The 57,671-nt window shown below is 38.8% G+C and carries 53 protein-coding genes (2 of these 53 running past the window's edge); 26 read left to right on the forward strand and 27 right to left on the reverse strand.

Features of this window, described 5'->3' with window-relative positions:
- Both HYB91_RS07510 and HYB91_RS07515 read right to left on the reverse strand, forming a co-directional pair.
- Positions 1 to 754, reverse strand: partial view of a hypothetical protein gene (locus HYB91_RS07510; protein WP_253719455.1) — the 5' portion only. It extends 74 nt beyond the left edge of the window; 754 of the gene's 828 nt are visible here — the first part of the coding sequence; it begins with the start codon at positions 752 to 754; the stop codon falls past the left edge of the window.
- Positions 735 to 1,355, reverse strand: a complete 621-nt coding sequence (locus HYB91_RS07515) for a hypothetical protein (RefSeq protein ID WP_253719456.1) — start codon at positions 1,353 to 1,355, stop codon at positions 735 to 737. Before HYB91_RS07515 ends, HYB91_RS07510 begins: the two co-directional genes overlap by 20 nt.
- A 116-nt stretch (positions 1,356 to 1,471) precedes the next feature.
- Between HYB91_RS07515 and HYB91_RS07520 the strand changes: the two genes are divergently transcribed.
- From HYB91_RS07520 to HYB91_RS07540, 5 genes are all read left to right on the forward strand, one after another.
- A complete protein-coding gene (locus HYB91_RS07520; RefSeq protein WP_253719457.1) occupies positions 1,472 to 2,851 on the forward strand; it encodes a tyrosine phenol-lyase in 1,380 nt (459 codons plus the stop codon).
- 218 nt (positions 2,852 to 3,069) lie between these two features.
- The gene (locus tag HYB91_RS07525) at positions 3,070 to 3,378 is read left to right on the forward strand and encodes a type II toxin-antitoxin system RelE/ParE family toxin (RefSeq protein WP_002677634.1); all 309 of its coding nucleotides are present in this window, start codon (positions 3,070 to 3,072) and stop codon (positions 3,376 to 3,378) included.
- 9 nt (positions 3,379 to 3,387) lie between these two features.
- Positions 3,388 to 3,696 carry a NadS family protein gene (gene nadS / locus HYB91_RS07530; protein WP_253682324.1) on the forward strand — a complete coding sequence of 103 codons (309 nt, stop codon included), beginning with the start codon at positions 3,388 to 3,390 and terminating at the stop codon, positions 3,694 to 3,696.
- Positions 3,697 to 3,829: 133 nt separating this feature from the next.
- Positions 3,830 to 4,501 carry a TetR/AcrR family transcriptional regulator gene (locus tag HYB91_RS07535; RefSeq protein ID WP_253719458.1) on the forward strand — a complete coding sequence of 224 codons (672 nt, stop codon included), beginning with the start codon at positions 3,830 to 3,832 and terminating at the stop codon, positions 4,499 to 4,501.
- A complete protein-coding gene (locus tag HYB91_RS07540; protein ID WP_371922060.1) occupies positions 4,485 to 5,006 on the forward strand; it encodes an SRPBCC family protein in 522 nt (173 codons plus the stop codon). The genes HYB91_RS07535 and HYB91_RS07540 overlap by 17 nt, the downstream gene beginning before the upstream one ends.
- A gap of 142 nt (positions 5,007 to 5,148) precedes the next feature.
- Here HYB91_RS07540 and HYB91_RS07545 read toward each other — a convergent pair whose 3' ends face one another.
- Genes HYB91_RS07545 through HYB91_RS07560 form a run of 4 tightly spaced genes read right to left on the reverse strand, consistent with a single transcriptional unit; the run spans position 5,149 to position 9,610 of the window.
- On the reverse strand, positions 5,149 to 5,778 hold the full coding sequence (locus tag HYB91_RS07545) for an adenylate kinase (protein WP_253719460.1): 630 nt from the start codon (positions 5,776 to 5,778) through the stop codon (positions 5,149 to 5,151).
- A 55-nt stretch (positions 5,779 to 5,833) separates the two neighbouring features.
- Positions 5,834 to 7,063, reverse strand: a complete 1,230-nt coding sequence (locus HYB91_RS07550; protein WP_010696711.1) for a dicarboxylate/amino acid:cation symporter — start codon at positions 7,061 to 7,063, stop codon at positions 5,834 to 5,836.
- Between the two features lie 38 nt (positions 7,064 to 7,101).
- Positions 7,102 to 8,421 carry a leucine-rich repeat domain-containing protein gene (locus HYB91_RS07555; protein WP_002670665.1) on the reverse strand — a complete coding sequence of 440 codons (1,320 nt, stop codon included), beginning with the start codon at positions 8,419 to 8,421 and terminating at the stop codon, positions 7,102 to 7,104.
- A 22-nt stretch (positions 8,422 to 8,443) separates the two neighbouring features.
- The gene (locus HYB91_RS07560) at positions 8,444 to 9,610 is read right to left on the reverse strand and encodes a type III PLP-dependent enzyme (protein ID WP_253719461.1); all 1,167 of its coding nucleotides are present in this window, start codon (positions 9,608 to 9,610) and stop codon (positions 8,444 to 8,446) included.
- 270 nt (positions 9,611 to 9,880) lie between these two features.
- On the opposite strand from HYB91_RS07560, the gene rimP reads away from it, so the two are divergent.
- The 5 genes from rimP to truB are packed head-to-tail and all read left to right on the forward strand — an operon-like array spanning position 9,881 to position 16,027.
- On the forward strand, positions 9,881 to 10,327 hold the full coding sequence (rimP, locus tag HYB91_RS07565) for a ribosome maturation factor RimP (RefSeq protein WP_002670663.1): 447 nt from the start codon (positions 9,881 to 9,883) through the stop codon (positions 10,325 to 10,327).
- Positions 10,328 to 10,362: 35 nt separating this feature from the next.
- Positions 10,363 to 11,850, forward strand: coding sequence for a transcription termination factor NusA (gene nusA / locus HYB91_RS07570; RefSeq protein ID WP_002677633.1), 1,488 nt, complete (start codon positions 10,363 to 10,365; stop codon positions 11,848 to 11,850).
- Between the two features lie 7 nt (positions 11,851 to 11,857).
- Positions 11,858 to 14,548, forward strand: coding sequence for a translation initiation factor IF-2 (gene infB, locus HYB91_RS07575; RefSeq protein WP_002677632.1), 2,691 nt, complete (start codon positions 11,858 to 11,860; stop codon positions 14,546 to 14,548).
- A complete protein-coding gene (rbfA, locus tag HYB91_RS07580) occupies positions 14,541 to 14,939 on the forward strand; it encodes a 30S ribosome-binding factor RbfA (RefSeq protein ID WP_002670660.1) in 399 nt (132 codons plus the stop codon). Before infB ends, rbfA begins: the two co-directional genes overlap by 8 nt.
- 14 nt (positions 14,940 to 14,953) lie before the next feature.
- Entirely contained in the window at positions 14,954 to 16,027 is a 1,074-nt protein-coding gene (gene truB / locus HYB91_RS07585) for a tRNA pseudouridine(55) synthase TruB (RefSeq protein ID WP_002677629.1), read from the forward strand.
- A gap of 72 nt (positions 16,028 to 16,099) precedes the next feature.
- Here truB and HYB91_RS07590 read toward each other — a convergent pair whose 3' ends face one another.
- Positions 16,100 to 16,330 (reverse strand): hypothetical protein, encoded by a 231-nt coding sequence (locus HYB91_RS07590; RefSeq protein ID WP_002670653.1) that lies wholly within the window; start codon positions 16,328 to 16,330, stop codon positions 16,100 to 16,102.
- 234 nt (positions 16,331 to 16,564) lie between these two features.
- Between HYB91_RS07590 and HYB91_RS07595 the strand changes: the two genes are divergently transcribed.
- The 6 genes from HYB91_RS07595 to HYB91_RS07620 all read left to right on the forward strand — a co-directional run bounded on the left by HYB91_RS07595 (position 16,565) and on the right by HYB91_RS07620 (position 20,830).
- Entirely contained in the window at positions 16,565 to 17,476 is a 912-nt protein-coding gene (locus HYB91_RS07595) for a tetratricopeptide repeat protein (RefSeq protein ID WP_002670643.1), read from the forward strand.
- 123 nt (positions 17,477 to 17,599) lie between these two features.
- Positions 17,600 to 18,079 carry a GNAT family N-acetyltransferase gene (locus tag HYB91_RS07600; protein WP_002677626.1) on the forward strand — a complete coding sequence of 160 codons (480 nt, stop codon included), beginning with the start codon at positions 17,600 to 17,602 and terminating at the stop codon, positions 18,077 to 18,079.
- Positions 18,070 to 18,474: a GNAT family N-acetyltransferase gene (locus tag HYB91_RS07605; protein ID WP_010956877.1), complete on the forward strand. Its 405-nt coding sequence runs from the start codon at positions 18,070 to 18,072 to the stop codon at positions 18,472 to 18,474. The genes HYB91_RS07600 and HYB91_RS07605 overlap by 10 nt, the downstream gene beginning before the upstream one ends.
- Positions 18,475 to 18,490: 16 nt before the next feature.
- The gene (locus HYB91_RS07610; RefSeq protein WP_002677621.1) at positions 18,491 to 19,006 is read left to right on the forward strand and encodes a GNAT family N-acetyltransferase; all 516 of its coding nucleotides are present in this window, start codon (positions 18,491 to 18,493) and stop codon (positions 19,004 to 19,006) included.
- Positions 19,007 to 19,063: 57 nt separating this feature from the next.
- On the forward strand, positions 19,064 to 19,972 hold the full coding sequence (locus HYB91_RS07615) for a hypothetical protein (protein ID WP_002677619.1): 909 nt from the start codon (positions 19,064 to 19,066) through the stop codon (positions 19,970 to 19,972).
- 3 nt (positions 19,973 to 19,975) lie between these two features.
- Positions 19,976 to 20,830 carry a GNAT family N-acetyltransferase gene (locus tag HYB91_RS07620; protein ID WP_002677616.1) on the forward strand — a complete coding sequence of 285 codons (855 nt, stop codon included), beginning with the start codon at positions 19,976 to 19,978 and terminating at the stop codon, positions 20,828 to 20,830.
- Positions 20,831 to 20,833: 3 nt separating this feature from the next.
- Here HYB91_RS07620 and ispH read toward each other — a convergent pair whose 3' ends face one another.
- The 4 genes from ispH to HYB91_RS07640 form a co-directional block, all read right to left on the reverse strand.
- Entirely contained in the window at positions 20,834 to 21,703 is an 870-nt protein-coding gene (ispH, locus tag HYB91_RS07625) for a 4-hydroxy-3-methylbut-2-enyl diphosphate reductase (RefSeq protein WP_002677615.1), read from the reverse strand.
- Positions 21,704 to 21,726: 23 nt separating this feature from the next.
- Positions 21,727 to 22,866, reverse strand: a complete 1,140-nt coding sequence (gene alr, locus HYB91_RS07630; RefSeq protein WP_002670634.1) for an alanine racemase — start codon at positions 22,864 to 22,866, stop codon at positions 21,727 to 21,729.
- Between the two features lie 153 nt (positions 22,867 to 23,019).
- The gene (locus HYB91_RS07635; RefSeq protein WP_002694215.1) at positions 23,020 to 24,597 is read right to left on the reverse strand and encodes a glycoside hydrolase family 57 protein; all 1,578 of its coding nucleotides are present in this window, start codon (positions 24,595 to 24,597) and stop codon (positions 23,020 to 23,022) included.
- On the reverse strand, positions 24,584 to 25,288 hold the full coding sequence (locus HYB91_RS07640) for a DUF4912 domain-containing protein (RefSeq protein WP_002670630.1): 705 nt from the start codon (positions 25,286 to 25,288) through the stop codon (positions 24,584 to 24,586). Before HYB91_RS07640 ends, HYB91_RS07635 begins: the two co-directional genes overlap by 14 nt.
- A gap of 258 nt (positions 25,289 to 25,546) precedes the next feature.
- Between HYB91_RS07640 and flcA the strand changes: the two genes are divergently transcribed.
- Both flcA and HYB91_RS07650 read left to right on the forward strand, forming a co-directional pair.
- Positions 25,547 to 28,906, forward strand: a complete 3,360-nt coding sequence (gene flcA / locus HYB91_RS07645) for a periplasmic flagellar collar protein FlcA (RefSeq protein ID WP_002677603.1) — start codon at positions 25,547 to 25,549, stop codon at positions 28,904 to 28,906.
- Positions 28,907 to 28,936: 30 nt separating this feature from the next.
- Positions 28,937 to 29,695, forward strand: coding sequence for a hypothetical protein (locus tag HYB91_RS07650; RefSeq protein WP_002677601.1), 759 nt, complete (start codon positions 28,937 to 28,939; stop codon positions 29,693 to 29,695).
- Positions 29,696 to 29,729: 34 nt separating this feature from the next.
- Here the strand turns inward: HYB91_RS07650 and thrS are convergent, their stop codons facing one another.
- A complete protein-coding gene (thrS, locus tag HYB91_RS07655) occupies positions 29,730 to 31,487 on the reverse strand; it encodes a threonine--tRNA ligase (RefSeq protein WP_002677599.1) in 1,758 nt (585 codons plus the stop codon).
- Between the two features lie 211 nt (positions 31,488 to 31,698).
- Here thrS and HYB91_RS07660 point away from each other — a divergent pair, with 211 nt between their 5' ends.
- Both HYB91_RS07660 and HYB91_RS07665 read left to right on the forward strand, forming a co-directional pair.
- Positions 31,699 to 32,673 carry a hypothetical protein gene (locus tag HYB91_RS07660; RefSeq protein WP_002670623.1) on the forward strand — a complete coding sequence of 325 codons (975 nt, stop codon included), beginning with the start codon at positions 31,699 to 31,701 and terminating at the stop codon, positions 32,671 to 32,673.
- A 14-nt stretch (positions 32,674 to 32,687) separates the two neighbouring features.
- Positions 32,688 to 33,368 carry a response regulator gene (locus HYB91_RS07665; protein ID WP_002677597.1) on the forward strand — a complete coding sequence of 227 codons (681 nt, stop codon included), beginning with the start codon at positions 32,688 to 32,690 and terminating at the stop codon, positions 33,366 to 33,368.
- Here the strand turns inward: HYB91_RS07665 and cmk are convergent.
- Genes cmk through murC form a run of 3 tightly spaced genes read right to left on the reverse strand, consistent with a single transcriptional unit; the run spans position 33,360 to position 36,265 of the window.
- Positions 33,360 to 33,923 carry a (d)CMP kinase gene (gene cmk, locus HYB91_RS07670; RefSeq protein WP_002677596.1) on the reverse strand — a complete coding sequence of 188 codons (564 nt, stop codon included), beginning with the start codon at positions 33,921 to 33,923 and terminating at the stop codon, positions 33,360 to 33,362. The two genes, HYB91_RS07665 and cmk, sit on opposite strands and share 9 nt — an antisense overlap.
- Before the next feature lie 17 nt (positions 33,924 to 33,940).
- Positions 33,941 to 34,807: a YicC/YloC family endoribonuclease gene (locus HYB91_RS07675; protein WP_002677594.1), complete on the reverse strand. Its 867-nt coding sequence runs from the start codon at positions 34,805 to 34,807 to the stop codon at positions 33,941 to 33,943.
- A 15-nt stretch (positions 34,808 to 34,822) separates the two neighbouring features.
- Positions 34,823 to 36,265 (reverse strand): UDP-N-acetylmuramate--L-alanine ligase, encoded by a 1,443-nt coding sequence (gene murC / locus HYB91_RS07680; RefSeq protein WP_044910021.1) that lies wholly within the window; start codon positions 36,263 to 36,265, stop codon positions 34,823 to 34,825.
- A 91-nt stretch (positions 36,266 to 36,356) separates the two neighbouring features.
- Between murC and HYB91_RS07685 the strand changes: the two genes are divergently transcribed.
- Positions 36,357 to 37,709, forward strand: coding sequence for a bifunctional folylpolyglutamate synthase/dihydrofolate synthase (locus HYB91_RS07685; RefSeq protein ID WP_002677584.1), 1,353 nt, complete (start codon positions 36,357 to 36,359; stop codon positions 37,707 to 37,709).
- Here HYB91_RS07685 and HYB91_RS07690 read toward each other — a convergent pair.
- From HYB91_RS07690 to HYB91_RS07745, 12 genes are all read right to left on the reverse strand, one after another.
- Positions 37,642 to 38,427, reverse strand: a complete 786-nt coding sequence (locus tag HYB91_RS07690; RefSeq protein ID WP_002677583.1) for a pseudouridine synthase family protein — start codon at positions 38,425 to 38,427, stop codon at positions 37,642 to 37,644. The genes HYB91_RS07685 and HYB91_RS07690 overlap by 68 nt on opposite strands.
- Entirely contained in the window at positions 38,421 to 39,491 is a 1,071-nt protein-coding gene (locus HYB91_RS07695) for an RluA family pseudouridine synthase (RefSeq protein WP_002677582.1), read from the reverse strand. Before HYB91_RS07695 ends, HYB91_RS07690 begins: the two co-directional genes overlap by 7 nt.
- Complete coding sequence (locus HYB91_RS07700) at positions 39,478 to 39,987, reverse strand: hypothetical protein (protein ID WP_002671787.1); 510 nt, start codon at positions 39,985 to 39,987, stop codon at positions 39,478 to 39,480. The genes HYB91_RS07695 and HYB91_RS07700 overlap by 14 nt, the downstream gene beginning before the upstream one ends.
- Positions 39,988 to 40,007: 20 nt before the next feature.
- Positions 40,008 to 40,889: a 16S rRNA (adenine(1518)-N(6)/adenine(1519)-N(6))-dimethyltransferase RsmA gene (gene rsmA, locus HYB91_RS07705; RefSeq protein WP_002677581.1), complete on the reverse strand. Its 882-nt coding sequence runs from the start codon at positions 40,887 to 40,889 to the stop codon at positions 40,008 to 40,010.
- Positions 40,890 to 40,901: 12 nt separating this feature from the next.
- Entirely contained in the window at positions 40,902 to 41,549 is a 648-nt protein-coding gene (locus HYB91_RS07710; protein WP_002677566.1) for a PTS sugar transporter subunit IIA, read from the reverse strand.
- A gap of 124 nt (positions 41,550 to 41,673) precedes the next feature.
- On the reverse strand, positions 41,674 to 42,900 hold the full coding sequence (locus HYB91_RS07715) for an FprA family A-type flavoprotein (protein ID WP_002677563.1): 1,227 nt from the start codon (positions 42,898 to 42,900) through the stop codon (positions 41,674 to 41,676).
- A gap of 137 nt (positions 42,901 to 43,037) precedes the next feature.
- Positions 43,038 to 44,243: an MFS transporter gene (locus tag HYB91_RS07720; protein ID WP_002677561.1), complete on the reverse strand. Its 1,206-nt coding sequence runs from the start codon at positions 44,241 to 44,243 to the stop codon at positions 43,038 to 43,040.
- A 418-nt stretch (positions 44,244 to 44,661) separates the two neighbouring features.
- Positions 44,662 to 45,702, reverse strand: coding sequence for an ABC transporter ATP-binding protein (locus tag HYB91_RS07725; RefSeq protein WP_002677558.1), 1,041 nt, complete (start codon positions 45,700 to 45,702; stop codon positions 44,662 to 44,664).
- A complete protein-coding gene (locus HYB91_RS07730; protein WP_002670599.1) occupies positions 45,699 to 46,676 on the reverse strand; it encodes an ABC transporter ATP-binding protein in 978 nt (325 codons plus the stop codon). Before HYB91_RS07730 ends, HYB91_RS07725 begins: the two co-directional genes overlap by 4 nt.
- Before the next feature lie 12 nt (positions 46,677 to 46,688).
- Positions 46,689 to 48,083 carry an ABC transporter permease gene (locus HYB91_RS07735; protein WP_002677556.1) on the reverse strand — a complete coding sequence of 465 codons (1,395 nt, stop codon included), beginning with the start codon at positions 48,081 to 48,083 and terminating at the stop codon, positions 46,689 to 46,691.
- Positions 48,083 to 49,123 (reverse strand): ABC transporter permease, encoded by a 1,041-nt coding sequence (locus HYB91_RS07740; protein ID WP_002677554.1) that lies wholly within the window; start codon positions 49,121 to 49,123, stop codon positions 48,083 to 48,085. Before HYB91_RS07740 ends, HYB91_RS07735 begins: the two co-directional genes overlap by 1 nt.
- A gap of 158 nt (positions 49,124 to 49,281) precedes the next feature.
- Entirely contained in the window at positions 49,282 to 51,897 is a 2,616-nt protein-coding gene (locus HYB91_RS07745) for an ABC transporter substrate-binding protein (RefSeq protein WP_253719462.1), read from the reverse strand.
- Between the two features lie 204 nt (positions 51,898 to 52,101).
- Here HYB91_RS07745 and HYB91_RS07750 point away from each other — a divergent pair, with 204 nt between their 5' ends.
- The 5 genes from HYB91_RS07750 to HYB91_RS07770 form a co-directional block, all read left to right on the forward strand.
- The gene (locus HYB91_RS07750; RefSeq protein ID WP_253719463.1) at positions 52,102 to 53,670 is read left to right on the forward strand and encodes an ABC transporter substrate-binding protein; all 1,569 of its coding nucleotides are present in this window, start codon (positions 52,102 to 52,104) and stop codon (positions 53,668 to 53,670) included.
- 298 nt (positions 53,671 to 53,968) lie between these two features.
- On the forward strand, positions 53,969 to 54,994 hold the full coding sequence (locus HYB91_RS07755; protein ID WP_253719464.1) for an ABC transporter permease: 1,026 nt from the start codon (positions 53,969 to 53,971) through the stop codon (positions 54,992 to 54,994).
- Positions 54,995 to 56,011, forward strand: coding sequence for an ABC transporter permease (locus HYB91_RS07760; protein WP_002677544.1), 1,017 nt, complete (start codon positions 54,995 to 54,997; stop codon positions 56,009 to 56,011). It abuts the gene before it with no gap.
- Positions 56,008 to 57,000, forward strand: a complete 993-nt coding sequence (locus HYB91_RS07765; RefSeq protein WP_002677543.1) for an ABC transporter ATP-binding protein — start codon at positions 56,008 to 56,010, stop codon at positions 56,998 to 57,000. The genes HYB91_RS07760 and HYB91_RS07765 overlap by 4 nt, the downstream gene beginning before the upstream one ends.
- Positions 56,993 to 57,671, forward strand: partial view of an ABC transporter ATP-binding protein gene (locus HYB91_RS07770; RefSeq protein ID WP_002677542.1) — the 5' portion only. The gene runs 479 nt beyond the window's last position; only the first 679 of its 1,158 coding nucleotides appear in the window; its start codon is at positions 56,993 to 56,995; its stop codon lies beyond the right edge, outside the window. Before HYB91_RS07765 ends, HYB91_RS07770 begins: the two co-directional genes overlap by 8 nt.

Here is a 57,671-nt window from a genome sequence, read left to right on the forward strand (position 1 = left end):
GGATGTTTTTTATTGTAAGGCAAAGAGCTCCGCAGCTTTCCCCTGTAGAATTTACATTAAGATTGGGAAGGAAAAAAGAAAATATTGACGAGCATTTAACTTTTCGGCGGCCTAATCCCATTTCCATTTGAGCCGAAATTTGAGCCGCAATTTCTTTAGCCTTTTCCTCAATACAAAAAATAAGTATAAATTCCGCATCAAGATATAAAAGACAGGGACTAAAATCAGGAGCACTATGTTTTATTGCTATATCGTAAAGACGATAGAAAAAAGCATCGGGGATTTTATCCGCATCTAGCTTCATTAAGCCGGAAATCTTGGAGCAAAGGCCAAAAAAGACTTCACTATCTTCATCGTCTACAACCGGAGGATAGGGAAAGCTAAGAGGAAAATCGCTTGAAATACCGGCTTTTAGTTTAAAACCTCCGGAATTCCACAATGAAATTTGACAGGTTTTAAGCTCATCATCATGTTTATAAAATTTATCTGAAAGCTTAAAAACAGTAATCCCCTCTTTTTGTTCGACTCGGCTAAAAAAATAAAGAGGGCGTTTTTTATGATTAAAAAAAACCTTTATATCATCGTTTACTTCAACCTCATCCGCTTTAAAGAAAATATAACCGTCTATAAGTTTATAAGAGGAAGAGTCTATTTTTACAAAGGTATTTTTGCATAAGATACTTAAAAGAGGCTTTTCTCTGACAAAGGTGTCGACAATATATTCATATTCGATTCTATTGAGAGCTTTGTTCATTTTTGTCTCCGATAATATCAAAAGAGTCCAAGTACCATTTCCCATCAATAAAAATAATGTAGACCTCAATAATAATATAAAATATTTTATCTTCTCTCCTGATATTGCATTTAAAAAGAGTCTTTATTTTTTTATCTGCCTTATTTTCAGGTCTGCCGTAAAAAACGGAAACTATGGGTTTAAAAGAATCCAGCCTGTAATTTATAAGATAAGGTAAAAAAGGCTTTTCTTTTGAACAAAGGCCTATATCCGCCTTGTTTTCTTTAAATTGTAAACTTACTTTATCCAAAAAATTCAACACGGATTTTTCAATACCGGTATAGTCCAAAACTCCAAGCCCGTCCAAAGAAGGAAATAAGCCTTCTTCTAAATTTATATCTCCATAGGAGCTCAAATTCTCCGTTTTTATCTCGTCTAAGGTAAAGGGCTCGGCCATAGGAGAAGCTGAGATTATTTCGGATACTGTCCAGTCGATATCCGAAAAATATTTTTTAGCCTCTTCCAGTACTGTGGAAAAGGAGGTTTCTTCCGCACCGCTTTCATTATAAAGACTAAAAAGAAATACAAAACTAAAGATAATCCGGTATTTTTTTAAATTCATATAATATTTATATCACATCTTATACTAACTAGACAATACCTTATCTTTGTGTTATAGTACATAGGGAAATTTTCCCTAATATCATTTTCTGTAGAACTAACAGATGGAGGACTTTTATGGATATTAAAAATTATCCTGCGGAACCTTTTAGAATAAAGGTTGTAGAGACTGTTAAGATGATCGATAAAGATCAAAGAGCAAAGGTTGCCAAGGAAGCCGGTTATAACACCTTCCTTATTAATTCGGAAGATGTTTATATCGACCTTCTTACCGACTCCGGAACAAACGCAATGAGCGATAAACAATGGGCCGGAATGATGATAGGAGATGAAGCCTATGCCGGAAGCCGCAACTTTCATCACTTGGAAGAAACGGTTCAAGAGATTTTCGGCTTTAAGCATCTTGTACCGACCCATCAAGGCCGCGGTGCCGAAAACCTTCTTTCAAGAATAGCAATTAAGCCCGGGCAGTATGTACCCGGAAACATGTACTTTACCACTACCAGATACCATCAAGAAGCAAACGGCGGTATCTTCGTGGATATCATAAACGATGATGCCCATGATGCAGGCAAAAATGTTCCTTTTAAGGGCGACATCGACTTGAACAAGCTTGAAAAACTTATAAAAGAAAAGGGCGCCGAAAATATTGCATACGTTTGTTTGGCTGTTACGGTAAACCTTGCAGGCGGTCAGCCCGTTTCTATGAAGAACATGAAAGCTGTCCGTGAGCTCACAAAAAAACACGGCATCAAGGTATTCTACGATGCAACCCGCTGTGTAGAAAACGCCTACTTTATCAAAGAACAAGAAGCCGGTTATGCCGACAAATCTATCAAAGAAATCGTAAGAGAAATGTTCAGCTATGCAGACGGATGTACCATGAGCGGTAAAAAAGACTGTATCGTAAACATCGGAGGCTTCCTCTGTATGAACGATGAAGAGCTTTTCCAAGCTGCAAAAGAATTCGTTGTTGTATTTGAAGGTATGCCTTCATACGGCGGTATGGCAGGACGCGATATGGAAGCTATGGCTATCGGTCTAAAAGAAGCCCTCCAGTTTGAATATATCGAACACCGAATCAAGCAGGTCCGCTATTTAGGCGACAAGCTCTTGGAAGCAGGAGTTCCTATTATCGAACCCGTAGGAGGACACGCAGTATTCCTCGATGCAAGACGCTTCTGCCCTCATCTTAAGCAAACCGAATTCCCTGCACAGGCCCTAGCTGCAGAGCTTTATATCGAATCGGGAGTTAGAAGTATGGAACGGGGTATCGTTTCTGCAGGACGCGATCCTAAGACTAGAGAAAACCATGTACCTAAGCTTGAAACAGTCCGCTTAACCATTCCGCGCCGTGTTTATACCTATAAACACATGGACATTGTAGCAGATGCAGTTATTAAGCTGTACAACCACAAGGAAGTTATAAAAGGATTAAAGTTCGTTTATGAACCTAAACAGCTCCGCTTCTTTACGGCACGCTTTGAGCATATCTAAACTCTCAAGGTAAACGAATCACGGTTTTACTTTGACAAAAACTAGGCTGTCCATCCTGCCTTTCCGCAAGAAAGGTATTAACAGCCTAGTTTTTTTATATTTACTGCGGCAGGTCTGACTAAATTATAATAATTAACATTTTGAAAATTAATACAACGTTTTTGAGAAAACTTATTAATTATAATTGACATATTTACGCCAATGGCGTATAATAAGATATGAGAATTATAGAAACGCCTGTTTTCACAAAACAAATAAATAGGCTACTGGACGAAGATACATATAAACAATTTAAAGAATATCTAGTATGTAATCCATTGAAAGGTAAATTGATTAAGGGTGGCGGCGGAATACGAAAAATAAGATGGAGCAAAAAGAATACTGGAAAAAGCGGCGGTATTAGGATTATTTATTTTATAAAAACTGAAACAAAGATATATTTGTTGTTTGCTTATTCAAAAAGTGATGCAGAGAGCATTACAAAAAAACAAATAAATATGTTGGCAAGTTTTATTAAAGGTTTATAAGGAGTTTTTATGTTTAAAAGGAAAAAAATGAGTGATGAGATGTTTGCCGAATTACTCCAAAGCGTAAAGGAAGCTGTTTTAATTGAAAAAGGAGAAATTCCCCCCTCCAGAGTTTTTGAAATAGAGCCTTTGGATATTGCCAAAATACGCAGTAAGACAAATAAAACACAAGAAGAATTTGCATCTATGCTTAATATCAGTATCGGCACCTTGCGAAACTGGGAGCAAGGCAGGCGTAAACCTGACGGGGCAGCCTTGTCTCTACTTAAAATTGTTTCGGCTAATCCTCAATATGTGGAAAGTGTGCTGCAGGGATAAAGGCTTATTCCGGTAAGTCCAAACAATTTTTTTAGGTTAGATTTAACGTGAGGCAATACGGCCCCCTTGCATTTTGTAGAACAATGTTCTATAATGTCTATAGAATATTATTCTATAAAAGAAGGAAGTGCCTATGCCTGAAAAAAACGAAAACAGAGAAAGTCGGCAAGAAGACAGAGAAAGCCGGCAAAATCAATTGATCGATGCGGCGACAACGCTGTTTTTTTCAAAAGGCTATACGAATACGTCTGTTCGGGATATTTTGGATGAGGCAAACGATAGGACGTCTTCACCGAGCGTTTTTTATTATTATTTTGAATCGAAGGAAGCAATTTACCGCGCCGTTTTGCGCCGGTACTCCGAGCGCTATGTAAAATCCGTACAGGATGCAATCGACACTCACAAAGACGACGCGCAATCGCTTATGGCTCAAGTAACAAGCCTGTTTTTAAAAACGGTACAAGACGACGCGCACGGAAAAGAAGCGGCCGCTTCGCCTGATAATCTTTTGTACTCATTAAAACTCAAAGAAGAGCTGACGCAAAAATTTGTTGAAGTTTGGGAACTGTTTATCCGCTCACTGGATTGGTACAAAGCGGACGCTGAAACGGTTCATAAAACGGCCGTTTTTATCGCCGGCGGCATCGGAGAAATGATGTACGATTTCGGCTATGTTCACGAAAAAAAAGAAGGCAGCGCCCGACGATTGATGGACTGCATGATTGACTTTTGTGCCGGCGTTTTGAACGCTCCGGCTGCACAAAAAGAAAAATACAGGAGGATTGTGTATGATAACCTTGCATGAACAGGTTGACATTAGCGCACCGTTCGAAAAACTGTGCGCATGGGCAGACAATTTCGAAGAGGAATTCGTCAAGTGGAGCCCGTATCATTTGGAATGCGAACTGTACGACGGAAACGTAAATACGGGCAGCAAAGTCCGCTTTTACGAAATCGTTATGGGGCTCGACTACGACGTAACCGGCACCATAGTAACGAGCGAACGCGACAACGACCATTTTCGGTTCGTATTTAAAAGCGACAAGGGAACCGCTTTTATCACATTTGAAGGAACGCGGACAAAAGACGGCTGCCGTTTTTCGCACACGGAATCGTTCGGTATAACTACGCCCGTCATCGGGCCGATTATGAACTTTTTGCTGTTCAAAATCATCTTCCGTAAAAAATGCAACTGGCAACTCATTCGCGACGATATGATTTTGGACAATAAATACCTGACCGAAATCCTTACCGAAGGCAAGTATCCGGAACGCATTCCCGTCGAACGCTTAAAAGCCGGAGCAAAATAAAAGTCCGCTTTCGGAGTGGGGCGAATTGCCTTGCCGATAAAACATTGCAGTTTTTTCTCCTTTCGGCAATACTTTTTATATCGGAGGATATATGAAAGTATTGGTTATAGGCAGTAACGGTGCTTATTCTAAAAATTTCCCTCTAATGCGGAAATTTTGCTTCAAAAGAGGCCAATACCTTCTCCGATGCCGGGCTGGCATCTATATCTACGATTAAATTCTTTTTAGTATAATAATCGATTAAAGGAGCGGTTTGACTTCTGTAAGTTTCAAGGCGTTTTTGGATTGCTTCAATTTTATCATCCGGACGGATCATCAGCTCTCCGGAACATGAATCGCAAACGCCTTCTTTTTTAGGTTTTACGAATTCGATATGAAAACTTTGACCGCATGAGGAACAAACCCTCCTTCCTGAAAGACGTTTGATAACCTCATCATCGCTTATATCGAAGTTGATAACGGAATCTATTTTTACGATGTTCTCTAGGGCATCGGCCTGAGCGATTGTACGCGGAAAACCGTCGAGGATAAAACCCTTTTTGGTGTCATCTTTTTCCAACCTTTCCTTTACGAGGGCTATTGTAAGATCATCGCTTACCAATGCCCCGGAATCAATGACAGCCTTAACTTTTTTTCCCAATTCCGTTTGATTCTTGATTGCAGCTCTAAAAAGATCTCCGGTCGAAATATGCGGAATCTTATACGATTTTGAAACCTCAAAAGCGAGGGTTCCCTTTCCTGCGCCCGGCGGGCCCAAAAAAATACAGTTCATTTTTCTCTTCCTTTTTAACAATATTCAATCAAAGTTCTTACATAAAGAAAAGCTCTTATATAAAGAACCTTAAAGTGCGTGTATTAGTCATCTTAGACAAATGACCGATTATATATGTTCCCACCATGGCGGTTAAGGCATCAATGGCGGCAGCTACCGAACCTATAAAAAAGGCCGCAGGCCGCAAAATTAAAAAGCCCGATTCAAAGCCTCGTCCGTATATCGCACAAACGGTAACAAGGGAAACATAGGTTCCTGTTATGGGGAAACGGCCTAAAAAAAACGAAAAAAGGGTAGAAATACCGACAAGCCAAAATCTATCCTCAAAGCTTATACCCAGACTGGAATAAGAGTTTAAAATTACGATAAAACTTATAGTAACAACCATCGCACTCCCTGCCCTGCCGAAAACCGAAAAAACAGGCAAGGATACCGAAGAAATTCTCCTTCTGACGCCCAAGCTCTCGTTTGAATGGCGCAATAAGACAGGTAAGGTTAAATTGGTATCGCCTGAAAAAAAGGCTGCACAAACAGGAGCGATTGAAGCATAGAGCACCTTGTAAGGATTTATATCCCTGCATATTATTTTTAAGATTATAGGGTATATAATTAAGGCTATTATAAAAAAATCTACCAATAAAAGCACAACCAAGCCGGTAAAAAATTTGGTAGAAAGCATAGCTTGAAACTTGATACACCAGTTCACGGATACTGCGATAAGCCCTATTGAAAACATGTCTACAAAAAAGGCCATAATAGCATAAGAAATTCGCGAAAGCGAATCAAAGAGGGTTAAAGCAGGCTTCGAAATATTTTTATCGACAGCACAGGCGGCTCCTGCAAAGCCGGCAAAGATACAAAGCGGAAGAATATAAAGGCCATCCATAAAGGCTTCAAATGCACTTGAAGGTAAGAGCCGTAAAAAAGACTCCATAACGCCCAAATTTTCGACAGCACTTGTCTCTTCAACGAAGATAGGAATTCTCGGCGGAGAGCTGATAGAGATAGAAATCAAACCTAAAAGGGCTGCCAGAAGGGATGAAAGAATAATAAAAACGGCAATATATATCGAAAGTTTTAGTAAGGAACGGCTTTCACGTAATTTAGATATACTTACAGTAAAACCGAAAAATAAAACGGGATATAAGGAATAACGGCCGAATTGAATAGCAATATTAGCGGCAAAATCAACAGCTGCATTAAAAAATGCACTATCGGAAGAAGAAAGAGCTGCAATTATAATACCTAGAACAGAACCTATAAGATATTTTATCCAAATTTTCATGATTCATTTTACAAAAAGAAAAAGATTCAGTCAATAGACTAAAAAGCTTCTCCCGTTTTTTGAACAAGGGAATCGATTATACTGCCCATATCTTCAAGACCATAAAGGGTAAAATAAACTTTCCAGAATTTAAAGGAGGAAGAATTAAGCATTTCTTCGGTAGGCACAAAATTATGGTCAAAGTATTTATCCGCTTTGTATGTTAGATTGGGATTTTTTTCGGCATAAACTACAAGGGTTTTAATATCATATCCGTCACCTGCTATCAAAGAATCAAAGAGCTGCTTCATTGATTTTTCATCAATCTTATTTTCAAAGCAAAAAAGATTTTTTAACTTACGATTTGAACCTACGACAAGATTCTCTATCTTGTTGCGGTAACAATAAAGCTCTTCAAGTTCCTTTAACGAAGGAAGATCCAAATCCTTTATTTCATTGGAGTCACAATACAGTTTTTGAAGTTTTGTGTTAAGAGCTATTAAAAGTTTATCAAGATTATTTTTTCCGCAATCCAAAAACTTGAGCTCCTTGTTTTGAAAAAGCGCCAAGTCGGTAAGTTTGTTGGCCCTGCAATTAAGCCGTTGTAATTTTATATTTTTAGTTAAATCAAGAGTGTTTAAACCGGAATTTTCACAATCCAGCTCTTTAAGCTCAATGTTTTTTGTAAGATCAAGCTTTTTTAAGCTTATCGAACTTATATCAAGGCATTCAAGTCGCGGAAAAACAGAAAAATCCATCTCCCGAATTGTTGTTTTGGCCAAATTGAGCTTTTTTAAGCCTTTTAACGAAGAAAAATCAGGCTTATTCATTTTCTTGTTTCCTTCAAGAATCAGATTTTCAAGAGCCTTACAATCTATAAATTCGATATTCTTTAAGCCCGAAAAAGAGATATCCAAGGACTTCAAAGCAGGCGCTTTAATTATTTTAACTCCGCTTAAAATTTCGGCATTATGAATTGTAAGCTCTTTTACATCACCCAATAGGGCAAGAGAATTTTTTGCTATAAATATTTCGTTTACGGAACCGTCGGCAGGAATTTCCGAAGGAACGGCACCTTCAATTTTGATATTTTCATCGGCTTTAAGGCTTAAATTGATTTTTTTATTTACAGCCTCAAATTCAAAAATAACGGAAGCCTCATTTAAGGCTTTTTGATATTGGGCATCAGCCGTTTTTGTCTTATCCTGCCCCGATTGAAGCCCATTATCTTTTTTTTCGGAATTAAGTCCGGCCTGAGAGCCGACCTCAGATTGAGCTTCCTTATTTTCAACCCCTACTTGTTCTTCCTTTTCGGAACACGAAAAAACAAAAAAACTAAAAATAACCAAAGCCGTAATTTTATATAAGGTCTTTAACATAGCCGGACTCTTTCAATAATAGTTACTTCATTATGTAGGTTTTAATCGGCGGGAAGCCGTTAAACTCTACAGAAGCATAACTGGATGTATAAGCACCGGTTGTAAGGAAGTATACCCTGTCTCCGGGCTTAAGGTTGGTAGGAAGACTGTACTTATAATCTTCATACATAATATCCATACTGTCGCATGTAGGACCGGCCAAAACGACCTCACCCCATTTTTTGCAGCCTTCATCCTTATCGGTAATGATCGGGTATTTTAAGGATTCGTTTAGGGTTTCAATAAGACCGTTAAAAAGACCCGTATCAAGATATACCCATCTAAAGAGGGCTGTGTTGTTTTTGCGCGAAATCATAACAACCTCGGTTACCAAGATACCGCTGTCGCCTACAAGGGAGCGGCCCGGTTCCAAAATAATGCGCGGACGCTCTTCACCGAAATCATCTTCCAAGTAGCGGCTAATTTCGGAAGCATACTCGCTTAGGTCGTTTGCAGGTGTAACATAAGAAGCGGGGAAACCTCCGCCCATGTTGACCATTTCGAGCTTAATTTCTTCTTCTTCCAAAGAGTCCATCAGGTATTTTGTCTTTGCAATGGCATCGTTCCACTGACCGATATCCCGCTGCTGGCTTCCTACGTGGAAAGAAATACCGTAAGGAATGAGGCCCGAATCTCTGGCCTGAATGCAAAGGTCATAGGCCATATCGGGATGACAGCCGAATTTTCTTGACAGAGGCCAGTCGGCACTGGTAGTGTTTTCAACAAGGATTCTCACATAAACTCTCGAACCGGGAGCAAATTGAGCTATATTTTTAAGGTCGTCCTTACTGTCCGTAGCGAACATTCTGACACCCTTTTCATAAAAATAGGCAATGTCCTTTGCCTTTTTTATGGTGTTTCCATAGCTGAGTCTTTCAGGGCTTACACCTAATTTTAGAACCTTGTCAAGTTCATAACGTGAAGCTATGTCAAAGCATGAACCCATCTCGTTTAGCATTGAAATAATTTCTTCATGCGGATTAGCCTTAATCGCATAAAAAATATCCGCATAGGGAAAATTTTCTCTTAACTTTTGATAATTTTTTTTGATTGTTTTTAGGTTGATAACAACACAGGGCGTTTCCAGATTTTCTGAAAAACTCATAAAGTGTTTCCACTCAGAATCGCTAATGTAATCCTTTCTTTCCATTAGGCCGACCTCCCAAAAAATAGTAATAATAGCTTACCTTATAAAGCTATTTTGCATAACTGTCAATAGTACTAAGGCATAAAAAGGGCTTTTTTTTAATATTTTCAATCCAAAAACAAAAAAACTTAATATTTTTCTATGATATATGTATTGAATATATTTCAATTTTATGGTACTATAACTATTAGAACATATATTATCCTTGTGTATTCGGAGTCGTTCAAGCGGCTCCTTTTTTGTATGCAAAAGGTATCTTGAGAGGAGATTGAAGTGGAATTCATTCAAAAAAAAGATATTCCGTACTTTAGCGAATGTGAACCTCTTGTCGAAGGGCTCGGCTTTAAACTGGTTGATCTGAATGTCCTTCACAAAAAAGACGTTTGGCAGGTTAAGGCGGTAATAAAATCGGAAAAAGGGGTCGGTATCAAAGACTGTACCTCTGTACATAGGACTCTTCAGCCCCGTATTGAAGCCCTCATAGGCTCGCAAGATGTAACTATGGAAGTAAGCTCTCCGGGAATAAACCGGCTTGTAAAGCGGGCGGTTGAGTTTTATGCCTTTGTAGGAGAAGAAGCCCAAATTTGGGATAACAGCATTACTGATTGGCGGCACGGAATTATAAAAGAAGTAAATTCCGAAGGCCTTGTTTTAAATTCTGATAATCAAGACATTCAAATTCCGTATCAGGATATAAAAAAAGCCAGATGTAATCTTTAAGAATAATTTTAGCTTTGTTAAGGAGATTTAATGAAATGTCTGAAGGAATAATTGAGGCAATTCGGGAATTTGCACAGGAAAAAGGAATTGATGACGATTTTGTTTTACACATTGTAGAGCAGGCTCTAAAAGCATCTTATAAAAAACAATTCGGAACAGATGCAAATGCCGTATTCAATGAAGAAACAGGAAAAATATACTCAAAGAAAATAATAACGGAAGATGCAAAAAATCCGGTTTTTGATATAAGTTTAGAAGAAGCAAAAAAATTAGCCCCCGCTTGCGAGGCAGGTGATGAACTTTTAGTTGAAGTCGATCCGAAAAACTTAGGCATTAATTCTGTCAAGGTCGGAATGCAAAGAGCAATCCAATGTATCAGAGAAATGCAAAAAGATACCCTTTATGCAGAATACAGTACAAAGGTAGGAGAAATCATAATCGGTTACTACCATCGGGAACGAAACGGAAACATCTATGTCGACTTAGGAAAGGTTGAGGGCTTGTTACCTAAAAAATATCAGTGTCCGGGAGATCACTTCGGAAGAAATGCGGCAGCCGGAGAAGAATCAAGAATAAAGGCCCTTGTACGGGAAGTAAAAAAACACCGCCAATCAAACGTAGTACAGCTGATCCTTTCAAGAACCGATGCGGAATTTGTAAGGCAGATACTGGAAGTGGAAGTGCCCGAAATTGAAAGCGGAATAGTAAAGATTCATAATATTGTACGGGAACCCGGTTATAGAACAAAGATAGCGGTTTCAACTGACAGAGATGATATAGATCCTGTAGGAGCCTGTGTCGGAGCAAAGGGAGCAAGAATTCAAGCAGTTATCGCAGAATTGGATGATGAAAAGATAGATATTCTGCCCTACTCTGAAGACCCTAAGGCCTATATAAAGAGTGCCCTTTCACCTGCAGAAGTCATGGATGTTATGATATTGGATGCGGAAAAAAGAAAGGCCCTTGCAATCGTTTCGGACTCCCAATTATCGTTGGCTATAGGAAAACACGGTTTAAACGTACGCCTTGCAAACCGTCTTGTAGACTGGAACATAGACGTAAAAACCGAAGAACAGTTTAAACAAATGGATATTTACACGGATGCCAGAAAGGCTGTCGAAAACTTATTCACTGATGAAACAAGTGATGAAGATGAAGAATATGAGGAAATTTCCAATGTTTCCGAACTTCCGGGAATTACCGAAGACATTCTGGCAGTATTACGTAATAACGAAATTGAAGATATACAAGACTTGATTAACATGGAAGATAATGAAATCAGGGCATTGGAAGGTCTTACTACAGAGATGGCTGATACTCTTCTTGACATTATAGCTAATGCCGTTGAAGTTGTAGAAGACGATGAAGATGAAAGCGATGAAGAAAGCGAGCCTGTTTCGGATGATGAGGGTGAAGTTGAAGAATTTGAATGCCCTGAATGCGGTCATAAAATAACAACAGATATGACAAAATGCCCCAATTGCGGAGTAGATCTTGCTTTTGAATATGAGGACGAAGAGTAGGAGTAATATGGATATAGAAAACACAAATAAGCCTGATGTAATTCTCAACAAAAAAAGCAGTAAAGCTGCAGATTCTAAACCTGAATCCGGCAAAACTGACTCTAAACGGAAAGTCGTTGTAAAGGTTTCAAAAACTTCGGCAGTAAAATCCAAGAAGCCTGAATCATCTTCGGAAGAATCTTCCGGCGGAAAAACATCCGGAAAACAGGTTATTTCCGTTAAAAAAGCTTCGTCTCAAAGTTCAAAACCTGCAGAAGCCTCTGTAAAAGAAAAAAAGCCGGATGAAAGGCTTGAAGAAACAAAGAAGACTGCTCCTCGCTTTGAAGATAAAAAGAGCGATGCGCCTTCCGCACAAAATGAAAAACGGAGCTTCGATTCGGCAAAAAAAGAAGAAAAACAGCCTGAAAGAAAAAAGCAGACTCCTTCTTCAATAGATTCAATAGATTTTGCAAGTAAGAGGCCCAATGTAAAGGCAGGTAACTTGGCGGACTCGGGCCGAAGAAATAACCGCGGACAGGGAAACCGCCCGCAAAGACCCGGAGGTCAGGGACAAGGTCAACCCGGACAAGGACGCCGGCGCGAAAGCAATTTTTCCGGAGCCCAAGCACGAGCCTATTCCGATGGAAAAAAGCAGGGATTTAGGACAGGACAAGGCGGACAACAGAGCAGACCAGGCGACAGACCTCAAAACAGGCCCGGATTCGGCGGACCAAGACCGGGAGCCGCTCCGGCACCGATTCCTGTCGAAAAAAACAAGGCTCAAACAAATAAAAAAGCCCACAAGGCAAAAAAAGAAATATACAACAAGAAAAACAAGGAAGAGGAATTTTTTGAAGAGCGCCTCTTAAATCAAAAGAAAAAACAAAAAGAAAAAATTCATAATATTCCTAAACAGATAGAAATAATGGAATCGATTTCCGTTTCCGAATTGGCCAAGAAGATGAACCTAAAAGCCTCGGAGCTTATCGGTAAACTCATGGGCATGGGAATGATGGTTACGATGAACCAGTCCATCGATGCCGATACGGCAACGATTCTTGCATCGGAATATGACTGTGATGTCAAGATTGTAAGCCTCTACGATGAAACGGTTATCGAAAGCAAGGAAGACGATTTATCCGAACTGCAACCGAGGCCTCCCGTTGTAACAATAATGGGACACGTTGACCACGGTAAGACAAAGACCCTTGATGCCATAAGAAGCTCTAATGTTATAGCGGGAGAATTCGGAGGCATTACTCAGCACATAGGTGCTTATACGGTAAATACCCACGGAGGCAAAATAACCTTCCTCGATACCCCCGGACACGAAGCCTTTACCATGATGCGTGCACGAGGAGCCGAAATTACGGACATCGTTGTTTTGGTGGTTGCAGCCGATGACGGCGTTATGCCTCAAACCATTGAAGCTATCAACCATGCACGCGATGCAAAGGTTCCCATAATAGTTGCAGTAAATAAGGTCGATAAGCCCGAAGCAAATGTTGACAAGGTAAAGACCCGCCTTTCGGAATTAGGCCTCATGCCTGAAGAATGGGGCGGAGACACCATGTTTGTCGAAATCTCGGCTCTAAAAAAATTGGGATTGGATAACCTCTTGGATACAATCCTTCTTCAAGCCGAAGTGCTTGAGCTAAAGGCTAATTATACATGCAATGCTGAAGGAAAAGTTATAGAATCCCGCATAGACCACGGAAGAGGCGTTGTTGCAACCATTATCGTTCAGCGCGGAACCTTGAGAACCGGAGACCCTTATGTTGCAGGTATTTATTCGGGCCGCGTAAGAGCCATCTTCAATGACAGGGGCGAAAAAATCGATGAAGCTACTCCGAGTATGCCCGTCGAAATCCTAGGTCTTGAAGGTATGCCGAATGCAGGCGACCCCTTCCAAGTTACCGATTCGGAGCGCATAGCACGTCAGATTTCCGACAAAAGGCAGGAGCTCAAACGCTTTGAAGATTCAAGAAACGTTAAGAAGGTTACCCTCGATAACCTCTATGAAACCATCCATGACGGAGAAATATTGGAGCTTAAAGTTATCATAAAGGGAGACGTTCAAGGTTCCGTAGAAGCCTTAAAGCAGTCTTTGGAAAAACTTTCCACACCCGAAATAAGGCTTAACGTAATACATGCTTCGGCAGGTGCTATCAATGATTCCGATGTTATGCTTGCAGCCGCAGACTCAAATGCCTTAATCATAGGCTTTAACGTACGCCCCACTCCTCAAGCCAAACTTTTGGCCGATCAGGAAAAGGTCGATATACGAAAATACACTGTCATATACAAGGCTGTTGAAGAAATTCAGCTTGCCATGGAAGGAATGCTTTCCCCCGATATTAAGGAACAGGTCATCGGTATGGTTGAAGTCAGAAATACATTTAAGGTTCCCAAAATCGGAAAAATTGCAGGCTGTTATGTTCTTGAAGGCGTCGTAAAGAGAAACTGTGCAGTCCATGTTATCAGAGACGGCATAGTCGTTCACTCCGGAAAATTATCTTCATTAAAGAGATTCAAAGACGATGCAAAAGAAGTTGCAGCAGGCTTTGAATGCGGTATCGGTATCGAAGACTTTAACGATATACAGGTTGATGACCAGTTAGAAATTATTGAAATGATTCAGGTTGCCCGAAAATTGAGCGACAGTGAAAAATACAAGGCTCCCGAAATCAAAGAAGAAGGAACCGAAACCGATGAGTGAGTTTAGGCTTGCAAGATTGGGCGAGCAGATAAGGGAAGAAATTTCGGCCCTTATTTGCTCCGGCAAAATAAAGGATCCGAGAGTTTCTTCTCTTCTTTCAATAAACAGGGTAATTGTTTCAGGTGATCTTGCCTATGCAAAGGTCTATGTCTCAAGCTTTTTAGATGAACATAAGACAAAGCAGGGAGTAAGAGGCTTGGAAAATGCTTCCGGCTTTATAAGAACCAGCCTTGCAAAAAAGCTTCATGTAAGACAGTGTCCCGAACTCACCTTTATATTCGATAAGAGTATAAAGGAAGGAATAGACATGGTAAACAAACTTGAAAGCCTTGAGTACTTTACCGATCCCGATGAAGATGAAGGAACCGCCGGCAGTTCGGAAGCCGATTAAGCCCTGCCTTAAAAATGGAATTAAATAAAAACCTTATCATCCCGTTTGCAAAACAGGCGGGACTTACAAGCTTTGCTTCAATGTCGGCGGTAAAAAAAGCCCTTTCTATAAAAAAGGTCGGCCACACTGGAACTCTGGATCTTTTTGCAGACGGCCTTTTGGTTCTTCTTACGGGACAATTAACCCGCCTCGCCGATATAATTTCAGCCGAAAAAAAGACCTACGAAGCATGGGTAGAATTCGGAACGGAAACGGATACCCTCGACCCTGAAGGCGAACCAGTTTTAACAGCCCCCCTTCCCTCTTACAAAAATTTAACGGAATCCATTCCCTCTTTTTTAGGGAAAATACTCCAAAGACCGCCCGAATTTTCTGCAATAAAAATAAACGGAAAAAGAGCTTCCGACAGAATACGCAGCGGCGAAAAGATAAAAATTACAGAGAGGGAAATAGAAATTTTTAAAATCGAACTTAAAGGGATAATTACAGATAGCGGTTTGGAATTTACAGAAAAGGATTTTACAAACATAAACGCCGAGCTAAAAATAAGATATGCCCATATAGTCGTGGAATGTTCAAAGGGAACCTACATCCGTTCCCTTGTAAGAGACCTTGCAAGGAAGGCATCTTCTTGTGCCTATGTTAGGGCCTTGAGGAGAACGGCAGTTGGAAACTTTAAGCTTGAAGATGCAGCAGGTTTTGCTCTTTTAAATGATTTTTCTGCAGCACCGGAAAATTTATTCTTAAAAGAAAAGAAAATTTTAGATGCAGCGGCCGGCAAAAAATTCTATGCACAAAGAGAAATTGATTTTTTGGAAATAACTGCAAAATCTATTATTTTTTCTCCTAAGACGGCAGAAAACTTAAAATTGCCTTACCTCTTTTTAGATAGAAAATATCTAAACGATTTTTATAACGGAAAGAAGATTAAATTCAATTGGTTTTTAAATACCGATGAAGTTTTAGAAAATATCACAGGCTCAGACTTAGAAAACAAAAAAATATGCGTCTTTTGCGGTGACTTGTGGATCGGAATTATAGGACTAAATAAAAACCGTCCGAAATATGAAACGGTGATAAAAAATTAAAGGTTTAAATTAAAATGAGCGTCTAAAATATCGCCGCTCATTTTAACTTGCGTTTGCTATTGGTACTGCAACTTACTGTATTGCATGTCTTCCTGAAGGAGAAGCCGAACAACGTATACCGTAGCTGGTTACAACCCTGTCTCCCAAAATTTTTGTCTCACGGCCGCAATGAATACAATGCGAACCATCGGGTATAATAGCATGTTTCTTTGATACGCTTGCAGGGCAATTATATCCGTTATCGTCGCTTTCCAAGTTAGGGCCTACAGGCCTGACATCTTTTCCGCAATATTTACATTTCATAAAAATAGCTCCTGAATTTGTTTTATTTATCTTATTTTCGGCATTATAACAGCCTTACATTAAAGACAGATTTTAGTATTTAGTTACAAAACACCATAATATCCGTAAATTAAGGCACGAATTAGAATTTACTCAATTTTATAGGTATCGTCAAGAGGATAAACAAAATACTATTGACCGATCATAAAACCAATGTTACAATATAGCTATAGTTATTATGAGGAGGAAAAATATATGAAAAAACGTATTATATTTTTTTTAATTTTGTTGGTGTCATTCCGGATTTTTGCAGATTACAAATCCGAATATGACAATCTGCTTTCGGCAAGAAATATAAAAGGGATTGCAGCTCTATTACCAAAATGGGAAAAGGCAGAGCCAAAAAATCCTGAACTCTACATTGCCTATTTTAATTATTACCTGCTTAAAGGTCAAAGATCTACACAGTCACTTGACACCTATAAGAAGGACAATACCAATTCATTGGCATTAGTGGATCAAAAAACAAATAAAATCGCGGGATATTTAAACAATAATATCTGGTATGAAAAAGAAGATGTCGATAAAGCCTTGTCATATTTGGAAAAAGGATTAAAATTCGGTAAAAACCGCTTGGATATGTATTTTGGAAGAATTCATATTTTAGGCGAAATAGGAGAATATGAAAAGCAATCACAGAAGATTATCGAAGTTCTAAAACTTGGAAAAGAGATAAATCATAAATGGCTTTGGAGCATGAATGAGGTAATTCCATCATCAGAAAGTGAACACTTTTTTCTAATTTCTATAAACGAGTATTATAAAAACTGGCTTCAAAAAAGCTCCCCTCAAACCTTAAATGCTGCAGAGAAAACAGGTGAAGCCCAATTGAAACTATATCCTAAAAATATCGAAGTGCATAACTATTTATCTTTAGCATACATCGGCCAAGGAAAATTTAAAGAGGCTTTAAATGTGCTATTAAAAGCCGATAAACTCGCAAATGAAGATTATGTAATTATCTTTAATATGGGAAGATGCTATGAAGCCCTAAAGCAATACGATAAGGCAAAAGAATGTTATCTCCGTATGAAAAAAAATCCCAACAAACAAGTTCAAGATATGGCAGACCAAAAACTTTCAGAGCTAAAAAAATTGACCAAATAGTTTACAAAAAAAACCGTGTAATCGGTACTAGGCAAAAACACCGATTACACGGTATCTAAACCCTTGAATTCCTATCAAAATATAATTAGAATATTTACAAAACCTTTTATGGGAGAAACAAAAATGCTCAAAACCGAAAAAGCCGGAATAGAAGAAGCAAAAACTATTTTAGATATCTATAACGACAGTAACAAGGTTTTCGGAGTTGTACCGGAACAAGACATAATTGAAACCTTTGAAAATATGATAAAAACCGAAAATACATATATTCTATATGAAGATAATCAGGCAATCGGATTTATATCACTTAAAGATAAAAATACTCATGGGCTTATTTCAGCCATATACATCAAACATAAAATACAAAGAAAAGGATACAGTAAATACATTTTAAATTTTATTGAGCAAGAAGCAAAACATATAGGTTTGGAATATCTTATACTGAAGGCTCTTAAAATGTTTGAATGGACAATAGAATTTTATAAAAAAAACAGCTTCACAATCTTTGATAAAAAAGAAGACGAGCTGCCGTTTATAACCGAATATATTCCGCCGGCAAAATGGGAAGTTATAATGATAAAAAGGATAATGACATGCAAATAAAAACAGATATTGAATTTTCAAAAGAAGAGGTTATCAATCTTTATGAAGAAGCCGGCTGGACGGCATATACAAAAAACAAAGATAAATTATGGCAAAGTATAACTTCATCACTAAAAATATATTCTGTTTTTGTTGACAACGAATTTGCAGCGATTGCACGAGTTTTAGGTGATGGAATAACAACCATTTTAATTCAAGACATAATTGTAAAACAAAAATATCAAAATAGAGGAATAGGCACGGCTCTTATAAAAACAATTGTAAAAGATTACAAATCGGTACGGCAAACTATTTTACTTTGTGATAATGATAAAAAGCTTATAGATTTTTACAAGAAAAACGGCTTAAAGAATATTCAAGATTATAACATATCTTGTTATGGAATATTAAAATAAAGGAACTTATCAGCTTATGAAAAATGTAGACTGCAATATAGAAAAAATGAATGAAAAATCTTATAATACTATAAAACGGGATATGATTAAAAATTTAGCCGAAACTTTCATTCAAACTAAAAAAACAAATGAATTAACAGCTATTAGTTTAGCAGAAAAAGAGCTCAACGGCATATTGACGGAAGGAGTAAAAACAAAGAATCATAATTTATATGTTGTTAAAAAGGACAGTCAAAAAATAGGCTATCTTTGGTATTTTATAATTACTCATAATAACGAAACATTTCCTTTTGTGATGGAAATAAACATAGATAAACAATATAGAAATAAAGGTTATGGGAAACAAACCATGCTGCTACTTGAAAAAGAAACTATCAATTTAGGTTATAACAAAATAAGGCTTCATGTACTTTTAAATAACACCACTGCTTATAATATGTATAAAAACTTAAACTATAAAACTATTAAAAAAATAGACGATGGAGAAATATTGGAAAAGGAACTAAATGGATGCCTCGCCGGTCATCTCTAAAAATCCGACAAGATTTTTAGAGATGACTTATAAAAAACATAAAGAGTATTTTTAATTATGAAAGAAAACATTAAACCCGATACAATTAAAGACCTTCTCAATTCACACCTTAAAAACGATAATTTTAAAACCCTTGAACCTATTCAACTGGAAGATCATACTTACACGGATTTATTTAAGGGAATAACCGGCGGCAATGAAACTTTTGCGGTAAAATTACGGCAGAAAACGGAGAGTATTAAAAATTCAATTAAATATTTAAATGCTTTAAATGACAGTGAAGACTTTATTTTTAAATATAAAAACCTCATTGAAACTGAAAATTACTATATTTTTATAAGTGAATGGCTTGAAGGTTGTCAGCCTATCAAAACCGATAGACATCTGATAAAAGATTTTTTTAAAAAACTTGCACATTTAAATTTAAACAACACATCTTCGAGCTCTTTTTCTTCAATGTATTTGGACGGGAAAAGCTATCCTTCAATTGAAGAGATGATAAATGCAGAAGCCATCCCCTATCTTGAAATATACATGGGTAAACATGATAAAAAAATTATTAAAAAAAATATTGAAAATTTAAACCTAGGCCTAGGCTGTATTATCCTTGAAGACATGAATACGGGAAATATGCTTAAAACAGAAAAGGGCCGCTTAAAAATAATTGATGCCGAACATATTACTTCCGGTTTAAATTTATATCAATTTGAACATATAAATATTTTAGGCTTAAATAAAAAAGAATGGTATAATATTACCGATGAAGCAAAAGAAGTTTTAAATGCATATTTTTCCGAAATAGGTGAAAGTAAAAACAAAGCTTTTTTACAAATAAAAGCCGTCGCAGTTTTAAGCTTTTTAAGAGAGCTTTATTTTCAAGTTTGGCAAAAACAAAAAATAGACTATTCCGAAAAAGATAGAATTTTTGATATAATATTAAACTGTGGGATTGAAGAGATTCTTTAAATCATGAGCATAAAATCAATTAGTCTTACCGATAAAATTATTTCTCAAAAGGAAGTAAAAGACTTTCTTCAAAAAGCTGATCTCAACCAAAGAGGAAGTCTTATCGGCTTATTCGATAAAAAAAAGATAATCGGAGCAGGCAGCCTTTACACAAATTCTTTTCATCCATACAGGGATTATATAAATATCCATATCGATAAAGATTACAGAAACAAAGGATTGGGGAGCCGGCTTTTAAAAGCCTTAAAAGAAAACTCGGCTAAAAAAAGATTTCAAGTTATGTGTTCTTCCGGTAAAGAGGAATTAATTCAATTTTTACTTAAAGAAGGTTTTGTTTTAGCCTGCAGGTCATATAGTTTTGATCTAAAAAAAGAAGCTCAAAATATTTTTTTGTCAAAGGAAACTTCTACTGAATTTAAAAATATGCAGATAAAACCTTTTATAAATTTAAATTCAAAAGAAAAAGAAGAATTCAAAAAAATATTTTACTTTAATTATGCCGACACACACAAAAGCATAAACCCGCTCAATAAAGATATATGTATAAAAGAATTTTCAAATGAAATTTTAGCCGATTGCGATGAAGAAATGTCCTCATGTTTAATTTCTAATAACGAAGTATCAGCCTATGTAATAGTTTACATGGAAAATCTTCCCGAAATCGGCTATCTTGGTGGAAAGATAATAGAAGAAATCGAAACCTATCTAAATTATTTTCAAGTTATAATCAATAATCTATTAAACGCTTATGAGCAAATTTATTTTGAAATAGATGATACCGATTATTATGCTTTTCCACTAATGACGGCCTTGCAAGTTAACTGTAAAGAATCGTATAATACTTATATCCTTGATTAAGATTTATCCCTCAAGTAATTTTTTTTCTACCTCATCGATTATAAAATCGGGAGTTGAAGCTCCGGCAGTTAAACCGACTACGGAATAAGAAAAAATCTCTTTCGGGATTTCAGAGGCATCTTCGATTAACCATGAAGGCTTTTTTGTGTCAACTGCGGTTTGAAAAAGCCTTTTTGTGTTTGCCGAATTTTTTCCGCCTATAACTAAAAGTGCATCAACTTCATAAGCCAATTTTTTTAAGGCAGCCTGCCTATCGTAGGTTGCAGGACAAATCGTATTGAATACCTTTAAATCGGAAATCCTTTTCTTCAAAGCCGAAGCTATTGCTTCATATTCCGAGTCCTTAATTGTCGTTTGAGCAATTAAAACGGCACTCCCGTTTGCACACAAAGAAGAAGGTAAATCTATTAAAGCGGCTTCTTCGGCATTTTGAACGATTAAGCATCTTCCTTCCGCATAACCTGCAATGCTTATAAGCTCTCCGTGGTTTTTATCTCCGGCTAAAATAACAAAGGCTTCTTCAGAATGTTTTTTTGCAAGAGCCTGACTTGCCTTTACTCTGGAGCATGTTGCATCTATCACCTTAGCCCCGCTTTTTTCCAGCTCATCTTTTTTTGATGGAGGAATACCGTGAGCCCTTATTACGATAACGGAATCTTTATAGTCTTCATCTTCGGTAAAATTTTCAGTGTCAATAGTTTTTACACCCATTTGTTTTAGCCGTAACATTGTAGAAGGATTATGAATCAAAGGGCCGAAGGTATAAAGGCCGGATTTATTTTCAGTATTTTCTTTTGCTAGTTTAAGAACCGTATCAACAGCTCTGCGTACTCCGGAACAATAACCTAAAACTTCCGCACGTTTTACAACCATAAAAACCGCCTGAACAAAATAATTTATTGTATGGTTTCATCAATAAAAATACGCGGAACTCTCTTGTTTATATCGCATGTCAGTTCATAAGGAATAGTTCCGGCAATCTTTGCAAGATCTTGGGCCGTATTATTTTTAGGATGTTCTTTTGAAACAGGACCGAAGATACAAACCTCATCCCATCTTTGAACCCATGGAGAAGCGCCTATATCTATCATACATTGATCCATACAAATGCGTCCGATGATCGGAAAAAAATCTTTTCCTATTCTCACTTTTAATCCGCTAAGAGAACGCATGAGCCCGTCCGCATAGCCTATAGGAAGGGTTGCAACAAATGTTTCTTTTTCGGCTGTCCAACATCTATCATAAGAAACGCTTGTATCCTTTTCAATTTTTTTGATAAGCACTACCTGTGTAACAAGCTCCATTACAGGCTTTAAATCTATTAAAGAATTTAGGGATGGAGAGGGTGCATAACCGTAGACCAAGATTCCCGGACGCACCATATCGAATTGGGCTTCGGGATATTGAAGAACAGCTCCTGAGTTTGCGGCATGAATTAATCCGGGATTAATCCCCGCTTTTTTTATTTCTTTTATTGAGTCCTTAAAAACAGAAATCTGTTTTTTTGTAAATTTAATATTTTTTTCATCGGTAGAATCGGAAACAGCGAAATGCGTACACACTCCTTTTAGCTCAAGATTTTCTGCACGGTCTATCTGTACCGCAAGTTTAACGGCTTCCATAGGCGAGCAGCCTATCCTGCGCATTCCGGTATCTATTTTAAGATGAACCCCGGCTTTTTTATTTAGTTTTTTTGCAAAACGGTTTAAATCGTTTATAAACTCCTCATCTATAACCAAGGGCTCAATATCGTATTTTAAAAGCTCAGGAATTTCTTCAAGCACGGGAAGACTTAAAGAAATAATCGGGGCTACAATACCGGCCTCTCTTAATTCGACAGCTTCCTGAATGGAGGCAACAGCCAAATAAGAAACGCCTGCCCTTATTGCTGCAACCGCAACCCTCACAGCCCCATGCCCATAGGCATCGGCCTTGACCGGAAGACAAATCTTTACATTTTTGTTAAGCCGCTTTTTTATTTCTTTAATGTTATATTGTAAGTTATCCAAATGGATAATAGCCTTTGTCGCTCTCATAAGAATATTTTATACATTTATAAAGTTTTATGCAAGACCGATGAAAAATGTACATCCGTGTACATTTTTCATCTTAGAGTTTTGCTAAAGCAAAACTCTCGAAGTATGGAACCACCGCCTTCCATGGCGGTTGGGGGTGTACATCCTTGTATATTATTTTTTACGGCTAAAAATACGGTAATTTATATCTTTAAAAACGGGATACTTACTTTCGCGTTCTGAAAGCCACTTTGCATCAGGCGAATCGGCTCCAAGGGCCTCATAGGCTGCCGTAAAAGAATTGACATGCTCTACAAAACGCCTTTCTGCAAAATCTTTAAGCTGCGGATCATTTATATAAAGGGGCCAATAAACGGACTGTAAAAGAAGCACCTCTCTCGCCGCAGCATTTAAAACGCGCTCTTTTAAGCTGCCGTCTGCAGGAAACATTTCGACAAGATCGATCATCCTCTCGGTAATCTTAACGATATATCTATACATCCAGTCGTTTTCTTTTGTTAAAAGTTCATCCGCATAACCTGACTTTAAAAAGGAAGAAAAAAACGGCTTAATAGTATAAAGCTGCTTAGACAAATTAGCGGCATCTGAAGGTAACATAGTTTCCAACTCTTCATTATCATTTATCAGCCTAAAAACCCGCTCAAGCCAGATAAGACCTTCACACCATTTTTTACCGAAAAAATCGGATGAGATAATCAAAAGGGAAAACGGTGATTCACCCCCCCCCGTTTCTTTAACGGCTCTTAAAGCCTCTGCACGAGAGTTTACATAGGATTCGGCATCTGCCAAAATTTGAGCATGAGCTTTTTGTATGTCATAAGGAGTTTCTTCTTCATCCCTTGACCAATACCTGAACCCTATTGCCCGCCTGCCCTTTGAAGTATCGAATACTGAAGCTAAATATTCTTCGGATTGTCTAAAGCCGACATCATTTTCCACATCAATATAAACCTTATTTTGAGGAAACCCGTTGAGCTCATCATAAATAGAATTACAAGCGGAAAGATCACAGGCTAAAAATTTTAACCCGTTTTTTGAAGCTGCTGCCGAAAAAACACCGGCAGGCGGAACCTTATCCGAAAGCAAAAAACCTTCCGAAGAAACAACCGTATAATCATAACCGTAACTTCTTATAATATCATCCAAACCGTCAAAATAAGCCATTGAAGGAATCCAAAAACCTGAGGGAACAGAGCTGAAATGCTTGCGGTAATTTATCTGCCCCATTTCTATCTGTGCAGCAATAGCTTCCGGCATACTCAAAAAAAACGGTAAAAAAGAATTGGTTGCAGTCGTTGCCAACAGCTCCACATAACCTTGACGGGCAAGATAATCAAACTGCTTTAAAACATTTCCTCCGCAATCTTCAAAGATACGCTTATCATCATTAAAACGCTTTAAGTTGTACTGAATAAGTTTTTTTGTCTCTGCACATTCTGCAAAGCATTCGAGTTCTTTTTTTGCAAACTCGATTTTGCGCTGAACATGTTGACGGTATCTATCCTGCAAAACCTTGTCGTCAAGCATATCGCATAGTGCGGGTTCAAAAACAACACCTATTTTAAACGGAATATTTTCTTTTTGTAAGTTAGAACACATTTTCAAGACAGGCAAATAAAGATAAGATAAAGCATCAAAAAGCCAATCCTCTTCTATAAGGCCCTGCTCAACTTCATTGCATACATACGGCAAATGAGCATCCAAAATAAAAATTAATTTATAATCTTTCAATTTTCGGCTCCTCTTTTCCCCTAAAGGCCTGACGATAATTTTTAAAATGCTGTTTTTTTAACTCGGAAATTCCTGAAAGATATACCGACGAGCTTACATCATTGTCAAGAACGCATAAATTATTAGGAATATTTTTCCGTCTAAGCCTTATAAGATTAGACTTTGCTAAAACGGAAACCTCTCCTTCAATTTTACGGGAGCATAATTCAACCCTTGTTACCGAATCTTCAAAAGAAAGATAAAAATATCTATTTCTATCCGCCTCTGCCACATCAATATCAAAATAATCGTATGATTCGGACAGATTATTTTCAGACAGCAAAAGAACCCTTAAAAAGAAAGAGTCAAAATCGGGATCATCCACTAAATTTAGAAATTCGGGCTTATAAAAATCCCAAAAAGCAAAGGCCCACATTGGGTCCCTGAGCAGCACATGAATTTCAGTCTTGTTGTAGGAAAGAGCCAAGCCGGCATTTCCTTTACCATCCATTTCATCATCTAAAAACAACTCATCATTGCTGACCTTTAAAAGCTTGCTATCAGATACATTAGAATCTTCGTCTATTTCAAGCAGTTCTTCAATTATTAGATTTCTGCATAGCCCTTTCGGTACAAATATGCCGTAATCATCGGCAATTTGTAAAAGCTCATCCGTAGAAACGGATTGTAAATAACTTTTTGATAAATTCACACATTTCCCCTAAATCAGCGGATTCCGCCGCCAACTACACTATTAAACTAGTCCATAATAATGCAAAAAAAAAGCCGTTATGTCAAGAGAAGTAAACTATAAAACAGCTTTTTAACGGCATCATGGTAAAATTATCGGCATTTATACTTGGTTTCTGAATATGTCAGAACTCATTGAAAAAAAACTCCTTTTATGGTATAAAATAATATATCAAGTTGAACCAAAATAAGCCGAAAATAAGGGGGGAGGCCCGCTCAAATGCCCAGTATAAAAGAGCTTGAAAAATTTAAAAATCAACTTCTCGCAATAGCAAACGAACCCGAAATTACGGCAAAATGGGGGGAAAGACGTGAAGATCTTCCTTTACCTAAAGAAGTGCCTCTTCCTGATGTAAATCTGGATGACTTATTAGGTTTTAAAGAAGAAGACAAAATTCCTCCTAAACAAGAACAGGATGATTCTTCGGAATTTGATGTGGCAGATATCTTTCCTGCAGAAAAAGATGAAAACGATGGCGCTTCCCAAGACTTTGACAACATGCTTTCCGGTTTGGATCTTGAAGGACCTGATTCATTGGATGACATAGACGGCTTAGATGATGACGGCTTTGATGTACCCGAAGCTCTGCTCTCCGGACTGGGGGATATGGTTGAAGATGCCAGAAGTGAAGATGCCGTAAATACGAATGATGGAACAGATGATATTTTCCCGGATTTTGATACGGACTTTGCAGTACAGGAGCCCGTTTCGGATAAAGCAAATAAACCCGACATAGAAAATATAGCCGATTTAGATGATTTTACTGATGAAATAGCACCCTTAGAAGATGCCGGCACGTCTTTCGAACCTGCCGATTTAGGCATAACCGCATCAAGCGATACCGATAATGATGTAGGCGAACTCGAAAGTATAGATTTTTCACCCGCGAATGAAGGTCTTGCAAGCATGGATTTTGCTCCTCTGTCCAATAATCCTGACAGCATAGATATGTCGCCGGAAATAGATGAGCTTGAGGGTCTAGACATATCACCTGAGAAAGACTCTCCGAAAACTTTCGATCTATCGTCTAAAGCTGATGAACTTGAAGACTCTGACCTATCGCCTGAAAGGGACAAACTTGAAGACCTTGACCTATCGCCTGAAACTGATGAACTTGAAGACCTTGACCTATCGCCCGAAGCTGATGAGCTTGAAGATCTTAACCTATCACCGGAAGACGAAGGCCTTGAAAGTATGGATATTTCTCCCATCACAGATACCCCCGACAGTATAGATCTGTCTTCTCCACAATCTGATAAAGGAGATTTTTCAAGCTTTTCAAAATCATCAGATCCGCAGGGACCCTCCTTTGACGAATCTTTGACGGGAGAAGACTTGCATGGTTTGGAAGAGCCGAGCCCTGCTCAAGAAAATATCTCACCGCCGGGAAGCGGCTTTACAGACATAGATATTCCCGAAATAGACGAGCACACAGCCTTTGCTATAGATGACAATGTTTTAAATACCGAAATGGGCGGAGGAATGGATGATTTTTCCGTTCCTGAAAGTTTTATCCAATTTTCGCCTGAGAAGAATTTTAAATTTTTTGAATCAAAAAAGCCTATAGACGAAGAAGAATATGAGGGAAAAATTCCCCTTTCAATTTCTGAAGATGATTATGACTACCTGATAGAAAGAGTTTCTTCATTCCCTCTCAATTTAAGAATAGAACTTGAAGACTATCTTGTAAATGTGGACGATTCCGAATTAAACAAGATGGAAATCGTTCATTTAATTGTAAATGATGTTTCTCTAAAAAAGATAGTAAGCAAATTAGAAGGTATCTTAGATAAATCCATTCCTATTCCGAGGGGATTCGATAAAAAATCCTATGAAGACTACGAAAAAGAAAAACGCAGCTTTAAGTACCGCTTTGTACATAAAATATTACCTGCAGCAATTTTAACCACTGTAGTCCTATGTTTTATATTTTCGATTTTTGTTCTTGTATGGCAATTTATATACAAACCGGTTGTAGCCGAAGGCTACTATAAAGAAGGAATGACCAGTATAGAATCGGGCCAATATGAAAGAGCTATCAAGCGCTTTGATGAGGCGGGAACTTATAAGAAAAAACGAAAATGGTATTTTAAATTTGCAAATGCCTTCCGTGAAAAAAAGCAGTTTCTATCCGCAGAAACAATTTATGAGCGGCTTTTATCCGACTTTAACCATGACCGCCAAGGCGGTATCGAATATGCAGATATGCTCAGTACCGATTTACGCAACTATGAAAAGGCCGAAAAGGTTCTCAAAAGGGGTGTATTAGACTATCATATAAATGACCAAGGCACTCTTCTAGCCTTAGGAGACGTTTATTTGGACTGGGCAGATGAAGATTCTACAAAGTATGAAGAGGCCAGAAAAACCTATGCAAGCCTTATAAACCTTTACGGATCCAAGGACGTATTTTCAGGAAGAATGATGCGTTACTTTATCCGCACGGACAATTTGGCCGAAGTTTTACCTTTAAAAAACTATTTTTTAAACAAAAAACTGCCCGATGAAGACCTCATCGAACTCAGCGGCTATCTTCTTGAAAAACGGTATGAGCCCAAACCTACCGATTCTGAAAATCTGATAGGCAAAATAGATGATTTGCGGGAACTATTGGAAAAATCTATAAAAAAACGGCCTGAAAGCCCTGAAGCCAATTATAATATGGGACGCTTCTTTTTACACAATCAAAAAAATGAAGCAGCAAAGGATTATCTTGTAAACGCAATAAACCTCTACGAAGACAGCATAAAAATGACGCCCAAACGTACTATCAGACAGATAGATGCAATGCGTCTTTACGGAGAGCTCATAGCAGGCGATAAGCTGTATAACGAAGCTCAAGAAATCTATGCAAAAGCCTTGTCCAAATACGAAGCTTACACAGCTCAAAAGGGCATTTATCCGTCCCCTGTTGTCGGAAAACTTTATGCAAACTATGGAGATATTTCTTATTTTATAGCCGGAGATTATGATGAAGCCTTGGATGCTTACGAACATGCAGTCCGTGAATTAAATAACAGTCCCTCAATTCAATACAAGATGGGCTATATCTATTATCAAAAAGAAAATTATTCGGATGCGATGAAGGCTATGACTCTGGCTTACAGCGAGAAACCCAACGATAAGAACCTTTTATACGGATTTGGAAATGTCCTATTTAAATATACCAATTATTTTGCAGCCCAAGCTTACTATGAAAGACTGATGGAATTACTGGAAGCCGAAAAAATAAGAAAGGGAATTATTTTTCCGCAAACCCGTGTTGACCATGCGGAATTTGTAGAAGACTATATGCACACTTCAAATAATCTTGCTGTAGTGCTTAACAGGATAGCCGTTCAAAACGGAGATTCCAACAAAAACGGAAGAGCCCTATCCTTGTTCGGAGAATCGACAAGGGCTTGGGACGCTCTAAACAGAAATCCGGAAACTATGATTCGGGCAAAAACGATAAACCTAGCTTATGCAAATATTCAAAACATGGTAAAACCGCGCTCTGCATTTGTACCGGAAATCTACAGCGATATACCTAAGACCCTTGAAAACGAAAAGATTCTACAACAAACGGAAGACAGATAGGCGGGAGCGAAAATAAAACGGAGAGAAATTATGATCAAAAAAACAAACTTATTTTTTTCCATCTTGCTTTTAATTTTTTTAAGTTTTAATATCTATACTCAAGAAGCGGCATCAAAACAAGAAATTGAACAAAAAACCGAAGAAACAAATGAGGCGAATCAAGCAGAAGTTTTAAAAAAGGTTCCATCAGACTTCGGTTTTTACATAGGTACGGAAATGGTATTTTCCAGTCTGAAAAAACACGCTGCTCCGCCCTTTGGCGTTGCTTTAAATCTAGGGGCCGAATACGAATATAAGGGAATAAAAATGTTAAGTATAGTTCCCTCCTTGGATTTTTCTCTTTTTCACTATGGTTTTTACAAAAAAAGGGCCTATATTTGCGAAATAGAACATAGGACGGCACTTACAATGAGCTTTTTACTTGATGTTCCTTTTTTAGCAAGACTTGACTTAAAAAGATGGACAATCAGCATGGGCGGAGGCCTTGCTTTTTTTATACGATTCGGCTTACTTGAACCCGGAATAAAACCTGATGCAGCCGGTTCTGATGGATTAACTACAGCAAAAGAAGTGCGGGAAATAAACCGGTATTTTTGGCAAAACGGACGCTTTATTTACCCCTCATTGCGCATTAAGGCCGAATATACCCTAACCTCAGGCTGGAAGGCAGGTGTACAACTTAAAGCTTACCTGCCATTTTCAAACCTTTGGGATAAACTCGTCAACAAGAGTTCAGACGGCTTAATAGTTCAGGCAGGTATTGTCTTACACCCTGCGGTCAAAAAATAGGTATTCGCAAAAAAAAACAAATTAAAGGGCATCTCTATTCCGAATCAATAGCAAAAGAATCGACCTTGTCTTTTAAGAATGAGATAAATTCATCTAAGGTCATAACCTTTTGACCGCCCTTTCTCATTCGGACAGCAACGGAATTATTGTCCATTTCGCTTTGGCCTACAATCAGCTGATAGATGACCTTTTCTTCTTGGTGTTTTCTGATTTTAGCATTCATTCTATCGGTTCCGGTGTCGGCTATAACCCTAAAGCCCTTTGCATCCAAGGCCTTTTGAACCTTTTGAGCGTATTCGTTAAAGGCGGGGGCTACGGGAACTATAACCGCCTGCACAGGAGCCAGCCAAGGAGGCATAATACCTGCACAGTTTTCTATTAAAATTCCTATAAACCTTTCGAGTGAGCCTAAAACAGCCCTATGAAGCATTACAGGATGATGCTTATTGTTGTCATCTCCAATGTACTCGGCATTTAGTCTTTCTGCCGACGGAAGCTGATAATCCAGCTGTATGGTTCCGCACTGCCATTCACGGCCGAGGGCATCGATTAAAGTAAACTCCAGCTTAGGCCCATAAAAAGCACCCTCGCCTTCTGCAATTTCATATTTGAGGCCGGCATCTGCACAAGCATCAGAGAGCGCCTTTTCCGCCCTGTCCCATGTAGCATCGTCCCCTACCCTCTGCTCTGGACGCGTAGAAAATTTAACAAGAATTTTATCTTCAGCAAAGCCGAAATCTGCATACATGCGCTTTAACAAGGCACAGAATTTTGAAACTTCGGAAGAAATTTGCTCTTCGGTACAAAAAATATGGGCATCATCTTGAACAAACCCGCGGATACGCATAATACCGTGTAAAGAACCCGAGGGCTCATTTCGGGTACAAGAACCGAATTCGGCTAAGCGCAAGGGTAAATCCTTGTAGCTTTTAATTCCCTGCTTAAATATTTCCACATGGCCAGGACAGTTCATCGGCTTTAAAGCAAAGAGGCGTTTTTCACTTTCGGTTATAAACATATTTTCTTTATACTTAGCCCAATGGCCCGACCTTTCCCACAAGGAGCGGGGCATAACAAAGGGTGTATGAACCTCAAGGTAGCCGTCTTCCTTTATGCGTTTTCTTACATAATTTTGTATGGTCAAATAAAGAGTCCAGCCTTTAGGATGCCAAAATATTTGCCCGGGATTTTCTTCATCTATATGAAATAGATTCATAGCCTTTCCGATCCTTCGGTGATCCCGCTTTTCGGCTTCTTCAAGCATAGCCAAGTACTCTTTTAAATCGTTGGGCTTTTCCCAAGCCGTACCGTAAATTCGGGTAAGCATGGGCCTTGTTTCATCTCCGCGCCAATATGCTCCGGCTATTTTCATAAGTTTAAACCCTTGAGCATTTATGTCGGCCATCGAGCATACATGGGGACCTCTGCAAAGGTCGGTAAATTCACCGGACTTATAAATACTTATCTCTTCGTCTGCAGGCAAATCCTTTATAAGTTCAATCTTAAAAGGCTGATCCTTAAACATTTCAAGAGCCTTTTCTCGGCTTATCACTTCCTTTTCAAAATTTGAACGGGTAGTTAGAATTTTACGCATTTCTTTTTCGATTGCGGGTAAGTCATCATTGTTTATGGGACGAGGCAGTTCAAAATCATAATAAAATCCGTAATCGATAGCCGGCCCGATCGCAACCTTTGTTCCCGGAAATAGATTAACAACGGCTTCAGCCATAACATGAGCAGTACTATGCCTCAGAGTACTTAATTTTTTTGATTTTTCTTGTAAAGTTGACATATTTTCCCCTATCTTATGCTTGACATATATTGTTAATTTTAACAAAAAGCTATATACTGTTATAGCTTAAAAGAAACATTATCATATCGACATTAGTATACTCTATTGATTAGTCTTGAGTCAATAGATTATAATTCATAAACTAATGGAAAAGAAAAAAAATGCCGACAATAGATTGAGGCTTTCTTAATCTAAAACGGAGGAATCTAAGGTGAAAAAAATTTTAATAAGTATTTTTTGCATTATTCAGTCTTTATTTATATTTGCTCAAAACATGACCGAGTCTGTTTCAAAGGCCGATGTTTCTATAAGATTTTATGACAGGCGTGTTTATTATCCCGGATCGGGAGCTTCCGAACCTATTTTTGTACAAATTTCAATTACAAACAATAAGTCGGAAACCCTTCGATTTAAACTTGCGGATGACAGGTCATTTAGCATAGATTTCGGGATTATAAACAGTAAAAACAGACAATTACAGCACACAGCAGAATGGATGAGGAAAAGAAATACTAACCGCCAAATTTATTTCCGCGAAATAACCTTGGAACCCGGAGAAACATATTCTTTTATCGAAAACATAAAAGATTATATCGAAATTAACGAGCCCGGAATCTTCCTTGTAAATTCTTTGTTTTTTCCCGAATTAAAACGGTATTCGGACAATTCGGAAGCACACGTAATTTCAAATAAGTTAAGCCTTGAAATAAAACCGGCACCTTCAGCCGCAGCCTTGGGTTCATTACCTGTTTCTCCGCTTTCAGGCGAGATATTACAGGCAAAACCCATTCCGCCGGATCAGGTAATAAGTTATCTTTTAACTGCCCGCCAAAAATCTCTATGGGAGCAATTTTTTCTCTATATGGATTTGGAAAAAATGATATCCAGAGATCCTTCCCGCAATCGAAGATTTAAGGCAGAATCAGAAGCCGGCAGAATGGAAATGGTTGAAGTGTACAAACACGAATTAAGTCAAGAAAGAGTCGACAAGGATATTGCCGTCATTCCGGTAGAATTTAAAATAGAACATACGGGCTACACAGACACAAAGGCAGAAGTCAAGGTAATAGAATGGTTTGAATACTCCAATTTCAGAGAAAAGAAACGCTTTACATATTTTTTAGCCTCAAAAGACGGTATATGGACCGTATATGATTATATAGTTGAGAACTTAGGAACGGAATAAGGATAAGTTTTAAAATGAAAGCATTATTGATTTCGGATTTACCTCGTTCAACTGATGATTTACAACCCCTTTTTTCCGAGTATAAATTTGACCTTATACATTACCGCTCTCCGCTAAAAGCCTTGGATAATATTGAAGAAATTAGTCCCAATATTGTACTTATCAATACCAGAGACTTCCCGCGTCATTGGAAGCCTATTACACAGCATATCCGATGGGATACTTCAAGGGAAGAAATACCGGTAATACTTTTGACTCCGTCCGATTTTTCGGCAGATGAAGCAGACAAAGCAATGTTTTTAGGAGTCCAAGGTATTATAAACTTAAAAGAAAACAATAATTTTAATGACGACGTCCTTAAAGAATTACGTATGATTTTTAACCGGTATAATTATAATCATATCAAAAATATTGAAAAGAGTGTTCAGTTTTTATTTACAAATCCTATAAATGAAACAATAATAACCGGAACGGTAAAAAACTTAACCGAGAACGATATAGTGTTCTTACCGGATATGCCTGCAAATGTAGGTAATTTAAATGCAGGCATGGTTCTCGATCAATGCTCCTTAAAAATAGAGCACAACTTTATAGTTCCAAATTGTAAAATAGTTTCAAATGACGGTGTTTTAAATTTAAAATTTGTGGATTTATCCGGTGAGGATAAAAAAACTATTACGGACTTCTTAAATTAAAAGCCCTCTGGAATAAAGCTCGTTTAATATTTTTTCCACAATTTTTTCAGGCGTTAGATTATCCGTGTCTATAATGAGATCTGCCTTTTCGTATTTTGTATTATCGATACCGTATAGCTCTTTGTATCTTCGTGTATCTTCCATATCCCGCAAATCGGTATCGGCCTTTATTTTTTCTATATCGCCGCCTTCCCTTTTTTGAATTCTTTTTGCGCGTACTTCTATAGAGGCTCTTAGATAAACTCTCAAATCAGCCGACTTTAAAAGCCAAATTGCCAATCTTGAACCCAAGACACAGGAGCTTGCTTCTGCAAGCTCAATCTGTTTTTTATCTACCGTTTTATCAAAAGAAAAATCTTCTTGGGCTCTTTTTAAAACCTCTTCAAAAGAGATATTAAGCTCCTTAGCAATATTTTTAAAAGTATAATTGATACATGGTAAATTTAAGGTCTTTGCAGTTAATGTAGAAACCGTAGTATTTCCGCAGCCGGAAGGGCCGGAAATTGCAATTCTCAGTTCCTTTCCTTCAGGGATTTTAAAAGCCGTCTTTTTCATATTTTCTCCGATAAAACCTACTCTACATTCCTGCTTTGTTCTCTTATGTTTTCAAGAGCATCTTTTACTTCGATAATAGACTGAGCCATTTCAATCATCTGATTTTTTGAACCTATAGTATTTATCTCCCTGTTTATTTCCTGACAGATAAAGTCGAGTTTTTTACCTATGGGCTCATTTTTTTTAAGCTCATGAGATAGAGAATTACAATGGGCTTCAAGCCTGACAATTTCTTCGTTGATTGTGTATTTAACAAGCATTACGGCAACTTCCTGCATAATGCGCTGTTCATTTATTTCGCTGCCTAAAAGTTCGGTAAATCTTTCTTTAATATTTTGACAAAAAATTTCTTCCATTTGAGGCGCATATTTTTTTATTACCTTCAATGAGGCATAAATCCTGTCCAGATTGCTTAAAATATCTTTTTTTAAGACATCTCCTTCATCAAGCCTTGTCTTATCGTATTTTATAAAGGTCTCTTCAAATATGGGAAGCAGGGTGTTTTCCCAAGCGGAAATATCTATATTTCTTTCTATAATGATTACACCGTCCTTTTCGGAAAATCGGTTTATATCTATTTCGGGGTTTATTCCTGCAGCCTCGGCCACCTCCCTCATAGCCTTTGCATAGGCCTTTGCAACCTTAGTATTGGTGAGGATATCGACATCTATATCCGCATCCTTTACATGGAGGGAAACTTCAACCTTTCCGCGGGCTATTTTTTCAGAAAAGAAAGCTCTAAAAACAGGCTCAAGGGCAGAAAGCCAAAAGGGAAAATTTAAATTTAAATCCAAATATCTTGAATTATAACTTTTTATTTCCAAACTTATAAAGGAATTAGGTTCGGTCTTTTCGGTAAGGGCATAGCCCGTCATACTTTTCATATATTTTTCCTTATTTTAACTAAGCTCTTTTAAAATCTCGGTACCCAGAACATAATTATCCCCCGCACCAATCGTAATAAAAATATCTCCCGGCTTTAATTTTTCTAAAACAAAGTTTTTTGCGTCCAATACCTCATTAAAGAAAAAGACGTTTTTATGATACTTTTTTGTGTGGTTAAAAAGGAGCTCTGCATCTACCTGCCCCTGATATTTTTCACGTGCCGAACTGAAAATCTTGTGCAAAATCACCATATCTGCATCTCCAAAACAAGAAGCAAATTCTTCCAAAAGAGCCTCAGTCCGAGTATATGTATGGGACATAAAATCTGCAATTATCCTTCTTTTCGGATAGAATTGGCGTAAGCCGCTTAAAAGAGATTTGATAGCTGTAGGATGATGGGCATAGTCATCATAAACCAAAATATCCTTAGATTCTACCTTACCGATTAACTCCGTACGCCTCTTTGCTCCGGCATAGGAAGATACGGCCTTTTTGATGGCAGAAACGTTGGCCATCGATATTTCGCCGTATTCTTCTTTTAAAAGGCTTACCGAAAGGGCTATTGCAGCAGCGGCATTTAAAGCATTATGTTTCCCCGGGATTTGCAGATAAAACTCTCCCGAAAAACCGGCAAGAGAAAAATAAAGCTTTTCATCCCTTACGCCTGAAACAGTCAGCTTATAATCTCCCGAAGCCTTTTCCCCATAGGGAATAAAGATAAGATCGGGCCTGCTCGAAAAACTTAAACGGGCAGCCTCGCAAGCTCCTTCATCATCTGCACAATAAAAGAGCTCGCTGAATTGGGGAAGCCTGTCTATATACTGCAAAAAGGCGGTTAAAATAGACTCATAGGTCGGATAATAATCTTGATGATCCGGTTCAATACCGGTTAAAATTATCTTTTTAGGATGAAAGTTTAAAAAATGTCTTTTATATTCGCATGTTTCGGCAACAAAGTATTTTGAACCGTTAAGCATTGTGCACGAATCACCGAAGCTCTTTATTACGCTTCCTGCTAATACCGAAACGGGAAGTTTTAATTCTTTTAATATAGAACCCGTAATCCCCGTTGTGCTGGTCTTTCCTTGGACACCTGCAATGCCGCAAGAATAGGAATGACGGGACAAGGCGCCTATTGCCTCGGGATAAGACATCTTTGGGAGGTCTTTTTGTTCTATAGCATACATTTCTTCATTATTATCGGGGGAGTAGGCTGCCGAATAGATAACAAGCCCTACATCATCAGGAATATTATCGGGAGAAAAGGGAGAAAAAATATCTATATTAAGTTTTTTTAAAGCATCATCAGTATAAAAATTTTCGGGTACATCGCTTCCTGAAACCACGGCTCCACGCGAAACCAAAATTTCCGCCAAAGCCGTCATTCCCGTACCCTTAATACCGATCATATAAATCTTAAAACCTTTTAAATTATCGGGTAGAATAACTTGACACATGCGTATATAATATTCTATATTCTGTTTTTTAGCAATAGGGCACAGCTTGGAACGCGTCATTGATGCGGAACCCAAGGCCCGGAGGTCTTATATGAATACAGAAGAATTCAGTAAATGGCTTGATGCCTTTATAAACTATGAAAGAAATGCGCATAAAGACGAAAACAATCTTAAAAAAATGCGGAAATTTGCCGATTTTTTCGGCAACCCTCAAGACGATTTTTTATCGATTCATATTGCAGGCTCAAAGGGAAAGGGGTCCGTTTCTACCATGATTGCTTCAATCTTAAAAGAAGCCGGAAAAAAAACAGGCCTTTACACCTCTCCCCATGTATCGGACTTTAGAGAGAGGATGACCCAAGCAGGAAGTTTTTTTGATGATGAAGCCTACTCTGCCTCTTATAAAAAAATCGTTGAAGGCTTTGGGGCTACACTCAAAAAGGAACCCGAAATAGATCCCGGCTGGTTTGAAATAGTTACGGTTACGGCCTTTTTGCTTTTTAGTATGCAAAAAACGGATTGGGCGGTTATCGAAACCGGTATGGGCGGAAGGCTTGATATGACAAATATCCTCAAACCTAGGGCCTGCGTTTTAACCCCTATTGAGCTTGAGCACACCCAGTACTTGGGAAATACTCTCGAAAAAATAGCTTTTGAAAAAGCGGGCATTATAAAACAAAACACTCCCGTCTTTTGCTGTAAACAGCCTGATGGGGTTCTGGCTGTCTTTAAAAAAAGAGCGGCTGAGCTGAATGCGGAATTTTTTTATATCCCCGACATCGTAAAAGAACCCGTAAATTACAGTCTTTCAAAAGCGGGCTTAAAAATAGATGTAGAATTCAAAAATTCGAATTACTTGAGCAACCTCTTTAAAAGACCTATAAGCTCAAACCTAAAACTCCTTGACCTGATTCAGGCGGAAAACGCAGCCCTCGCAGCCTGTACGGTAAAATATCTTTTCCCGGAAATGGATCAGGCGATTATAGAAAGAGGGCTTGCATCGGCATGGCTGCCCGCCCGCTTTGAGCTTCTTTCGGATAATCCTGAAATTATAATAGATGGCGCCCATACAAAAAACAGCATTGCCCTGTGCATGAGCACCTATACCGAGCTTGTAAAAGAAAAAGGAACTCTCATCTTTGCATGTGCCGAAGACAAAAACGTAAAGGACATGGTTCCTTTTTTTAAGGATAATTTTACAAAAATCATCGTTACAATTCCGGGAGCTTCAAAAAAAAGCAATCTCGAATTAAGCTATAAAATTTTCCAAGAAGGGCTCAAAGGTTCTTCCTGTATGGCAGAAAAAAATGCGGACTATGAAGCCGTAATAAAAAACGAGATAATCGAATGTAGAGAAAAAAAACAGCCCCTTTTGATTACAGGATCATTTTATCTGGCGGCTGAAGCAAAAAGGATACATAGTCTTTTGAGTCCTCAAGCTTAAAGTCTCTTTTAGGTTCCGGAAAGGAAATACCTACGGCGTAAAGCTGCAAGGGATAAGAATGATCTTCTATTTTTTCCTGCGGAAAATCTTTGAATTTTCCGTTGTATAAAGGGTCGCCGTAAATAGGCAGCCCTATGGAAGCAAGGTGAGCCCTTACCTGATGCCTAAAGCCTTGAGTTAAGGTACAGGTTACCCTCGGTACCGAATCATCTAAATTATTTATATCGATAATGTTGGTTGTATAAATTTTAGCTGTAGAAGAAAAATCTCTCATACCGTAAAAAACGGGAAGAACTTTTTTACCCTTTGGACCGAAGCTTCTAAACTGACTTGAAATTCTATATGGAAGGTTCAACCGTGAAAAATCGGCATTTAAATCCGACTCATTATCAATATCCGTAAAGGCGACATAGGTTTTCTTTATTAAATCGTTTCCTTGCATTAAATTTAAGGCATCATAGCTTTCTTGATTTTTTGCCATTAAAACCAAACCGCTTGTTGCCGTATCAAGCCTGTGAACAAGGCCTGCTTCAATATCTTTTTTTCCTTTTACCAACGCTGCTTCGGGGCATCTTTTTAAAAACCAAGAAACCAGAGTACCTTCTTCATCCTCTGAAAGAGGAGCCGTAGGCATTCCGCGAGGCTTATATAGAACGGCATAAGCCTCATTTTCAAAAATAACTTCAGCTTGAGAAGAGAATTTACAATCAATTAACATAGAGCCTCCCGTGTCAGTATTTGTTTAAAATCATTAGGTATAGGCGCCCTAAATTCTTTTTTTGAATTTACGGTATCAGGAATTATCAGCTTATAAGCATGGAGCATAAGCGGCATACCGGTCTTTTCAAGACCGGTCTTTTTGGCAAGACCTGTTTTCTTTTCACGACCCGTCTTTTTGTCAGGACCTGTCTTTTTTTTGCCGTAAACTTTGTCTCCGGCAACGGGACATCCCATAAACTTGGCATGTAAGCGGATTTGATGAGTTCTTCCTGTGTAAATTCTAAAAAGAACCAAGGACATTTTTCCGTCGGATTTCAAAACCTTATAGGCTGAAAGAGCTTTTTTTCCTTTTGACAAATCGGCAGAAACGCTAAATTTTTTTCTGTCGGAACTTGATCGAAAAACAGAAGTCTTTATCCTGCCCTTATTTTTAGGCGGAACGCCGTCAAGGACTGCAAGATAATATTTTTTTACCGCCCTTTTTTTAAAAAAAGATTTTAAAAGCTTTTCGGTTTTTAAATTCCTTGCAGTAATAATAAGCCCCGAAGTTTCCTTATCCAGACGGTGAACAATACCCATGCGATAAGGATCTAAAGAAAGTTTTTCAATATTCTTTACTTCGCCACTTAAAAGCTTATTAAGTTCTACGGCAAACTCATCCTTAATCCTAGAATCATAAAGCCTGTAATAATTTAAAGCATTTACAAGGGTGCCGTCCCAATTTCCGCCTGCCGGATGCGTTACCATGCCCCTTTCCTTGTTAATAACAATTATATTCTCGTCTTCATAAATTATATTAAGCGGAAGTTTTTGAGGATGAGCATATTCGGGGATCGGATTATCCCAAACAAGCTCAATAAGGTCTCCGTTTTGAACATTGCGGGAAAGCTTGGCTTTTTGCGAATTTACATAAAGAGATTTTAAGCCCGTCTTTAATTGAGAGCGGCTTAAGTTTTTCAAGGTTTCGGTACAATAAACATCAATCCTGCAAGGAGATACAAGACCGTCAACCTTAAATTTTTCGGATATAGATCTGCAAGGAACACTCTTATTGAGCGTCATCGGATTCCTCTGTTTTTGAAGTTTCGGTTTCTTCACTTTTATTTTCTTCAATGGGGATCAACAAAATTGCGGGCTCCTCATTTTTTTCCTCAAGTTTTTTTGCGTTAGCCCTTTTAATTGAACGGTAGGTTAAATCTATTATTGCAACCCCCAATGAAATACCAACAGCCGTTAAAAAAACACCCAGCTGTTCCTTTTCGGTAAGCTTTACCGCAATCTTGGCATCTTTAAGAGGCCATGGATTATAGGCAGGGTCCCCCTTATGCGCTATTGAGCGGCCTATGTCATAGGCCCAAAACGATAAAAGCGAAACAAAGGGCAGGGCACCAAAAGTTATAATTTCAAAACGGCGTAAATCCTTTTGCCATTGCTTAAACTCCTCGGCCCCATAGGGGTCCGGAGTTCTTGAAACCTTGGTGTCTTCAGCGTAAACCGGAAAAACGGAAAAAAGAGAAACAAAGAAAATTAAAAAAGCAATCTTTTTTGTATGCTTCATTTATTTTTGTCCAAATCTTTTTATAGATGCCCTATTATATCAGAAAGAAGCAAAAAGTCATATAGGGCAAGGGATTCGGCTCTTAAATTTCCGCTTAAGCCTGACCTTTCTAAAACAAGATCGATCTTATCGCCGTATCCGTTTGATTTCATCCACGAACCTAAATTGTTTTTTATATTTTTTCGGCGCGAAGAAAAAAGAGCCTTGACTATTTTGATAAAAAGTTTAAAGTTTTTATATTCTGCAAATTCTTTTTTTGCCTTAAACAAGACGGCAGCAGATTCTACATTGGGCTGAGGCCAAAAAGCTGAGGCAGGAATTGTCTTAACTATCTTACACTCATAAAACAAGGAGCAAAGTACCGAAAATGCCGTATAGTTTTTATTGCCAGGTCTTGCCGTAATTCTTTCGGCTGCTTCTTTTTGCACGGTAAATAGCATTGTATCAAAAACAACTCCGGCTTCTACCGTAGAAGCAATCAGATCAGAGGCAATGTTATACGGAAGATTACCGAAAAAAACATCGGGCTTCCCATGTTCTCTTAAATAAGGGAGCCAGTTTTTTTGAACATCACCCTCAACCAATCTAAAATTTTGTTTTGAATTTTCCAAAAAGAATTTCTTTAAAAGAGAGATAAAGCCCTTGTCGATTTCAAAGGCGGTAAGATGAACACCCTTTTCTAAAAGAAGATAGGTCATAGCCCCAAGCCCGGGGCCTACTTCCCAAACCCTTGTTCCCTTATCAAGATTTAAAAAGGAAATCAAGTTCTCGCGTGTCTTTTTATCGATCAAAAAATTTTGACCGAATTTTTTTTGCATGGCAAAACCCAGAGTCTCTAAAAGAGATTTGAGTTCCGCCGGAGAGTCATAATTCGGGAGACTTAAAAAAAAACCGGAGTTCATCGAACCCGTACCCTATTCGCACAAAAGAGCATAAACCTCCGCGGGGTCGGTTGAATTTAATAGGCTGCTTTTAAGTTCTTCATTACGCAGTTTTGCACTAAAATGGGAGATTGTCTGCAAATAATAATCGTGCTGATTGTTTGCAGCGGCAATCATAAAGACCAAACGCACGGGATTTCCGTCAACAGCGTCAAAGTCTAAAATATCCCTTTTAGAAATGCCTACAGCCATAACAAGGTCGGTAACTGAAGACAATCTTACATGGGGAATAGCGATTCCTCTTCCTACAGCGGTAGACATGAGAGCTTCTCTTTTTAAAATTGCATCTAAAAGCTCTGCAGAATTTTTTACCTGAGGAGCCTTAGCCAGAACCTCGGACATCATAACCAAAACATCATGCTTTGAAGCATAATCCAAAAGGACAACCCGATCGGGCGACAAGAAATTCTCGGTTACTATTTTATGCTGCTTAGGAACTGAAGTTTTTGAAGAGGCTAACCTTTCATCAACCCAGCTCTCAATGTCATCTTTTTTAAAACGCCAAACCGTCCCAATCTTTCCGGCAGGTATTTCACCTTTTTGAGCCCACTCGTAAACGGTTCTCTCGGAAACACGCAAATAACGGGCCACTTCTTCAATAGTTAAAATTTCGCTTGCCAATAATTTACCTCACTAAATATTTAAGCTCTCTCGACTAAACATATAAACTAAAAAAATGAGCTCAAGTATTCTGCATAAAATGTAAGAATATGTCAAGATATCGCAAAGTTTTTGGCAAAGATTTTTATCCGTTTTTTACGGCCCTTGCCAATTCCCGGCCTCTTTCTTTTAATATCCGCTTATCTTCATCGCTGAGCTTACCCTGCCATTCATGGGATTCGATATTGGTCCACTTAAATTTTTCTATTTTTTCCTCGTATTCTTTTTTGGCTCCTCCTACCCAGCCCCAACTTCCTATGCGGAACACCTTTTTATTGATAAAGTGCTTTCTTTCAAAGAGGTCAAGGATATGGGCCATAGGCGGGAACATCTTGTACTCATAGGTGGGCATTGCCAATAAAAGACCTGCAGAGCGGTAGGCCTCACCCAAAATAAAGGTAGCATCCGTGTCGGGAATTCTATAGATAGAATAAGGTACGCCTTCTTCATCTATGCCTTCAATAACCGCATCAAGACCGGCCTTGGTATACCCGTACATGGAGCCCCAAATAATACAGATGGTTTTTTCCAACCCGCTTCCGGTTCCGGTATTATAATCTGCAAATTTTTTATAAAGATTTACGATTCGTGAAGGATTTCCCCGCCAAAGCAGACCGTGACTCGGACAAATAAATTTAAGCTCAAGGGCGGCGAGTTTTTCTATTCCCTTGTTTACAAAGGTGCTAAAGCTGGCCACAATATTTGCATAGTACCTAAGGGCCTCATTTTCAAAAAATGTAAGTTCTTCTTCGGTATGCTGATCATCGAATATTTTTTCGCCTATACAACCGTATGAGCCGAAAGCATCGCAAGAAAATAAAATTTTATCGTCAGGGTCATAGGTCATCATTGTTTCGGGCCAGTGGATATTGGGAGTCTCATAAAATACAAGTTTTTTACCTCCGCCTAGGTCCAAAACCTCTCCGTCTTTTACGGCCCTTACCCCTTCATCTATCTTAAAAAAGTTTTTGACAAGGGCAACGCCTTTTGCAGAAGCCAAAATCTCGGCCTTAGGATTTTCTTCCTTCACAAGGCTTATAAGGTCTGCATGGTCAGGTTCAAGGTGGTTTAAAATTACATAGTCAAAAGAAGAAAATGAAAGCCCTATGGATTCAAGCTGCTTTCGGTAAGAGTCTACCGAGCCGTCCCAGTCTTTTACTATATCTATAAGGGCGGTTTTTTCTCCCTTTACAACATAAGAATTTATCGAAACGCCGTGGGGCAACAACCATATACCTTCAAAGCGTGCAGTTCTATCATGTATATCTGCATGAATACAATAAACGGATTCCGTAAGTTTTTTTGCTTCCATAAAATTGATACCTCCATAAAATAAAAGCTGCGAGTTACAGTAACCCGCAGCTTAAATATTATCATAAGAAACGCATTTGCTCAAGAGAACGAAGGCTGTTGTCATAAATTTTATAATAGACACTTTTTTTACCTCAGTTATTGTTTCACCTTTATTTTCCCGAATTTCACAGCAATTACAACTCCAATAAAGCCTGAAAAAACCGCTCCTACAATAAGAATTTTAGAAAAGCCCACATAGTCAATTACAATGCCGATTCCAATCGTTGTACCGATACCTACTAAACTTGCAAATCCGCTTACCAACGAAAAAACCGACGCATGAGCTTCACCTTTAATTACCTCGCTTAAATACCCGTAAAAAAGCGGAATAACGGCCCCCGTTCCTAAACCGTAAATAAACATTGCCGCCGTAAACGGCTGTAAAAATAAATATGTTTTTAAAAAAATAAGACTACTGCTGCTAACAGCCATGATACAAAACGAAACGGCAATCAATATAAAGCAAATTGTAAATATTTTTCTTTTAGCCGAAACAGTTCTAGCTTTACGGGCTGTGTACGAGGCAACGCCACCTCCTATAAGAGTGATCGATCGTAATAATGGAATATGCATATTTGTAAAAGATAAAGAATGAGCCATATTTTGCCAAATAAGAATATATATGGAAAAACAGGTATATAATGAAGCTAAAATTAAACCTGCCTGTAAAACGGATTGATTATGGAATAGCTCTTTTACGGACGATGCTAAATTTTGCTTTATCGTTGTATTTTGAGCCTTGTTATCAGGAAAAATAAAAAATGCTGCCCCCGATAAAATAAATAATCCTATTCCGGCAAAGATAAATAAGCGGTTAATACCTAAATCGATAAAACGAGCTATCAGTAAAATTGAAACAACGGAAAATATATTTATGCATGTTCGAGAAATAGAAAAGACTCGTACATTATTTTTTTCATTTTGTATCTTTTTATTTTCAGAAACAAGCCAGCCTTCAAGTGAACCCGATAAAAAAGCATCGCTTATCCCTGCAAAAAAAGCACCGAACAAAAAAAATAAAAAGTTTCTCGCAAATCCGTAACATAAATACTGCATACAAGAAAAAAAGAGACCTGCAGCAAAAGTTTTTTTGCGCCCAAAGCAATCAGCTAAAAGACCTGAAGGATATTCAAAAATAAAACCTACACCGAGAATAAGCGAAAATAAAATACTTATTTGAAAATACGAAAAGTTTTGACTTTTCAAATAAAGTGATATTACGCATGAATTTAACACAGTAAAAAAAATATTCGCCGCCTTCAAAAAAATAAACCATTTTTCATGTGTTTTAAATTTAGTCATAATTACATCCCCCTATATTGTAAATGAGCTTTTTGAATTCTGAAAAATCTCCTGCTCATCTATGCGCTATTTTTATACCATACTGTGAAGCATTTTTTTCATATTCCGTACCAGGATGAGGACATAAAATGTATGTAGACTTCCTTAAAAACACACAGTTGCATCAGGAAACGGTTAAAAAGCCTCAAATTTATCAGTTTATTATGTAAAAAACTGATAAGGCTCCTCTATTTTAAAAAACACAAAGCAAATTTAAGTCAATTTTTTAGAGGAGCCCATTACAAGAATCACTCACTATGCAAATGCTGAGAGTGTACCAGTTCCCCTATGTTCCTGAGTTTTTATCCCAGCATAACCACTGATTTGTAAAAACTTCCACTTCAGGGGTAATCCATTCTGTCATAATTTAAATTCCATTTTATCCCTTCTTAATCTCTTCGGCCTTTCGGCAGGCATGAAAGTGTCCCTTTCCTATGTCCATCAACGAAGGTTCTTCCATAGACGAACAGGACTCATCGGCATAGGGACATCTCGTATGGAAGCGGCAGCCTGAAGGCACATTTGCAGGAGAAGGAATTTCTCCCGAAATGGGGAGTTTTTTAATCACTTCAAGCATTCCGGGTTTAGGCTCGGGAACGGCTTCGATCAAGGCCTGAGTATAAGGATGCATGGGATTATCTATAACATCATCGGCATCCCCCATCTCTACGATGCGGCCGAGATACATAACCGCTATTCTGTCGGTAAAATACCTTGCCGTCGAAAGGTCGTGGGTAATATAGAGATAGGTAAGGCCTAACTTCCTTTGAACCTCCCTCATCATATGAAGAATTTCCGCACGGGTTGAAAGGTCGATCATCGAAACAGGCTCATCTGCAACTATAACCTCAGGATTTAGGATAAGGGTTCTGGCCGTAGCTATACGCTGCCTTTGACCGCCCGAAAGCATGTGAGGATAGCGTGTCATAAATTCCTCAGGCGGGTTGAGCTTTACCTCCGAAATAGCCTTGATGATTTTTTCATCGTTTTCTGCCCGAGTTCCCTTAATCTTATGAATAAGAAGAGGTTCCTCCATTACATCCCGAATTTTAAAACGGGGATTCATAGAAGCATAAGGGTCTTGGAAAATCATCTGAACACGGCGGCGGTAAAAGGCAGTCTTTTCCTTATCGCTGTTTGTAACATCTTCTCCATTATATAGGATTGTTCCCTCGGTAGGGGTATGAAGCTTCATCGCTATCTTCCCTATCGTAGTTTTACCTGAACCCGATTCCCCTATAAGGCCGAAGATTTCTCCCCTCCTCAGACGCAAGGTAACATCATCTACAGCCTTTATCTTTTTGGCTGTTCCCTTTGAAAGGCTTTGGACAAAACCTTGATGGGGCTCAAAATATTTTTTTATATTAATCAGTTCAAGAACATGGTCATTAGGATCTATCTTTTTTTCGTTATCGCTCATTTTACACACCTCCAGCATGCTACTTGATGTCCCGGTTCAACCTCAATAAGAGGAGGCTCAACTTCGAAGCACTTATCCATTGTACAATGACACCTCGGATTAAAGCGGCAGCCCTTGGGCGGAGAAATAAGGTCCGGCGGCGTTCCCGGAATATAGGAAAGCTCGCTCACCCTCTTTCTTAAAAGAGGTGTTGCCTGTAAAAGTTTTTGGGTATATGGGTGCAGGGGCTCCTTACCGTATATCTGCTCATTGGTTCCGAGCTCGGCAATTTTTCCCGCATACATAACACAAATCCTATCCGAAATCTCGGCTTCAAGAGACAGATCGTGGGTAATAAATATAAAGGAAAGCTTAAATTTCTTTTTTAGTTCCTTTAAAAGGTTTATAATCTGAGCTTGAACAATAACGTCGAGGGCAGTGGTGGGTTCATCCAGAATAACCAGTTTAGGCTTTAAGAATAAACCGCTTGCTATAACAACCCTCTGCTTCATTCCTCCGGAAAGCTCGTGGGGATAGCGGTTTAAAACTTCGGGCGGAAGGCCGACATAGCCCAGATACTCTTCCATTAGGTCTTGAGCTTCTTTATCGCTCATTTCCTTGTGCTCTCTCAATGTTTCAAGCATCTGTTTTCCGATTGTGTAAACCGGAGTTAAACTGTTCATCGCTCCTTGGAAGACCATCGAAATTTCCTGCCAGCGTACATTTTTTCTTATCTCTGAATCGGAGAGAGGAACAATGTCCCTTCCATTGATTATAATCTGAGAATTCTCCTCTACTCTTCCGGGAGGAGAAGGCATCTTAAGCAGAGCCATACCTGTAGTCGTTTTACCGCAGCCCGATTCTCCTACAAGACCCAGCGTTTCACCGGCATGAAGAGTAAAACTCACATCATCCAAGGCTTTTACAATACCTGCGGAGGTGTGATAGTACAATCTCAAGTTTTTTACATCAAGAACTACTTCTTTATTTTCCATATTAAAACCTCCTTACCTTGTCCTGAGTTTAGGATGCAGTATCTTATCCATTGCAAAACCTAGGAATGCAAATATCATACCCAAAAGGGCTATAAAAAGACCGGGAGGAATAATCCACCACCATAAACCGTTTAAGGTTGCGCCTGAGCTCTGTGCATCATGGAGAATTTGTCCCCAAGTTACAATAGAAGGATCTCCCAAACCTAAAAGCGAAAGAGAGGATTCAAAAATAATGGCTCCCGGAACCGAACTTGCCATAATAGCAAAAGAATACGGCAAAAGAAGAGGAGCGATGTGTTTTAGAATAATTCTCCATTTTCCGGCACCGAGGGCCTTTGCGGCTTCAATATAGGTTTCTTCCTTTATTTGTAAGGCCATTGAGCGGACGGTTTTTACCGAGCCTGTCCAGCCGAAAATAATAAGAGCAAGGATTATCATCCATATACTCGGTTTAAAAACTGCAGCCGATACAATCAATATAGGAATAATAGGAACGGATACGACTATTTCAAAGATAAACATCATAACCGTATCAACCCTTCCGCCGAAGTAGGCACTTATAATTCCGTACATAACGCCGACCAAAACGGAAATAATACTTGCAACAAGACCTATTAAAAGAGCCCATTTTAAACCGGCCATAACACCTGAAAATAAATCTCTCTTGTTTAGGTCGGTACCCAAAAGCCCCGAAACAGCTCCCGGAATTATAACACGAGGATTTTCAATCTTATTGGCAGAGTTGGATGCAACATCTTTGGGTATAACGAATTTAAAAACATATTCACCCTTTAAAGGCTTTTTATCCCTGTACATAGTCTTTGAAACTTCAGAGAACAACAATTGCACAGGATTTGCATTTCCCGATGTAGCAGATGCACCGTAAGCAGCCGTAAATTGCTGCATTGTTGATTTTGCATCGGTTAAAACCGTAAAGCGGCTGTGATAATCTTTTAAATTTCCTTTTTGAAAAACTCCGAGCTCAATACGTTTTCCGTCAGGGCGGATAACATCCATACTCATTATTACATCGCCGGTAAGTTCGGCTCTAAAAATAATGTTATTGGGGTTTTTATCGTAATTATAGTTATATTTAAAACTATAAACCTTAGCCTGACCGAAATGCTCCGATTCTTCTTCCGTAATTTCGGGCTCGGTAAACCAAACCGTCCTAGCCGATTTTTTTGTGCTGAACAATTCCGACCATACGGGAGGAGCGGAAGCAGGGTTATCTTCCCAATAAGAAATATTATGCCAATTATCGTTTGTTCCCTTAAAGGGCAAGACAATAGGTTCAAGTATAATCAAAATTACAAGTAAACCTAAAAGAACTATGGCAACTATGCCTATTTTTTCTTTTTTAAAATCATTCCAAAATTCTTTAAATCTATCAATAAAATTTTCCATTATTCCTTGCCTCCGACTTTTATACGCGGGTCTAAGAAACCGTAAACCAGATCAAGGATTATAAGACCTGCTTGATAAAGACCTGTTGTAATAGCCAAATCTCCCATTAAGACAGGTATATCGTTTTGCTGAACGGCAATCCAATAAAGCTGACCTAAACCGGGCCACGAAAAAATACCCTCATATATGATACTTCCCGACATTGAGGCCAAAAAGGAGAGCAAAATCATCGTTACCAATGGGGGTGCCGATGTCCTTAAGGTATGGCCGTGAAGCACCTTCTTTTCGGGGATACCGCGTGCCCTTGCACTCATTATAAAATCTTCCTGCAAGGTACCCAAAACAAGGTTTCGGATAACGTAAGCCGTACTCCAAAAGCCCAATAAAACCAAGGTAAGAATCGGAAGAGCAAGATGCTGCAGCCTATCAAATACAAACCGTATACCTTCCGGTACAGGGACAGAGTTTACACCTCCCGATGGAAACAGGGGAATTTTGTAAACAAACACAAATATTAAAAGCATGGCTAACCACCAGCTGGGCATACCGTAAATGATAAGAGTAATCAAACTTGTTACCTTATCCTGCCGGCTTCCCGGCTTTTGGGCTTTTTTTAAACCCAGGGCTAAACCAATCAGCGTATTAATCACAAAGGCTGTTGTAAAAAGTAAAAGGGTTCTGGGAATTGCTTCACCAAGTATTTTAATAACCTCTTGAGAACCCGTTAAGGATTTTATCGTTGTCGATTTACCGAAATCAAAAGTCAAAACCCTCTTTGCGTTGTGTAAAACACGTTCAACTAAGGGCCTGTCTAATTTATATTGTCTGATAAGGGTCAATTCTTGATCTTTACGCCATGCCATTATCTGTTCGGCAGTCATATTTTTTAGACCCTTTGCTTCAGCACGTACCATTTCCATTATCTGGCTGCGCTGAACCTTTTCATTTATCTGATTAAATAAAAAAGAAAAGATAAAAATAAGAATGGAATATATTACTACACCGCGTAAAATACGTTTAAGTGCATACCACTTGTACATAAAAGTCTCCTACAAAATTTAGGCTTTGAGCTCAAGGCACATTACTGCTAAAAAACTCAAAATGCCTCAAAGCCTTTTGGGCATCTCTAAAAAACCGGTTAGACTTTTAGAGATGCCCTGCTTCAAGGCATCTCGATTTAAATTACAATCTTAAAATCCTATTTAAGAATTGTAAAGCTTACCGAATTTGCTGAGGGCGTCTCATCGGAAATTGAGGTTAATACAACCATTATATATTCCACGCCTTTTTCAAGTCCGGCTAAGTCTGATGCAGGTACGGTAATAGTGAATTTACCGTCACCTATTGCTTTAGCATCATAAGTCTTCTCTCCGCCTGAAGGAAGCTGGAGACGTCCTTCAACCTTTCCCTTATCGAGAGGAACTCTTTCAACCTCAGGATAAGCATACTTGGAAACGGTTACCTCAAATACGGCATCCTTGTCTGCCGAAGGAGCTACAGGAGCCTTGACATACTGAATCTCGGTAAGATCTGTTTTAAACATATTCGGGAAGTAGTCGCTCTTATAAGGATACTTATCGAAGTTAGCCAATACGACGGAGCTTGTAACAGGATCTATTTTTTCGAACATTAAAGGACCTGTTGTAATATAAGCATTTCCGTATTTTTCGATAAAGGCTATAGAAGCCTTGTATCTCTTAATGGCGTAATCTTCATTTATAAAATCCTTTAAAGACACAGGAATATGCTTTGAAGCAACAAAATCTTCCAATTTAGCCTTGATATCTGCAAGACAATCGGGGTTTTTAACATTTGCTTCTACACCGCGCTCTCCGCCGTCTTTAGCAAAGTTATAAACCGTTCCGCTCTTTGAGCCGTGTACTACCATTTCTGCCAAGGCTTCATAAATTTCCCAAGGTACGTTTGTTCGTCGTCCGGGGTTAGCAGCCTTTACGCTTAAACCGCCTACAGTTATAGCTGTATCTCTTGGGATAGGAGCATGGAAGTAGTTACTGTATGTAGTTATGGATCCATCCTTATTAAATACTATACCTTTTGTGGTTTTAAGACTTGGAAGAGTTACACTGCTTAAAGGAGCATCATAGTAGAGGTCTCCCTCTCCGTCTTGAATAGCCCACTCATAAGCAAAGGCAAAGGCATACCTGACATCGTTAAGATCGACAGGTTCGCCGTGATGCCAGTAATAACCGTCTACGAGCTTACCTGTTGCAACAGTTGCAACACTTTGACCGGACTCTGCAGGAACCCATTTTTTTGAAGCTGTGTCATACATAACGGCTTCTGCAGGAACGGGAATATCACCGCCCATTGCAAGTTCATCATCGCCTTCCTCTGTCTTGTTGCCTGTGGGTACGAATTTGGGAGCGAATTTTGTATTTGCAACATCAACCGTTGACATAGCAAATTCCAATCGTCCTACGGCAGGGTTATCAAAGGAAGCTCTATCGGTAACGGCATTAAAAAAGGCAGTACTATAGGCATCACTAAAGCCCTGTCCGCCTACAGGATCCCATTCAGACATAAATAAGGAGCCTTGAGCTGAATACTGCAATACGCGCAAGACCCTCTTTCCTTTATAGGGGCCGTCTGTATCGGGCTTAACATCGGCACATCTTACGGTCCAGCCGTTAAAGCCGTCAGAGGTTCCATAGAAAAGACGTGAATTAAATCTTCCTCTGTTGGCTACATATAAATCGTTTTGAGAAACAACATAAACACGGACAGCTTCTCCCATTCCTATAGCACACATATCGGTTGTTTCGCTAAAGAATTCTTCGGCAGTCAAATACTGTCCGTAGGCAGCCTTTTTACCTAAAACATCTAATTTTTCGTTTGAATAATTCCAGAATTCGGCCTCTCCGCCCCCCGGCATGTAGCCGTAGAAGGGGCTGTACATCTGGCAAAGAGGAGTTTCCCATGTTACATAGAAACCGCCTGAACCCCATCCTTCAAGATACATAGTCCAATCATAGTTGGCAGGGTTTCCGCCGTAAACAAGACTTCCGGCTGTTTTTCTATCTCGTTCAAAACCTTCAACCGTAAGACCGGCTTTTTCGATTTGAGCATGAATATAGCGGGCTGCAGGAAGACGGCCTGTAGGATCGTCAACACGCATTATGGACTTGATTGTAACGGGCTTGCCCTTGTACATCCACTTTCCGTTTTCTTTTACAAGTTTTCCCTTGTTTTCGGCAAGTTGAGAAGCCTTTTGCATAGCTTCTTCAATCATGCTGATAGCTTTTTGCTCATCTCCGGTTTCGGTGATACCGAATTTGGAAGCCAAGATATTATAGCGGTATGCTCCGGGAAGACCTACGGTACAGGGAGTGTACATAGGAGAACCTTCACCCAAAAGAAGTTCATCTACCAATTTCTTTCGGTTGATTAACCAGTTAAAGGCATAGCGGACTTCCTTGATGGCAACGGGGTTAAACATTTCCTCTCCGGCTTCCGTCTTCCAAACATATGGAGCCTTGTTGGGGATAGGGTTAAATAGAAGAGACCAATAACCTGTAGGAACAGGATAAACATCTATCTTATCTCTGTCTTCATCGCTCAAACCCGACAAAAGTACGGGCGGAACAGAGGTAAACATAAGATCGGCTTTTCCCTCAATAACATCTTTTAAGGCAACGGTCTGATCGGTACTTACGGAGTAGATAACCTTATCTACATAGGTACCGTTCTTTACAGGGCTTTTGCCTCCTGCGGCAGTTCCGGCACCGCCTCCGCATGCAGTAAATACCAAAGCCACTGCAAGCATACATGCTAAAAACTTAACAAAACTTTTCATTAAATTCCTCCTGTTGTTTTTATGTGTTAAAAACACTACTTATTATTAAAACATACTATTGAGGATTTGTCAAATATTTTTTTTATTTTGTTTTTATTTTTTTTATTGACATTTTTTTGCCGTAATCTTTACATTTTTATCATTTTATGATATACTTTTCTTCGGTAATGCGTATATTACCGACAAAAATACTTGGAGGACACTATGAAAAAAATTGTGGTGCTGATTGTAACACTGGTGCTGGCTTTTTCCTTGATCGCATGCGGAGGAAACAGTGCAGCAACAACTAAAACAAACGAAAGGCCCTTCGTTGTAGCTTCTGCCGAATTTAACGGCGACTTTTACTCAGGCTGGACAAATTCGACCTATGACAACGATATCCGGAAGTTGATTTGGGCATTCGGTCTTATGAACGAAAATGCCAAGGGTCAAGTTGAAGATTCGCTTCTCGTTGCAGAAAAAAAGGTAAGCGATGACCTCAAAACATGGACATTTAAGCTTGTAAAAGGTGCAAAATTCCATAACGGTGAAGCTTTAACTGCAAAGGATGTAAAGTTTACCTATGACTTTTACATGGACACAAAAGCTTTAGGCGATACGGGCGGATCATCAACAATCAACGATTATGTTGAAAGTATTGAAATTGATGAAGCTGCAAATACCGTAACTTTCCATCTTAAAAAGGTCAGCTACACTGTTGACGTAGATGTATTCACTCCTTTTTACCTCTTTCCCGAAGAAACCTTCACAAAGGGTGCAAAGGAAGAAGGCATTACCGTACAGCAATATGTTAAAAAGAACATTTCAAAGCCCATCGGTTACGGTCCCTACAAGATGACCGAATACAAGGAAGGCGAATATGTTAAGTTGGAAGCCTTTAAAGACTACCTCGGTAAGGCACCTGCCATCAAAGAGGTTATCGTTAAGGTTGTTCCCAGCGAAACAGAACTTGACCAGCTCCTTCAGGGTGAAGTAGACATGCTGACAAGCCAAGGTCAAGCCGAAAAAATCGATCCCGTTAAAGATAAGCCCGGCTTTTCTTACACCAATTACTATAGACACGGAGGAGGAACAATCGCCCTCCACTGTAACTTCGGTCCCACTTCTCTTACGGAAGTACGCCAGGCCTTTGCCTATGTTCTTAACAGACCGAAAATCGTCGAACTTTTCTTAGGTCAATACGGTATTTCTTCCAACGGACCCTACTCCAAAAACGACTGGACATTGTGGGATGATGATGAAGAAAGCCTTATTGGAACAGCTGCCGTAGGTAAATTCGAAAGCACCTTGACAAGCTACGATATCTTAGATAAAGACGGAAAATTCGATGAAGCTGCAAATATTGCAAAAGCTCAAGAACTCCTTGATAAAGCAGCTGCAAGAACAGACGGAGATTATGCAAAACTTACAGGTAATGCAAAATCAGGTTACCTCTGGGAAGGCAAACCTCTTGAAATCAAGATTACTTACACACCTTTCTGGTCCGATACATATAACCTCGTATTCAATGATACTTATGTTTCAAAGCTCGGCTTTAAGATAAGTTTAACAGGTCTTGATTGGCCCGTAATGTACAGCCACTGGACAGGAGACACAAAAGAAGAAAGAACCTATCATGCTTTCGTAGGCGGTACAACTTATACACTCAAAGCCAATCCCAAATCCGACTACGCAACAAAGCTTATTAAACCTTGGGGACAGCCATCTATCAACAACGTAATGTTCTCGGGAGGTTCTTCTTATACCCCCTGCAGAATGGGATCAGCTGCTTGACGACATCGAAAATGCACATCCCGTAACAGGAAGAAATGAGTACAGGAAAAACTGGAGAAAATTCATAACCACTATAAATAAAGAACTTCCCGTTATCCCTGTTTACTCAAACAATTACTATGACCTCTTTACGGATAAATTGGAAAACTTCCATACCACAGCTTTGTGGAACTGGGCAAGAGCTTTACCCGAAGCAAATTGGAAAAAATAATTAATCCAATACTGATTGTTTAACTCAATCATAAGACCTCTTGTTTAATTTAAGCGGAGGTCTTATTTTTTACCTAAAGGAGATTTTATGGCAAATAATAATGTAAGCGGTTCAAAATCGCTGTTTGAAATCCTTTTTCCATATGTCCGGTATATATTCAAGCGTTTAGTATCGATAATTCCGGTATTAATAATCATGTCGGTTGCGATATTTATACTTATCAACCTGATGCCGGGAGATCCCATACTGGCAATGCTTGATCCCGAAAAGACCAAGGCTATGACGCCGGAAGAAAGAGCCCTATATATTGAAAACATGAGAAAATTTTTAGGATACGATAAGGGCCCTGTAGAAAGATATTTTTTATGGATGGGCGATACTTTTCGAGGAGAATTCGGTTATTCGATAAAATACAATAAACCCGTAAATGAGTTTATAGGAACATATATAAAACGGTCTTTTAGAATAAATATTTGGGGCTTTCTTTTAGCCTTTTTAATTTCGATTCCGGTAGGAATCACGGCAGCGGTAAAAAAGAACAGCCTTTTTGATAAAACCGTAACGGTTTTGACAATAATAGGAATATCACTGCCTTCGTTTTTCTTGGCATTACTTTTAATAATGATATTTGTTATCTTTATGAAAATTCTGCCGTTTTCCGGAATGTCGGATCCGAGAGGAATCCTGCCCAGCTGGCATTATATCATATTACCGGTTACGGTAGTTGTTCTTACCTCTCTTGTAGGCCTAATCAGGTATATAAGGTCCGCTATGATAGACATCTTAAAATCCGATTATATAAGAACGGCAAGGGCAAAAGGTCTTGCAGAAAAGGTAGTTATATACCGCCACGCCTTCCAAAACGCTTTAATACCGGTTGTTACCCTCATCGGTTTATCAATACCGGCTCTATTCGGCGGTTCCATAATAGTAGAGAAAATATTTGCTTATCCGGGAATGGGATTATTGATGAATTATTCATATAGTTTTAAAGACAGGGCGGTCTTACAGACAGTACTTTTGTTTTTTGGCTTTCTTACATTGTTGGGAAACATCTTTATAGATGTAGGATATATGGTCGTAGATCCGAGAATTCGGGAAGGAAAGGTTTAAATGGCTAAAGAAGAAGACAAAAATTTCAGTGAAAAAGACGAAGTTATTCTATCCCCTACACAGCAGATAAGAATTAAATTCAAAAATAACAGACTGGCTATGATAGGCTTTTATATGTTTGTTACAATAGTCCTCCTTGTTGTAGTAACTCATTTCTATACCAAATTCACAGGCTATGATTTTGCAAAAACCGATCCTACAATAAGAAATAATCCGCCTTCTTGGGCACACCCCTTCGGAACGGACAAATACGGACGGGACACCTTTATGAGGGTTCTCGAAGGAGGTTGGATTTCTTTACAGGTAGGCTTTTTATCTACATTTATGGCAATAACCATAGGCTTAACTATGGGTGCAATTGCTGGTTTCTTCAGCGGAATGGTGGATAATATCATTATGAGGATTATTGAAATACTTTCCTCATTCCCCTTCTTAGCGATTGCCTATACAATTTCTGCTATATTTAGGGAAGAAGCGCCTGAATTTAGGCTCTATGTAATAGTTATAATCCTAGGATTTTTAAGCTGGACAGGTTTAGCCCGATTGATAAGGGGACAAATCTTGGGTTTAAGAGAACAGGAATTTATTGTAGCTACAAGGGCTTTGGGTATAAAAAGACGGAACCAAATTTTACGCCATCTGGTACCCAATGTGTTGCCTACCGTTGTAGTATCTGCAACCCTCACTTTTGCATACTCAATTTTGAATGAAGCATTTTTATCATTCTTAAACCTATCAGTAACGGAACCTATCCCGACATGGGGAGCTCTTTTATCGAAGGCGGCCGAAAACAGCACCAGCCTTAGAACCTTTTGGTGGATTTGGGTATTTCCCGGAACAATGCTCTTTTTATTTATAATGAGTATAAATCTCATCGGTGAAGGGCTTAGGGATTCTATCGATCCGAAAGCCGAATATACCACCAAAAAACAAAGAAAAGAAGCAAGGGCAAGGCGAAAAGAAGAAAAAATCCTTGCAAAACAGGCTAAGCAAGCAGCAAAGGAGGCGGCTGTATGAAAAATCCTCTACTTGAAGTTAAAAATTTACATACATACTTTTTTACGAATAAGGGTACGGTAAAAGCCGTCCAAGGTGTAGATTTTACAATCGAAGCCGGTAAAACTTTGGGAATAGTAGGAGAATCGGGTTCAGGCAAATCCATTACAGCCTTTAGTATTCTCAACCTTCTCGAATATCCGGGTAAAATTGTTCAAGGAGAAATAAATTTCGGCGGAGTAAACCTTGTAAATTTAGACAAACATGAAATAAGAAAAATCAGGGGTAACGATATATCGATGATATTCCAAGAGCCTATGACCTCTCTTAACCCCGTTCACAGGGTAGGAAGACAGCTGAGCGAGCCTTTAATTCTTCATCAGCACATGTCAAAAAAAGAAGCATGGGCTGCCGCTATCGAGCTTTTGCGGGAAGTAAAAATCCCCAATCCGGAAAATGTAGTTTATAACTACCCCTTCCAGCTTTCGGGAGGAATGAGGCAGCGCGTAATGATAGCCATGGCCTTGGCTTGCGAGCCCCGCCTTTTGATAGCCGATGAGCCTACAACGGCCCTTGACGTTACAATACAGGCACAGATCTTTAAGTTGATGAACGATTTAAAGAAAAAACACAACACCGCCATCATGTTTATAACCCACGACTTGGGTGCCATTGCAGAATTGGCCGATGATGTTGCCGTAATGTACACGGGAGAAATCGTTGAAAGGGCTCCCGTAGATGTTATCTTTGATCGACAGACTCAATTTTCTCATCCTTATAAGGAAGGCTTGCTTGAATCAATCCCCCTCTTGGATGAAGAAGTAGAATATCTCGCTCAAATTCAAGGAAGTGTACCTCATCCTCTTAAACTTCCCAAGGGCTGTAGATTTTCGACAAGATGCGAATATGCAACCGAAAAATGCCGAAACGAAAAGCCCGAATTGGTTGAAGTAGAAGAAGGACACTTAATCAGATGCTTTTATCCGAAATCAGGAGGTAGACATGAGTAAGATATTATTGGAAACTCGAGGCCTTAAACAGTATTTTCCTACCGGCAAAACACGAAACGAGCGAAAGAACCTCAAAAGAACAGCAAACGAAGCAATAGATCTTTACAAAAAAACGTTTAATGCTGAAGCCGGCATAAATCAGCTTATTGATATGCATAAAAGCGGTAAGGACCTCGGCAAGGAGCTGACAGACCTAATTTTGGACTATGAAACCTATTCAGCCCTACACGGCCAAAACTTGTGCGTAATCGCCAATGACGGTATAGACCTCATTATCCATGAAGGAGAAACCGTAGGTCTTGTAGGAGAATCGGGCTGCGGAAAATCAACCTTAGGCCGCACAATCCTAAAACTTTACAAGCCCACAGCAGGCGAAATCTTTTTTGAGGGCGAAAACATTACAAATTACAGTGTAACTCAAATGATGCCCCTACGAAAAAAGATGCAGATTATCTTCCAAGACCCCTACTCCTCTCTTAATCCTAAGATGACTGTAGGACAGATCATAGGCGAGGCCCTGCTTGAGCATGGAATGTTCAACAAAAAAGACCCCGCATATGAAAAATATGTAAAAGAGATAATGAATACCTGCGGCTTGGCAGACTATATGATTTACAGATATCCTCATGAATTTTCAGGCGGCCAAAGACAGCGCATAGGTATAGCACGGG

Origin of the sequence: Treponema sp. B152 (assembly GCF_024181665.1) — a bacterium.
GTDB classification, from domain to species: Bacteria; Spirochaetota; Spirochaetia; order Treponematales; family Treponemataceae; genus Treponema_B; species Treponema_B denticola.

Bases quoted from the DNA above. Each gene is read 5' to 3' on its own strand.
- HYB91_RS07610 (WP_002677621.1), top strand. From the start codon at position 18,491: ATGAAAAATGTAGACTGCAATATAGAAAAAATGAATGAAAAATCTTAT.
- HYB91_RS07695 (WP_002677582.1), bottom strand. From the start codon at position 39,491: ATGACGCTCAATAAGAGTGTTCCTTGCAGATCTATATCCGAAAAATTT.
- HYB91_RS07550 (WP_010696711.1), bottom strand. From the start codon at position 7,063: ATGAAAATTTGGATAAAATATCTTATAGGTTCTGTTCTAGGTATTATA.
- HYB91_RS07520 (WP_253719457.1), top strand. From the start codon at position 1,472: ATGGATATTAAAAATTATCCTGCGGAACCTTTTAGAATAAAGGTTGTA.
- truB (WP_002677629.1), top strand. From the start codon at position 14,954: ATGGAATTAAATAAAAACCTTATCATCCCGTTTGCAAAACAGGCGGGA.
- HYB91_RS07730 (WP_002670599.1), bottom strand. From the start codon at position 46,676: ATGGAAAATAAAGAAGTAGTTCTTGATGTAAAAAACTTGAGATTGTAC.
- HYB91_RS07600 (WP_002677626.1), top strand. From the start codon at position 17,600: ATGCTCAAAACCGAAAAAGCCGGAATAGAAGAAGCAAAAACTATTTTA.
- cmk (WP_002677596.1), bottom strand. From the start codon at position 33,923: ATGAAAAAGACGGCTTTTAAAATCCCTGAAGGAAAGGAACTGAGAATT.
- rbfA (WP_002670660.1), top strand. From the start codon at position 14,541: ATGAGTGAGTTTAGGCTTGCAAGATTGGGCGAGCAGATAAGGGAAGAA.
- HYB91_RS07675 (WP_002677594.1), bottom strand. From the start codon at position 34,807: ATGAAAAGTATGACGGGCTATGCCCTTACCGAAAAGACCGAACCTAAT.
- thrS (WP_002677599.1), bottom strand. From the start codon at position 31,487: ATGTCAACTTTACAAGAAAAATCAAAAAAATTAAGTACTCTGAGGCAT.
- HYB91_RS07545 (WP_253719460.1), bottom strand. From the start codon at position 5,778: ATGAACTGTATTTTTTTGGGCCCGCCGGGCGCAGGAAAGGGAACCCTC.
- HYB91_RS07755 (WP_253719464.1), top strand. From the start codon at position 53,969: ATGGCAAATAATAATGTAAGCGGTTCAAAATCGCTGTTTGAAATCCTT.
- HYB91_RS07765 (WP_002677543.1), top strand. From the start codon at position 56,008: ATGAAAAATCCTCTACTTGAAGTTAAAAATTTACATACATACTTTTTT.
- HYB91_RS07605 (WP_010956877.1), top strand. From the start codon at position 18,070: ATGCAAATAAAAACAGATATTGAATTTTCAAAAGAAGAGGTTATCAAT.
- flcA (WP_002677603.1), top strand. From the start codon at position 25,547: ATGCCCAGTATAAAAGAGCTTGAAAAATTTAAAAATCAACTTCTCGCA.
- HYB91_RS07650 (WP_002677601.1), top strand. From the start codon at position 28,937: ATGATCAAAAAAACAAACTTATTTTTTTCCATCTTGCTTTTAATTTTT.
- HYB91_RS07725 (WP_002677558.1), bottom strand. From the start codon at position 45,702: ATGAGCGATAACGAAAAAAAGATAGATCCTAATGACCATGTTCTTGAA.
- HYB91_RS07735 (WP_002677556.1), bottom strand. From the start codon at position 48,083: ATGGAAAATTTTATTGATAGATTTAAAGAATTTTGGAATGATTTTAAA.
- alr (WP_002670634.1), bottom strand. From the start codon at position 22,866: ATGAGAGCGACAAAGGCTATTATCCATTTGGATAACTTACAATATAAC.
- murC (WP_044910021.1), bottom strand. From the start codon at position 36,265: ATGTGTCAAGTTATTCTACCCGATAATTTAAAAGGTTTTAAGATTTAT.
- HYB91_RS07535 (WP_253719458.1), top strand. From the start codon at position 3,830: ATGCCTGAAAAAAACGAAAACAGAGAAAGTCGGCAAGAAGACAGAGAA.
- HYB91_RS07700 (WP_002671787.1), bottom strand. From the start codon at position 39,987: ATGAAGCATACAAAAAAGATTGCTTTTTTAATTTTCTTTGTTTCTCTT.
- HYB91_RS07555 (WP_002670665.1), bottom strand. From the start codon at position 8,421: ATGTTAAAGACCTTATATAAAATTACGGCTTTGGTTATTTTTAGTTTT.
- HYB91_RS07515 (WP_253719456.1), bottom strand. From the start codon at position 1,355: ATGAATTTAAAAAAATACCGGATTATCTTTAGTTTTGTATTTCTTTTT.
- HYB91_RS07665 (WP_002677597.1), top strand. From the start codon at position 32,688: ATGAAAGCATTATTGATTTCGGATTTACCTCGTTCAACTGATGATTTA.
- nusA (WP_002677633.1), top strand. From the start codon at position 10,363: ATGTCTGAAGGAATAATTGAGGCAATTCGGGAATTTGCACAGGAAAAA.
- HYB91_RS07595 (WP_002670643.1), top strand. From the start codon at position 16,565: ATGAAAAAACGTATTATATTTTTTTTAATTTTGTTGGTGTCATTCCGG.
- HYB91_RS07750 (WP_253719463.1), top strand. From the start codon at position 52,102: ATGAAAAAAATTGTGGTGCTGATTGTAACACTGGTGCTGGCTTTTTCC.
- HYB91_RS07715 (WP_002677563.1), bottom strand. From the start codon at position 42,900: ATGGAAGCAAAAAAACTTACGGAATCCGTTTATTGTATTCATGCAGAT.
- HYB91_RS07740 (WP_002677554.1), bottom strand. From the start codon at position 49,123: ATGTACAAGTGGTATGCACTTAAACGTATTTTACGCGGTGTAGTAATA.
- rsmA (WP_002677581.1), bottom strand. From the start codon at position 40,889: ATGAACTCCGGTTTTTTTTTAAGTCTCCCGAATTATGACTCTCCGGCG.
- HYB91_RS07720 (WP_002677561.1), bottom strand. From the start codon at position 44,243: ATGACTAAATTTAAAACACATGAAAAATGGTTTATTTTTTTGAAGGCG.
- HYB91_RS07690 (WP_002677583.1), bottom strand. From the start codon at position 38,427: ATGTTAATTGATTGTAAATTCTCTTCTCAAGCTGAAGTTATTTTTGAA.
- HYB91_RS07760 (WP_002677544.1), top strand. From the start codon at position 54,995: ATGGCTAAAGAAGAAGACAAAAATTTCAGTGAAAAAGACGAAGTTATT.
- HYB91_RS07540 (WP_371922060.1), top strand. From the start codon at position 4,485: ATGATAACCTTGCATGAACAGGTTGACATTAGCGCACCGTTCGAAAAA.
- infB (WP_002677632.1), top strand. From the start codon at position 11,858: ATGGATATAGAAAACACAAATAAGCCTGATGTAATTCTCAACAAAAAA.
- HYB91_RS07620 (WP_002677616.1), top strand. From the start codon at position 19,976: ATGAGCATAAAATCAATTAGTCTTACCGATAAAATTATTTCTCAAAAG.
- HYB91_RS07745 (WP_253719462.1), bottom strand. From the start codon at position 51,897: ATGAAAAGTTTTGTTAAGTTTTTAGCATGTATGCTTGCAGTGGCTTTG.
- HYB91_RS07525 (WP_002677634.1), top strand. From the start codon at position 3,070: ATGAGAATTATAGAAACGCCTGTTTTCACAAAACAAATAAATAGGCTA.
- HYB91_RS07590 (WP_002670653.1), bottom strand. From the start codon at position 16,330: ATGAAATGTAAATATTGCGGAAAAGATGTCAGGCCTGTAGGCCCTAAC.
- nadS (WP_253682324.1), top strand. From the start codon at position 3,388: ATGTTTAAAAGGAAAAAAATGAGTGATGAGATGTTTGCCGAATTACTC.
- HYB91_RS07560 (WP_253719461.1), bottom strand. From the start codon at position 9,610: ATGGAAAGAAAGGATTACATTAGCGATTCTGAGTGGAAACACTTTATG.
- HYB91_RS07685 (WP_002677584.1), top strand. From the start codon at position 36,357: ATGAATACAGAAGAATTCAGTAAATGGCTTGATGCCTTTATAAACTAT.
- HYB91_RS07615 (WP_002677619.1), top strand. From the start codon at position 19,064: ATGAAAGAAAACATTAAACCCGATACAATTAAAGACCTTCTCAATTCA.
- ispH (WP_002677615.1), bottom strand. From the start codon at position 21,703: ATGGTTGTAAAACGTGCGGAAGTTTTAGGTTATTGTTCCGGAGTACGC.